41 protein-coding genes and 2 tRNA genes are annotated in these 46,645 nt (G+C 68.3%); 29 read left to right on the top strand and 14 right to left on the bottom strand.

The window, feature by feature from the left end; all coding sequences use genetic code 11:
- Positions 1-57 precede the first annotated feature (57 nt).
- Together C6P64_RS13905 and C6P64_RS13900 are read left to right on the top strand one after the other, a co-directional pair.
- Positions 58-134, top strand: a tRNA-Asp gene (locus C6P64_RS13905).
- 112 nt (positions 135-246) lie between these two features.
- Entirely contained in the window at positions 247-591 is a 345-nt protein-coding gene (locus tag C6P64_RS13900; RefSeq protein WP_170073112.1) for a thioredoxin family protein, read from the top strand.
- A gap of 108 nt (positions 592-699) precedes the next feature.
- On the opposite strand, the gene C6P64_RS13895 is transcribed toward C6P64_RS13900, so the two are convergent.
- From C6P64_RS13895 to C6P64_RS13885, 3 genes are read right to left on the bottom strand one after another with little or no spacing between them, the layout of a single operon-like run.
- The gene (locus C6P64_RS13895; protein WP_105749151.1) at positions 700-1,161 is read right to left on the bottom strand and encodes a hypothetical protein; all 462 of its coding nucleotides are present in this window, start codon (positions 1,159-1,161) and stop codon (positions 700-702) included.
- A complete protein-coding gene (locus C6P64_RS13890) occupies positions 1,158-1,418 on the bottom strand; it encodes a VF530 family protein (RefSeq protein WP_105749150.1) in 261 nt (86 codons plus the stop codon). The genes C6P64_RS13895 and C6P64_RS13890 overlap by 4 nt, the downstream gene beginning before the upstream one ends.
- A complete protein-coding gene (locus tag C6P64_RS13885; protein WP_105749149.1) occupies positions 1,415-1,891 on the bottom strand; it encodes a MarR family winged helix-turn-helix transcriptional regulator in 477 nt (158 codons plus the stop codon). Before C6P64_RS13885 ends, C6P64_RS13890 begins: the two co-directional genes overlap by 4 nt.
- Before the next feature lie 74 nt (positions 1,892-1,965).
- Here C6P64_RS13885 and scpC point away from each other — a divergent pair, with 74 nt between their 5' ends.
- Together scpC and C6P64_RS13875 are read left to right on the top strand one after the other, a co-directional pair.
- Positions 1,966-3,495 (top strand): succinyl-CoA:acetate CoA-transferase ScpC, encoded by a 1,530-nt coding sequence (gene scpC, locus C6P64_RS13880; protein WP_105749148.1) that lies wholly within the window; start codon positions 1,966-1,968, stop codon positions 3,493-3,495.
- 167 nt (positions 3,496-3,662) lie between these two features.
- The gene (locus C6P64_RS13875) at positions 3,663-8,180 is read left to right on the top strand and encodes a response regulator (RefSeq protein ID WP_146115935.1); all 4,518 of its coding nucleotides are present in this window, start codon (positions 3,663-3,665) and stop codon (positions 8,178-8,180) included.
- Positions 8,181-8,241: 61 nt separating this feature from the next.
- Here the strand turns inward: C6P64_RS13875 and C6P64_RS13870 are convergent, their stop codons facing one another.
- The 3 genes from C6P64_RS13870 to C6P64_RS13860 form a co-directional block, all read right to left on the bottom strand.
- A complete protein-coding gene (locus C6P64_RS13870) occupies positions 8,242-11,166 on the bottom strand; it encodes an AMP-binding protein (protein WP_105749146.1) in 2,925 nt (974 codons plus the stop codon).
- Between the two features lie 39 nt (positions 11,167-11,205).
- Positions 11,206-12,216 (bottom strand): hypothetical protein, encoded by a 1,011-nt coding sequence (locus C6P64_RS13865; RefSeq protein WP_105749145.1) that lies wholly within the window; start codon positions 12,214-12,216, stop codon positions 11,206-11,208.
- Positions 12,217-12,538: 322 nt separating this feature from the next.
- Positions 12,539-12,629, bottom strand: a tRNA-Ser gene (locus tag C6P64_RS13860).
- 80 nt (positions 12,630-12,709) lie between these two features.
- Between C6P64_RS13860 and dinG the strand changes: the two genes are divergently transcribed.
- Entirely contained in the window at positions 12,710-14,944 is a 2,235-nt protein-coding gene (gene dinG, locus C6P64_RS13855; RefSeq protein WP_105749144.1) for an ATP-dependent DNA helicase DinG, read from the top strand.
- A 35-nt stretch (positions 14,945-14,979) separates the two neighbouring features.
- Positions 14,980-15,396 (top strand): bacteriohemerythrin, encoded by a 417-nt coding sequence (locus tag C6P64_RS13850; RefSeq protein WP_105749143.1) that lies wholly within the window; start codon positions 14,980-14,982, stop codon positions 15,394-15,396.
- A 9-nt stretch (positions 15,397-15,405) separates the two neighbouring features.
- Here C6P64_RS13850 and xdhB read toward each other — a convergent pair whose 3' ends face one another.
- Both xdhB and xdhA read right to left on the bottom strand, forming a co-directional pair.
- The gene (xdhB, locus tag C6P64_RS13845; protein WP_105749142.1) at positions 15,406-17,721 is read right to left on the bottom strand and encodes a xanthine dehydrogenase molybdopterin binding subunit; all 2,316 of its coding nucleotides are present in this window, start codon (positions 17,719-17,721) and stop codon (positions 15,406-15,408) included.
- Positions 17,718-19,307 (bottom strand): xanthine dehydrogenase small subunit, encoded by a 1,590-nt coding sequence (gene xdhA, locus C6P64_RS13840; protein WP_105749141.1) that lies wholly within the window; start codon positions 19,305-19,307, stop codon positions 17,718-17,720. Before xdhA ends, xdhB begins: the two co-directional genes overlap by 4 nt.
- Positions 19,308-19,485: 178 nt before the next feature.
- On the opposite strand from xdhA, the gene C6P64_RS13835 reads away from it, so the two are divergent.
- The 5 genes from C6P64_RS13835 (at position 19,486) to C6P64_RS13815 (ending at position 24,762) form a co-directional block, all read left to right on the top strand.
- On the top strand, positions 19,486-21,042 hold the full coding sequence (locus tag C6P64_RS13835; RefSeq protein WP_105749140.1) for an ABC transporter ATP-binding protein: 1,557 nt from the start codon (positions 19,486-19,488) through the stop codon (positions 21,040-21,042).
- Positions 21,029-22,084 (top strand): ABC transporter permease, encoded by a 1,056-nt coding sequence (locus C6P64_RS13830; protein WP_105749139.1) that lies wholly within the window; start codon positions 21,029-21,031, stop codon positions 22,082-22,084. Before C6P64_RS13835 ends, C6P64_RS13830 begins: the two co-directional genes overlap by 14 nt.
- Before the next feature lies 1 nt (position 22,085).
- Entirely contained in the window at positions 22,086-23,006 is a 921-nt protein-coding gene (locus C6P64_RS13825; RefSeq protein ID WP_105749138.1) for an ABC transporter permease, read from the top strand.
- 70 nt (positions 23,007-23,076) lie between these two features.
- Positions 23,077-24,207, top strand: coding sequence for a BMP family ABC transporter substrate-binding protein (locus tag C6P64_RS13820; protein ID WP_105749137.1), 1,131 nt, complete (start codon positions 23,077-23,079; stop codon positions 24,205-24,207).
- 225 nt (positions 24,208-24,432) lie between these two features.
- Entirely contained in the window at positions 24,433-24,762 is a 330-nt protein-coding gene (locus C6P64_RS13815) for an HPF/RaiA family ribosome-associated protein (RefSeq protein ID WP_146115934.1), read from the top strand.
- Between the two features lie 36 nt (positions 24,763-24,798).
- Here C6P64_RS13815 and C6P64_RS13810 read toward each other — a convergent pair whose 3' ends face one another.
- Entirely contained in the window at positions 24,799-25,713 is a 915-nt protein-coding gene (locus C6P64_RS13810) for a LysR family transcriptional regulator (RefSeq protein WP_105749135.1), read from the bottom strand.
- Between the two features lie 94 nt (positions 25,714-25,807).
- On the opposite strand from C6P64_RS13810, the gene C6P64_RS13805 reads away from it, so the two are divergent.
- The 9 genes from C6P64_RS13805 (at position 25,808) to C6P64_RS13765 (ending at position 33,957) form a co-directional block, all read left to right on the top strand.
- Entirely contained in the window at positions 25,808-26,836 is a 1,029-nt protein-coding gene (locus C6P64_RS13805) for a sodium-dependent bicarbonate transport family permease (protein ID WP_105749134.1), read from the top strand.
- Between the two features lie 123 nt (positions 26,837-26,959).
- On the top strand, positions 26,960-28,009 hold the full coding sequence (locus tag C6P64_RS13800) for an adenosine deaminase (protein ID WP_105749133.1): 1,050 nt from the start codon (positions 26,960-26,962) through the stop codon (positions 28,007-28,009).
- A 78-nt stretch (positions 28,010-28,087) separates the two neighbouring features.
- Complete coding sequence (locus C6P64_RS13795; RefSeq protein WP_105749156.1) at positions 28,088-29,239, top strand: ABC transporter substrate-binding protein; 1,152 nt, start codon at positions 28,088-28,090, stop codon at positions 29,237-29,239.
- Positions 29,240-29,311: 72 nt separating this feature from the next.
- Entirely contained in the window at positions 29,312-30,193 is an 882-nt protein-coding gene (locus C6P64_RS13790) for a branched-chain amino acid ABC transporter permease (protein ID WP_105749132.1), read from the top strand.
- A complete protein-coding gene (locus tag C6P64_RS13785) occupies positions 30,193-31,056 on the top strand; it encodes a branched-chain amino acid ABC transporter permease (RefSeq protein WP_105749131.1) in 864 nt (287 codons plus the stop codon). The genes C6P64_RS13790 and C6P64_RS13785 overlap by 1 nt, the downstream gene beginning before the upstream one ends.
- Positions 31,057-31,061: 5 nt before the next feature.
- On the top strand, positions 31,062-31,856 hold the full coding sequence (locus tag C6P64_RS13780; protein WP_105749155.1) for an ABC transporter ATP-binding protein: 795 nt from the start codon (positions 31,062-31,064) through the stop codon (positions 31,854-31,856).
- A complete protein-coding gene (locus C6P64_RS13775) occupies positions 31,853-32,671 on the top strand; it encodes an ABC transporter ATP-binding protein (protein WP_105749130.1) in 819 nt (272 codons plus the stop codon). The genes C6P64_RS13780 and C6P64_RS13775 overlap by 4 nt, the downstream gene beginning before the upstream one ends.
- Before the next feature lie 264 nt (positions 32,672-32,935).
- Positions 32,936-33,568, top strand: coding sequence for a 7-carboxy-7-deazaguanine synthase (queE, locus tag C6P64_RS13770; protein ID WP_105749129.1), 633 nt, complete (start codon positions 32,936-32,938; stop codon positions 33,566-33,568).
- On the top strand, positions 33,568-33,957 hold the full coding sequence (locus tag C6P64_RS13765; RefSeq protein WP_105749128.1) for a 6-carboxytetrahydropterin synthase: 390 nt from the start codon (positions 33,568-33,570) through the stop codon (positions 33,955-33,957). Before queE ends, C6P64_RS13765 begins: the two co-directional genes overlap by 1 nt.
- A 10-nt stretch (positions 33,958-33,967) precedes the next feature.
- Here the strand turns inward: C6P64_RS13765 and C6P64_RS13760 are convergent, their stop codons facing one another.
- Positions 33,968-34,480, bottom strand: coding sequence for a Fur family transcriptional regulator (locus C6P64_RS13760; protein WP_245911740.1), 513 nt, complete (start codon positions 34,478-34,480; stop codon positions 33,968-33,970).
- Positions 34,481-34,574: 94 nt separating this feature from the next.
- Between C6P64_RS13760 and C6P64_RS13755 the strand changes: the two genes are divergently transcribed.
- From C6P64_RS13755 to guaD, 5 genes are read left to right on the top strand one after another with little or no spacing between them, the layout of a single operon-like run.
- Entirely contained in the window at positions 34,575-34,769 is a 195-nt protein-coding gene (locus C6P64_RS13755) for a hypothetical protein (protein WP_105749127.1), read from the top strand.
- Between the two features lies 1 nt (position 34,770).
- Positions 34,771-35,535 (top strand): zinc ABC transporter ATP-binding protein AztA, encoded by a 765-nt coding sequence (gene aztA, locus C6P64_RS13750; RefSeq protein WP_105749126.1) that lies wholly within the window; start codon positions 34,771-34,773, stop codon positions 35,533-35,535.
- Positions 35,532-36,434: a metal ABC transporter permease gene (locus tag C6P64_RS13745; protein WP_105749125.1), complete on the top strand. Its 903-nt coding sequence runs from the start codon at positions 35,532-35,534 to the stop codon at positions 36,432-36,434. Before aztA ends, C6P64_RS13745 begins: the two co-directional genes overlap by 4 nt.
- Positions 36,435-36,439: 5 nt before the next feature.
- Complete coding sequence (locus tag C6P64_RS13740) at positions 36,440-37,366, top strand: metal ABC transporter solute-binding protein, Zn/Mn family (RefSeq protein WP_105749124.1); 927 nt, start codon at positions 36,440-36,442, stop codon at positions 37,364-37,366.
- Positions 37,367-37,413: 47 nt separating this feature from the next.
- A complete protein-coding gene (guaD, locus tag C6P64_RS13735) occupies positions 37,414-38,730 on the top strand; it encodes a guanine deaminase (RefSeq protein ID WP_105749153.1) in 1,317 nt (438 codons plus the stop codon).
- Here guaD and C6P64_RS13730 read toward each other — a convergent pair.
- Genes C6P64_RS13730 through C6P64_RS13720 form a run of 3 tightly spaced genes read right to left on the bottom strand, consistent with a single transcriptional unit; the run spans position 38,716 to position 41,338 of the window.
- Positions 38,716-39,153: an RNA-binding S4 domain-containing protein gene (locus tag C6P64_RS13730; protein ID WP_105749123.1), complete on the bottom strand. Its 438-nt coding sequence runs from the start codon at positions 39,151-39,153 to the stop codon at positions 38,716-38,718. The two genes, guaD and C6P64_RS13730, sit on opposite strands and share 15 nt — an antisense overlap.
- A gap of 44 nt (positions 39,154-39,197) precedes the next feature.
- The gene (locus C6P64_RS13725; protein WP_105749122.1) at positions 39,198-40,634 is read right to left on the bottom strand and encodes a sensor histidine kinase; all 1,437 of its coding nucleotides are present in this window, start codon (positions 40,632-40,634) and stop codon (positions 39,198-39,200) included.
- On the bottom strand, positions 40,631-41,338 hold the full coding sequence (locus C6P64_RS13720) for a response regulator transcription factor (protein WP_105749121.1): 708 nt from the start codon (positions 41,336-41,338) through the stop codon (positions 40,631-40,633). The genes C6P64_RS13725 and C6P64_RS13720 overlap by 4 nt, the downstream gene beginning before the upstream one ends.
- Positions 41,339-41,472: 134 nt before the next feature.
- Between C6P64_RS13720 and C6P64_RS13715 the strand changes: the two genes are divergently transcribed.
- The 3 genes from C6P64_RS13715 (at position 41,473) to C6P64_RS13705 (ending at position 44,517) form a co-directional block, all read left to right on the top strand.
- Entirely contained in the window at positions 41,473-42,432 is a 960-nt protein-coding gene (locus C6P64_RS13715) for a Bug family tripartite tricarboxylate transporter substrate binding protein (RefSeq protein WP_105749120.1), read from the top strand.
- 14 nt (positions 42,433-42,446) lie between these two features.
- A complete protein-coding gene (locus C6P64_RS13710) occupies positions 42,447-42,956 on the top strand; it encodes a tripartite tricarboxylate transporter TctB family protein (protein WP_105749119.1) in 510 nt (169 codons plus the stop codon).
- Between the two features lie 70 nt (positions 42,957-43,026).
- Positions 43,027-44,517, top strand: coding sequence for a tripartite tricarboxylate transporter permease (locus C6P64_RS13705; RefSeq protein ID WP_105749118.1), 1,491 nt, complete (start codon positions 43,027-43,029; stop codon positions 44,515-44,517).
- A 63-nt stretch (positions 44,518-44,580) separates the two neighbouring features.
- On the opposite strand, the gene hemH is transcribed toward C6P64_RS13705, so the two are convergent.
- Positions 44,581-45,672, bottom strand: a complete 1,092-nt coding sequence (gene hemH / locus C6P64_RS13700) for a ferrochelatase (RefSeq protein WP_105749117.1) — start codon at positions 45,670-45,672, stop codon at positions 44,581-44,583.
- Positions 45,673-45,691: 19 nt separating this feature from the next.
- On the opposite strand from hemH, the gene C6P64_RS13695 reads away from it, so the two are divergent.
- Positions 45,692-46,396, top strand: coding sequence for an HAD family hydrolase (locus tag C6P64_RS13695; RefSeq protein ID WP_105749116.1), 705 nt, complete (start codon positions 45,692-45,694; stop codon positions 46,394-46,396).
- The last annotated feature ends 249 nt before the right edge of the window (positions 46,397-46,645 follow it).

The following is a 46,645-nucleotide window of genomic DNA, read 5'->3' as shown; positions in this document are numbered from 1 at the left end:
CAAGTTGTAGCGCTTGGCAAGCTGGCTGAAAGCCAGTTCGCAAAAGCTGCACTGCCAGGAGTGGTAGTTCAGTTGGTTAGAATACCGGCCTGTCACGCCGGGGGTCGCGGGTTCGAGTCCCGTCCACTCCGCCAGATCGCAAACCCTTGCAAGTCATGCTTGCAGGGGCTTTTTGCTTTCTGGCCATCGATTCCTGCTCTGTGGGCAAGGTCTAGAATGAAGCCAACCCTTGCGGAGGCCTTGCCCGTGAACGACACCCCATCCTATTCGCCCCAGGCACCCGATCGTGCCGAGGTCGACGCGCTGCCGGGCCTGACCCTGCTGCAGTTCGGCACCGACTGGTGCGGCCATTGCCAGGCGGCGGCACCGGCCGTGGCCCAGGCGCTGCAGGCGGCACCCGCCACGCTCGCCGCCATGCGCCACCTGCCGGTCGAGGATGGTCCCGGGCGCCCGCTGGGCCGCAGTTTCCGCGTCAAGCTCTGGCCGACCCTGATCCTGTTGCGCGATGGCCAGGAAATCGCCCGCCTGGTGCGCCCGACCGAGGCCGCCGCCGTCGCGCAGTGGCTCGCGGCGGCTTCGTCCGCGGCCTGAGCTGGGCTCAGGACTCAGAACCTGGCTCCAGGCCCTGCACAGGGGCCTTGTGCTGCGGCCTTGCTGGCATCCAGTCCTTGTCCTGGCCGGCCGCCTGCTGGCTTCGGCTCAGCCGGCGCCCAGCCTGGCGCGCAGCGCGGCGTTTTCCTGCTCGAGTTCGGCGTTGTGCCGCAGCGCGGCCTCGAGCCGTCGGCGCAGTTCATCGAGCTCCTGCTGCAGGGCGGGGTGGCTGGCGTCTTCCTGCGGTGCCACGCTGCTAGCTTCCAGCCTGGCCAGGTCGCGCGCCTGCGCCAGGCGCGCATTGATCGCGTCGCACCATTCGATCACCTCGACCCGGGTCGTGTCCTTGTGCACCGGGTTCTGCAGCGTCGCCTTCTTGACATCGGCGCGCCGGCACAGCTCGGACTGCGTCATGCGGCCGTGGTTGTAGGGGTAGTGGCCGCCATGGGACAGGATCTCGGCCTCGATCTGGGCCATGGCCTGGCGCAGGCGCTGCAAGGCGGCCTCGGTGCGCGGGTGGCCGCGGCCGGCTTCGGTCTCGGCCTGGTTCTGGTTCACGCTGTCGTTCATCGCTGGGCCCGGCGCTGCTCGCGCAGCATGAAGAGGTAGAGGCTTTCGACCTTCTCGCGCGCCCAGGGGGTCTTGCGCAGGAACTTGAGGCTGGAATTGATGCTGGGGTCGACGTTGAAGCAGCGGATCGGGATCTGCTCGCCGAGCCCGGCCCAGCCGTAATGCGCCTGCAGCGCGGTCACGATCGCTTCCAGCGTCAGGCCGTGCAGGGGGTTGTTCCGCTGTGGCGGGGCGTCCGTGTCGGATGTGGATGTCATGGCCGGGATTGTGCCGCCAAAGTCGCGTCGAGCGGCGCTACCGGCTGGGTCGAGATCTCGTGCATGACCTTGAGCCAGCCGGCGGTGGCCTGCGGACCGGCACGCTCCAGCGCGGCGCTCAGGTGCTCGGCCAGCGGCGAGGTCAGCTGCCACTCGAGCTGCTGTCCCGCTTCGGTCAGGGCCAGCTGCCGGACCCGGCGGTCATGCGCCGGCTTGCTGACCGTGACCAGGCCCAGCTCGACCAGCTGCCGCAGCGGCGCGTGCAGCGCCTGCTTGCTGACGCCGAGCCGCTCGAGCAGCTCGCTGACGGTCAGCTCCGGATGGCGCGCCACGTAGTAGAGCACCCGGTGGTGCACCCGTCCGAGCCCGCGCTGGGCCAGCAGGGCATCCGAGCCCGAGGTGTAGGTCCGGTAGGCCTGATAGAACAACGCGATCGAGGCCATCAGGTCGGGTGGGCTAGTTACGTCAAGCATATTGACTGATTTCTCGTTCGGCGTTAACATGAAAATAGGTCAATATTATTGACGTTAATAGATCGAGGAGAGCCATGTCTGAACCGTCTCGCATTCTTCACCCTGGCCTGCGCCAGAAAATCATGTCGGCCGATGCGGCTGCAGCGCTTATCGAGCATGGCGACCATGTCGGCATGAGCGGCTTCACGGGTGCCGGTTACCCGAAGGCGGTGCCGCAGGCACTGGCCAAGCATATCGAGCAAGCCAACCAGGGCGGCAACAAGTTCCGCATCGGCGTCTGGACCGGCGCCTCGACCGCGCCCGAGCTCGACGGCGCGCTGGCCAAGGTCGGCGGCATCGAGATGCGCCTGCCCTACCAGTCCGACCCGACCTGCCGCGCCCGCATCAATGCCGGCGAGATGGACTATATCGACATCCACCTGTCGCATGTGGCGCAGTTCGTCTGGTTCGGCTTCCTGGGCAAGCTCAATGTCGCGGTGGTCGAGGTCGCGGGCATCCTGGAAGACGGGCGCCTGATCCCGTCCTCGTCGATCGGCAACAACAAGACCTGGCTCGACCAGGCCGACAAGGTGATCCTCGAAGTCAACAGCGCGATGCCGCTCGGACTCGAGGGCATGCACGATGTCTATTACGGCACCGAGCGTCCGCCGCATCGCAAGCCGATCCCGATGACGCATCCGGGCGACCGCATCGGCGACGCCTACCTGCATGTGGACCCGGCCAAGGTGGTTGCGATCGTCGAGACCCACGCGCTCGACCGCGACACCAAGTTCTCGGCCGCCGACGACAACTCGCAGCGCATCGCGGGCCATATCCTCGATTTCCTGGCGCACGAGGTCAAGGTCGGGCGGCTGCCGCCCGAGCTGCTGCCGCTGCAGTCCGGCGTCGGCAACATCGCCAACGCGGTGCTCGCCGGCCTGAACCAGGGCCCGTTCGAGAACCTGACCGGCTATACCGAGGTGCTGCAGGACGGCATGCTCGAGATGCTCAAGTCGGGCAAGATGGTGATGGCGTCGGCCACCGCGTTGTCGCTGAGCCGCGAGGGTACCAAGGAATTCCTCGACAACCTCGACTTCTACCGCCAGCGCATCGTGCTGCGGCCGCAGGAAATCTCGAACCACCCCGAGCTGGTGCGCCGCCTCGGCGTGCTGTCGATGAATGCGATGATCGAGGCCGACATCTACGGCAACGTCAACTCGACCCACATCATGGGCACCCGCATCATGAACGGCATCGGCGGCTCGGGCGACTTCGCGCGCAATGCCTACATCTCGTTCTTCGTGACGCCTTCGACCGCCAAGGACGGCGCGATCTCCTGCATCGTGCCGATGGTCAGCCATGTTGACCACACCGAGCATGACGTGCAGATCCTGGTCACCGAGCAGGGCCTGGCCGACCTGCGCGGCCTGGCGCCGCGCCAGCGGGCCCAGGTCGTGATCGAGCATTGCGCCCACCCGGACTTCCGTCCCGCGCTGCGCGACTATGTGGCACGCGCCGAGCGCTCGGCGCGCGGCGGCCAGGGCGGCCTGCACACTCCTCATCTGCTCGACGAGGCGTTGTCCTGGCATTCGCGCTTCGAGCGCGAAGGTCGCATGCTGCCCTGAGGCGTGCAACCCGCACCGGCCCAGGCCGGTGCTTGCTGCGCCGGGTCGCCCGATGTCGCGCGGCCCGGCGCTCCTGGATAGAATGGCAGAAATGAATCTGCACGGCTTTATCCTGCTCACAAGCCAGGTGCAGCCAGCAACCCGATGCAGGCGCTGAGGAAACGGCCTTGCCGATTGTCCCTGCCACCACCGATGGCCATTCAGGCAAGTTGAAGCGTACCCCGAACTGGCTGTCCTGGCTGGTGCTGGCGATTGGCCTGGCCCTGACCCTGGGCCTGCACGAGTTCAGCCAGCGCTGGATACGTTCGGCCGACGAGGACCGTTTCCTGCTGCGCAGCAACGAATTCAGGACTGCCCTCCATACCCATCTGGTCGGCCTGACCCAGGTCTTGCGCGGTGCCCAGGCCTATGCGGGCCAGAATCCGCTGATCAGTCCCGAAGCCTGGCAGCGCATGCGCGATACCCTGCGGCTGGAGGAGAGCTATCCGGGCTTCACCGACCTGATCCATCTGCGCGCGGCCAGCGGCGAGCAATTGCCCGAGCTGATCGACTCGCAGCGCATGCTGGGCGGACAGGAGTTCGTGCTCAAGCCGCCGGGCGTGCGTGATTTCCATGTCGTCGTCACCAACCTGGCACCGGTCACCGAGAAGAACCGGGTTGCCCTCGGGATCGATTCCTGGCAGAGTCCGGAGCGGCGCGATGCGCTTGAGCGCGCGCGCGACACGGGCAATCCCCAGCTCAGCGCCAGGGTCCAGCTCGCGGTGGACCAGGGGCCGGACCGCTTGCCCGGTTTCCTGATCTACCAGCCGCTCTACCGTGGCGGCGCCTTGCCGGATACCGTGGAGCAGCGGCGGGCGCTGCTGGTCGGCTTCGTCGGCACCAGCCTGCGCTACCAGGACTTGGTGCGCGAGCTGTTGCCGGCCGACCGGCAGCCGCTGGCGATCGAGCTGCGCGACGCCGCCGTCGCCGAGGAGGGCAGCGGCACGCTGGTCTTCAGCAGCCAGCCGGCGGCCGGCGAGTCGCCCAGGCTGATGCGCCAGCAGCTCTCGCTCGACATCGGCGGGCGCCGCTGGACCCTGGTCTGCACGGCCAGCGACGACTTCCTGCTGCCGATCGAGCAGGCCTATCCCCAGCTGGTGCTGGCGGTCGGCCTGTTGCTGTCGCTGCTGCTGTTTGCCTTGAGCCGGGCCCAGATCCAGCAGCGGCTCAGGGCCGAGCGGATGGCAGAGTCGATGAGCCGTTCGGTGCTGTCGACCCGCGACCACCTGGCTTCCATCCTCGAGGCCGTTCCCGACATGCTGCTCGAGATCGATGCCGAGGGCCGGATCACCGAGGTGCGTTCGGCGCGCCAGGCCCCGTTCGAGATCCGGCCGCCCGCGCTGGTCGGCCAGCATTACGCCCAGGTGCTGCCGCCTGCGGCGGCCGAGGTCATTGCCGCCGGCCTGCAGGCGGCGCGTCTGCACGGCAGCGACTACGGCCGGCGCTACTGCCTGGCCCAGGCCGGGGGCGATTGCTGGTACGAGGCCTCGATCGCCTGCCGGCTCAGGGGCGACGCGGAGCAGCCCTACTATGTGCTGCTGTCGCGCGATGTCAGCGAGCAGGTGCGCCTCGAGCGCGAACTGCGCCAGCAGCACGAGCGGCTCAATACGATTCTCGACAGCGTCGAGGCCTATATCTACATCAAGGGCACCGACTACCGCTACCAGTACGCCAATCGCCGGACCTGCGCGCTGTTCAAGCGCTCGCTCGAGCAGATCATCGGCCACCAGGATGCCGACTTCTTCGAGCCGGCGGTCGCGGAGCGGGTGCGCCAGGTCGACCGCCGCGTGATCGAGCAGGGCGAGCGGGTGGTGGCCGAGGACTTCAATGTCTTGCAGGACGGCTCGAGCTCGACCGACCTGACGATCAAGATCCCGCTGCGCGACGAGGAAGGGCGGGTCTATGCGCTGTGCGGCATCTCGACCGATGTCTCGCCGCTCAAGCAGGCGCAGGCCGAGCTCGAGCGCTACCGCCAGCATCTGCAGCAGCTGGTCGACGAACGCACGGCCGAGCTCGCAACGGCGACCCGCGCGCTGAGCCTGGCCAGCGCCGAGCAGCAGGCCGTCTTCAACGCGGCGACCGCAGGCCTGATCTTCGTCAAGGATCATCAGATCCAGCGCTGCAACCGGACCATGGAGCAGATGTTCGGCTATGGGCCGGGCGAACTGATCGGCCAGGCACCGCGCATCTTCTATGCCGATGACGAGGCCTTCGCCAAGCTGCAGCAGAAGTTCCAGCCCGACATGCTCGCGCATGGCAATTTCCGCACCGAGCAGGAGCTGATGCGCAAGGACGGCAGCCGCTTCTGGGCCCGCGTGTCGGCGCAGGTGATCGACCGGGATGTCAGCAAGGGCTATGCCGGCATGGTGCAGGACATCACGGCCGAGCGCGAGGCCTTCGAGGCGATGCAGCGCTCGAAGGAAATGGCCGAGCAGAACGCGCGCGCCAAGGCCGATTTCCTCGCCAACATGAGCCACGAGATCCGCACGCCGATGAATGCCGTGATCGGCATGACCCATCTGGTGCTCAAGACCGAGCTGACGCCGCGCCAGCTCGACTACCTGCAGAAGATCCAGCTGTCGAGCCAGCACCTGCTCGGCATCATCAACGACATCCTCGACTTCTCCAAGCTCGAGGCCGACAAGATGAGCGTCGAACGGGCGCATTTCGACCTCGACCAGATGCTCGACAACGTCGTCGGCCTGTTCGTGACCAAGACCGACAGCAAGGGGCTGGAACTGGTGGTGGACGTGGCGCAGGACGTGCCGCGCGATCTGATCGGCGACCCCCTGCGCATCGGTCAGGTGCTGATCAACTATGCCAACAACGCGGTCAAGTTCACCGAGCAGGGCACGATCACGATCCGCGTTGCGCTTGAGCCGGGCCAGGAGCCGGCCGACGAGCTGCTGCTGCGCTTCTCGGTCCAGGATACCGGCATCGGCATCTCGCCCGAGCAATGCGCGCTGCTGTTCCAGAGCTTCCAGCAGGCCGACAGCTCGACCACGCGCAAGTACGGCGGCACCGGCCTGGGCCTGGTGATCTCCAAGCGCCTGGCCGAGCTGATGGGTGGCCAGGTCGGGGTCGTCAGCGAGCCGGGGCAGGGCTCGACCTTCTGGTTCACGGCCCGGCTCGGCCTGGGTGCCGATCAGCCCAGGCGCTGGCTGGCCCAGCCCGATCTGCAAGGGCGGCGCATCCTGGTCGTCGACGACAACGACCCCGCGCGCGAGGTGATGGGCGAGATGCTGCGCTCGATGGGCTTTGCCGTCAGCACGGTCGCGTCCGGTCCGCTGGCGCTGGCCGAGCTGAGCCAGGCCGCCGCGGCCGGACAGCCCTACGAGGTAGTCTTCCTCGACTGGAAGATGCCCGGCATGGACGGCGTGACCGTCGCGCGCAAGATCGCCGCCCTGCCGCTGCCCAGGCGACCGCTGGTGCTGATGGTCACGGCCTATGACCGCGGCGAGCTGCTCGAGCTGTCCGAGGAGGTGGGCATCAGCGACGTGCTGGTCAAGCCGGTGACTCCCTCGGTGCTGTTCGACACCGTGATGCGCCTGCTTGGCGCCGAACTCGACGAGCTGTCCCCGCTACCGCGCCCCGAGCGTGGTCTGCAGGCCGATACCGCCCCGCTGCAAGGGGCCAGGGCCCTGCTGGTGGAGGACAACGAGATCAACCAGGAGGTCGCGATCGAACTGCTGCGCGAGCTCGGCCTGTGGGTCGACCTGGCCCCCGACGGCGCCGTGGCCCTGGAGCGGGTGCAGCAAAATCCGTATGACGTGGTGCTGATGGACATGCAGATGCCGGTCATGGACGGCCTGACGGCCACGCGCCAGATCCGCCAGCTGTCCTGGCTGCAGGAATTGCCTATCCTGGCCATGACCGCCAATGCGATGACGGGCGACCGGGAGCGCTGCCTCGAGGCGGGGATGAACGACTACATCGCCAAGCCGATCGATCCGCAGGACCTGGCGGCCAAGCTGCTGCGCTGGGTCAAGCCCAGCCGGTCGCGCTCGCGGCGCGCGTCCAGGCGCCAGCGCAGCACGGTTCGGCCGGCCGCCACGGGGCGGGGCGTTTCATTCGCGGGCATCGCGGGACTCGACACGGTGCTGGGCCTGCGCCAGGTGCTCGGGCGCGAGCCGCTCTACCAGCAGTTGCTGGCCCGGTTTGCCAGCGACCAGGCCGCGACGCCGGCTCGCCTGGCCGGGGCGATCGCCGCGGCCGACTGGGTCCAGGCCGAGCGGCTGGCGCACACGCTCAAGGGGGTGGCGGCCCAGATCGGCGCGCTCGAGCTGCGCGAGCGGGCCGAGCGGCTGGAGCAGGCCTTGCGCGAGCGGGCGCCGCAGGACCGCCTCGAGCTGCTGCAAGCCGGCATCGCCCAGGCCTTGCCGCCGCTGGTCGAGGCGATCCGCCAGCGCCTGCCGCAGCAGGCGGCTAACGTGACGGCCGTCTTGAAGGACCCGCAGCAATGGCGGCGCCTGCGTGCCCAGCTGGTCAGCCTGCTCGAGCAGGCCGACACCGATAGCCTGGCGCTGTTCGAGGCCAACCGTAGCCTGCTGCAGGCCGCGCTGGGCCCGCATTACGAGCCGCTGGCCAAGGCGCTGGAGAATTTCGATTTCGAGCAGGCGCTGCTGGCGATCAGGCAGGCGGGGTGAGGGCCGTGTTGGCCTGGGCAGTGGCTTACTGACCTGGGTTTGATGGCCCTGCGGCTTCGGGTCAGCGCACAGGTCGCCTTTTGGGACGACTCGAGCGCACCTGGGTCACTGCCTTGACCAGATCGACGAAGAGGCGCGCGAGTTTGATTGGCCCCAGTCCGGTGCCTTGCCCGGTTCCCGTTGCATCGGTAAAAGCCAGGTGGTGCGCCGCGAGCGTTCTTTCGAGTGTCGCCACGCTCTTCAGCCTGCCGAATGGAAGGAATCCCGGGCACAGGTCCGATGGCTTGCGACGAAGTCGTGATTGCGCAAGCTGCAGGATGAGCGCGTCAGGGTGCTGCAACAAGAGCTCGGCGACCAAGGCTGACGCTGGCTCGGTTCGACAGTCCCGTAGCGTCAGCTGCAGCAAGGCGCCTAGATGGCCCTTGCCCAAGCCTGGATGCCTGACGAGCTGGTTGAGCTCAGCGACGTTGCTGGGCGCCTCTCGATGAAGCCTCTGGTAGATTTCTGCGCCGACCGTCTGGGGATTGCTTGAGCTTGTCGCTGCTCGGTCTGCAGGAGGACTGCCGCTCAAGTAGGATTCCACCGCGGGAGCCGCCAGGGCCAATACCTCGCTGCGCGACATCTCCGAATGATCGACAGTAGGGATGTCGAACGTGAACTGGAGATTGTCCTCTGGCATCCAGGCATGTGCGTTGCCTCTTCCGATCTCGAGTTGGGCCAGACAGGTTCTCCGGATATGGATCACGGCTGGCATCCGCTCCGCTGGGCTTGCCGCCAGCAGGCGCCGAAGGTCGCGGTGGCTATAGGCTGGCAGGCGATGCAGGGGCGAGGAGTCGGACATCAGGACATAGTCGGGCGCGCAACCTGATGCTGCCAGCAGGCGGCCAACCAGCCAGGCAACGCTGCCTCCGGCCGAATAGCCGAAGATGATCCTGGGTCTAGGCAAGGCACCGGCCTTGATCTGGTCAGCGATCTCGATGGCGGTCTTCCACCAGCTGTTGCCTTGAAGGATGTTGCCGCCAGCCAGGCCGATATCGGCCGCCCACAAGTCATGCCCTGCAAACAGCCCGGCCCTGGCAAAGGGTACGGCCATTGCCGATCCACCCCATCCCGGGACGGCCAAGGCTATCCCTTTCGATGGCGTGCTGCTTGGCCATGCCAGCCTGAATCTCAATCCCGGCTGCTTTTCAGTCACATGTGATGGATTGTCTATGCCAATCAGTCGGGCCAGATTGTGGAGGCTTGCATCGACGAGGAATTCATCGACTGAAAAGCTGTTCTTGAAGCTTTTCTCGACATGCAGCATCAACTGCATCAGCTTGAGCGAGTCTCCGCCCAATGCCACGAAGTCGCTGGGGTGTTGGTGGGCGCCTGGCCACAGCACGACATCCCACAGATGGCAGAGGTGCTCGTAGGCATTCTTGCCTTCATGCTTGTCGCCCCTGATGGCTTCGTGCCTGGGGATGCGGGTGGTCAAGGCCTTGTAGTCCACCTTGCCTCCGGCCAGCAGCGGAATGGCCTCGATGACCTCGATCCCGGCAGGAACCATGAAGTCTGGCAAGCGATGCGCGAGCCATTTTCTGGGATCTTCGTTGAACGCTTCATTCCTGGTGATGAAGCCGTAAAGCCGGGGGCTGCAGGCTTCCTGGTCCTCGATGACCGCTGCGCCAGTGACACCGGGAATGGAGCGCAAATTGTTTTCCACCTCGCTCAGATAGACTCTTTGTCCCCTGATCTTGGCCATTCTCCCGATTCGGCCCAGATGTAGCAGCTGGCCGTCTGGCCGGCGCCTGACAAGGTCTCCGGTGGCGTAGAGGCGTTCCGGGCTGCCTGGGGCGAAAAGGGGGAAACGTTCCGAATCGATACCGCCGGGCTTCCAGTCGCCAAGGGCTTGGTAGGAAGATCGAATCAGCAGTTCTCCCGTGTCGATGTCTCTGCTGCTCTCGTCGATCGGCCGCAAGGCGTAGCAGGAAAACGGGTAGATCTGACCCATGGGAACCGTTGCTTGTACAGTATCGGTTCCATCGCAGTGGCAAATGAACAGGGCGCTTTCCGTGCTGCCGTAGACGTTTTGAATCAGGCAGTTCGGCTGCAGGGTCTTGCGTGCCAGTTCGAGGTCCGACGCGAGCAACGGTTCACCCGAAAAACGGACGGCATCCAGGTAGCCCAGCACGTCTTTGGCACCAGGCAGGGTGGCAAAATTGCGAAACATCGACGGCGTGAACCTGATATGCCTGGCCTCGAGGCGCAGGATGGCATCACTCAGGGCAGCAAATCCCAGCTTCTTGATGTCGGCCAGACAGAGCGCTCCGCCGGATAACAAGAAAACCATCGCATGGTGAAGGAAGCCATAGTTGCCGTGTGATCCTGCAATCAGGACTCTTGATCCCGAGGACACTTGCATCAGTGCGATGGAGGCCTGCACCTTGGCCTGCAGGGTGGCGGCCGAGTAGGTGACCAACTTGGGGCTGCCGGTAGAGCCCGAAGTAGGAAATATCATGGCGGGCTCATCAGCGCCCAGAACCTTGTCAAGGTTCAGCTGGCTCGATCGGCCGTCGGAAACCAGGGTTCTGACCGCCAGCCCGCTGGGCAAGCTTGCCAATGTCACGGCATCACACAGCAGCAGGGTGCAGGCGGCTGACTCGATCAGTTCCAGCAAGCGATGAGGTGGCTGCCCGGGTTCCAGCAGCAGCAAGGGCCTTCCGGCCATTGCGCAGGCAAACCAGGCTGCCACCGCGTCAAATCCCACCGATTGCAGGAGTGCGACCGGGCCCGGGGCCGTAGCGGAGGCTTGGATCTCCTGCGCCAGACCGGCTGCGCGGCAGGCCAGCTCCTGAAAACGGAAGCGCTGGGTCTCATGCAGGACCGCGGTCCGCTCTGGCCAAAGCTGACAGGCCCTGGCCAATGCCACTGGTAGCGCTTCATGGACGCGGTCGGCATCGGGCTCGGCAAAGGGTGTCTCATGCCAGACAAGGTTGGCGTGCATCTTGATCGAGTTTTCTGGCCTTGAGGGGACGATTGCTTGTCACGCCAGCGGGAGTGACCAGTTGATCGTCTGGATCTGGTACTGGCTGTAGGTTTCTGCCGAGATGAGCTTGGGAACCCAGGTCTGGTCGACTTCCTGGAATCCCAGCGAGCCATTTTGTGCCCGTATGGCCCCGCCTGGGAAAGCACGGAAGGAAAGCATTCCCGGGCTCGCGACCTGTCGCAGCAGGAGGCCATGGTCCCGCGTGACCAGCGGCGCCAAGTCCTTGGCCCATTCAGTCTCGGCTATCTGGTAGAGCCATGCCCGGTAGCTGGCCTCTTGCGCAGAACAGGGCCGCCCCAGGAAGCGCTCGACAATCGCATGTTCCTTCTGGTTTATTTCCGGTAGCGTCTGGTATCCAGGTTTGGGTTGGCTGCTGCTGAATCCAGGCGCTTCGGATTGCAGCAGCACGCGAACGAATTTGCTGGCGCCAAGTGACTCGATGATTTCCCGTAGTTCCTTGGCATAGCGACTGGTTTTGTCCAAGGATATGTCGTTGACGTAGGCCGCCACGCCATTGTTCAGCACGATGACGAAATCAATCCCGGGGGCGTATTTCTGCGTGACTCTTGCCTGCAGCAGCGCGATCTGGCGCAGCAGCATCAGTTCTGTTTGATCCGGATGAAAAAGGGGGGCTGGGTCTTGCGGCAAGGGTGATGCCCGGTAGCCGCCGTTGTACAGGAAGTACAACGTCAAGGGTCGCATGGCGTCGATATGTGATTGCAAGCCCTGGCGAAAGCGAGGCAGTATGGCCCTGAGTCGGCCACGTGATTGATGGTTGAAGCTTTTGTGCAAGAAAAGCGAGACCAGCTCTTCCGACAAGGACTCGCTGTCCCTGGCTGTCCTGTCGGCGAGGTCGGCCGTGACGGGTCCCAGGCAGGCTGCGCGGATGGCGTTCACCGTGGCGTCGAGCCACTGGAGCAGTCGTTCCTGCGTCGCTGCGTCAGCTTGCGCATGAACGCCCTGTTTCAAGTCTGATGGCGGGAGCGGCAGGATGAGGGTCGTTGACATGACATTGGGCCAAGGTTGTTGTGGGCTCTGTGGGTCGCAGTCATTAGCCCCTTGGCGGAGTCGCGATTGATCGGCCGCGGATCAGCACTCAACAGCAAAAAGCATGTACCAGCCACGGCCGCATTCTAGGCAGTGGTCAGGGGGAGACAAGTGGAATATGCGGTGAGTCGGACCGCGGGAGGCTGCTGGATCGTTCGCTGGCCGGCGTCGCCTGGCTGATGTCGTGATGTCCAGCCAGTTCGTCAATCGTTGCCGTGGCAAGCCTGATTCTTGCCCGCGTGAGGGCCCAGTGGAACCGGACAACCTGGGCACGTTGCCGGACTGGCGGAAACGGTGAGATTCGAACTCACGGAGGGGTATCAGCCCTCGGCGCTTTTCAAGAGCGCTGCCTTAAACCGCTCGGCCACGTTTCCTTGCGCAAGCGACCGCGCTGGTCGATGCAGCGGCCATTGTAAGGCCTGCCGGCCCGGTTTTCGTGCCACACTCCCGCCCCATGTCCAAGGTAGAAATGGCGCGCTCGGCGCTGCAGGTGTTCGATCAGGTGGTGGCGGCCAGCGGGCTGCGGGTGCGCGAGGGCCAGCGCCTGATGGCCGAGCAGGTCGCGCAGACCTTTGCCGAGGCCGATCTCGGCAAGACGCCCGAGGACGAGGATGGCCCGATCGAGGCGCTCGAGCCGCAACGCTCGATCGCGGTGATCCAGGCCGGCACCGGGGTCGGCAAGTCGCTGGCCTACAGCGTGCCGGCGATCGCGCTGGCGCTGGCGCGCAACACCCGCGTGATGATCTCGACCGCCACCGTCGCGCTGCAGGAGCAGCTGGTCGCCAAGGACCTGCCGGCGCTGGCCAGCAGCCTGCCGCAGCCGTTCCGCTTCGCGCTGGCCAAGGGGCGCGGGCGCTATGTCTGCAAGCTCAAGCTCGACCGCTGGTCCGCCGGCAGTGACGGGGGCGATGGTGACGCGGCCTGGGATGCCGAGGACGACCTGTTCGCCGACGAGGCGCGCCCGACCAGCGCCGGGCGCAGCCTGAGTCTGGCGCAGGAACAGGTCGAGCGCCAGGCCTTCTACCAGGGCCTGCAGCAGCAGCTCGAGCGCGGGCGCTGGGACGGCGACCGCGACCAGCTCGAGCAGCCGCCCGAAGCGGCCTGGTGGGCGGCAGTGGCGGCCGAGGGCAGTTCCTGCACCGCGCGCCACTGTCCGGCCTACGACCAGTGCAGCTACTACGCGGCGCGCAAGTCGCTGGTCGGCGCGCAGGTGATCGTGGTCAACCACGACCTGCTGCTGTCATCGCTGGGCTCGCGCCTGCTGCCCGAGCTCGACAACTGCCTGCTGGTGCTCGACGAGGCGCATCACTTGCCGGGCATCGCGCTCGACCAGTTCGCCAGCAGCATGGACCTGAGCCGGCTCAAGTGGATAGACAAGCTGGCCAGCCAGGCGGTGCGCACCGGGGGCCTGCTCGCGGTGTCCGAGGTGGCCGAGCTGCCGCGCATCTCGGCCCAGCTGCGCCAGCTGATGCTGGACCTGGCGCGCTTGGTCATGCATCACCATGGCTCGGCCCTCAAGGGCGAGGAGGCGCCGGCCTTTGGCAGCCGACGCGGGTCTGCCCCGGCAGGATCGAACCAGCCCGGGCGCTACCGCGTGCCGCGCGGACAGCTGCATCCCGAGCTGGTCGAGCCGCTGGCCCAGCTCTCGCACCAGGCGCAGGAATTCCTCGATGTCTTGCGCGCCGTCAGCAAGGCATTGAAGGCCGAGATCAAGGCCCAGCCCGACGAGGCCAAGCGCCTGTCGCAGCTCTATGCCCAGCTCGGCACGCTGGCGCCTAGGCTCGAGGCGGTCGCCGCCACCACCCAGCTGATGCTGCAGGACCCCGCCGAGGGGACGGCGCCGGCGGCCAAGTGGTTCACGCTCGCGACCCAGGGCGACTACATCGTGCTGCAGGCCCATGCCAGTCCGACCCTGCCGGGCGCGACGCTGCGCCAGCATCTGTGGAACGCGGTGCGCGGCGCGGTGCTGACCTCGGCCACGCTGACCAGCCTGGGGAGCTTCGACTTCTTCCTCAAGGAGGTCGGCCTGTTCGGCGACCCCTGCGCGCTCGCGCTGGAGGTCCAGAGCCCGTTCGACTTCGCGCGCCAGGGCCGCCTGGTGCTGGTCGACCATTTGCCCGACCCCAAGGACGCGACGGCCTACAACGCGGCCATGGTGCGCGCGCTGCTGCGCGACCTGCAGCAGGTCGAGCATGGCGCGCTGGTGCTGTTCACCTCGCGCGCCCAGCTGCGGCTGGCCGAGGAGTCGCTGCCCGAGTCGCTGCGCGAGATCGTGCTGGTGCAGACCGCGCTGCCGCGCTGGCAGCTGCTGAGCCGCCACCGCGAGCGGGTCGCGGCCGGCCAGCCCTCGGTGATCTTCGGCATGCAGTCCTTCGGCGAGGGGCTGGACCTGCCGGGCCCGCTGTGCGAGGACCTGTTCATCACCAAGCTGCCGTTCGCGCCGCCCGACGATCCGGTCGGCGAGGCGCGCGCCGAATGGCTGCGCCAGGTCGGACGCGATCCCTTCGTCGAGCTGGTGGTGCCGGCGACCGCGATCCGGCTCGCGCAGTGGGTGGGCCGTGCCATCCGCACCGAGGAGGATGAAGCCCATGTGACCTGCTACGACCGCCGGCTGACGCGTACCAGCTACGGCCAGCGCCTGCTGCAGGGCCTGCCGCCGTTCACCCGGGTGATGCGGGACGCGGCCTAGTTTTTGGGCTACAGTGGATCAAGTTCAAAACGAAAATGGCTTCGAGCGACATGACCATCAGCCAGATGCCGGAATGGAGCCAGGCGATGAGCGTGGGCAACGTCCTGATCGATGCCCAGCATCGGCAGCTGCTCGGCCTCGGACGGCAGGCGCTTGAGCTGCTGCAGGCGCCGGTGCTGGACCCGGTCCGCTTCCACGCCTTGCTCAACGACATTGCCGATGCCACGCGCCAGCATTTCGAGACCGAAGAGGCGATCCTCCAGGCCCACCAATGCCCTTTCCTGGACGCCCATCGTGCCGAGCATGACCGCTACCGCGAGCGCCTGACCGAGCTGCTGTTCGACGGCATCTTCGGGGCGGGCGACCGCGACGGGCTGGCGCGGCTGATCCATGAACTGATCACCGAGCATGTGCTGCAGCGGGATGTCCCGCTCAAGGAGTACATGAGCTAGGGCCTGGCGCTAGCCAGCTGGCGCGTCCAGCCCGCCGATGGCCCGCAGCAGCCGCTCCGGCGTCGCCGGCGCGTCGAGCCGGACCGGCTGGCCGTCGCCGCGCGCCTGGGCCACCGCGTCGCGCAGCGCCTCCCAGACGCTGATGGCCAGCATGAAGGGGGGTTCGCCGACCGCCTTGCTGCCGAAGACATTGTCCTCGCGGTTCGCCTCCGGCCAGAGCTCGATCCGGAATTCGGCTGGCAGGTCGCCCGCGCTCGGGATCTTGTAGCTGCTCGGGCCATGGGTCAGCAGCCGGCCCTGCGCGTCCCAGACCAGCTCCTCGCTGGTCAGCCAGCCCATGCCCTGGACGAAGCCGCCTTCGATCTGGCCGATGTCGAGCGCCGGGTTGATGCTGCGCCCGACGTCGTGCAGGATGTCGACCGCCAGCACCCGGCTCTCGCCGGTCAGGGTATCGAGGGCGACCTCGCTGCAGGCGGCGCCATAGGCGAAATAGTAGAACGGCCGTCCGCTCAGCGTGCGCGGGTCGTAGTGGATCTTGGGCGTGCGGTAGTAGCCGTCGCTCCAGAGCTGGATGCGGGCCGAATAGGCCTTGGCCACCACTTCCTGCCAGTTGCGCCTGGCCTGCGGGCTCACGACCTGGGCCTGCTCGAAGCGTACCTCGCTGGCAGCGCAGCCGTCCTGCTCGGCGACGAAGCGGGCCAGCCGCTCGCGGATCTGGAAGGCGGCGAGCTGGGCGGCGCGGCCGTTGAGGTCGGTGCCGCTCGAGGCGGCGGTGGCCGAGGCATTGGGTACCCGGGCCGTGTCGCTCGCGCTGACGCGCACGCAAGGCAGCGGCAGGCCCAGCGCCTGGGCGACGATCTGTGCGACCTTGGTGTGCAGGCCCTGGCCCATCTCGGTGCCGCCGTGGTTGAGCAGCACGCTGCCGTCGGTGTAGACATGGACCAGCGCGCCGGCCTGGTTGAGCGAGGTCGCGGTGAAGCTGATGCCGAACTTGACCGGAGTCAGCGCCAGCCCGCGCTTGATGACCGGGTTGGCGGCGTTCCATTGCGCGATCGCGGCGCGCCGCTCCAGGTAGCGTGCGCGGTGCGCCAGCCGGTCGATCAACGGCGCCAGGATGTTGTCCTCCAGCACCATGCCGTAGGGCGTGACGTTACGCTCCTGGGTGCCGTAGAGGTTGACCCGCCGCACCTCGAGCGGATCGAGTCCGAGCCGGCGCGCGATCTCGCCCATGACGGTCTCGATCGCGAGCATGCCCTGCGGTCCGCCGAAGCCGCGAAAGGCGGTGCTGCTCTGCTTGTGGGTGCGGCAGCGCCAGCTGTGGATCGCGACATGCTCGAGGAAATAGGCGTTGTCGCTGTGGAACACCGCGCGGTCGCAGACCGGAACCGACAGGTCGGCCGAAAAGCCGCAGTCGGCCAGCTCGGTGAGTTCGAGCGCGAGCAGCCGGCCCTGGTCGTCGAAGCCGGCCTGCCAGTCGAAGCTGAAGGCGTGGCGCTTGCCGGTGATCAGGAAGTCGTCCTTGCGGTCCAGCCTGAGCTTGACCGGGCGGCCGAACTTGTGCGCGGCCAGCGTGGCCCAGACCGCGATCTGGCTGGCCTGGGTTTCCTTGCCGCCGAAGCCGCCGCCCAGGCGCCGGCAGACCACCTGCACCTCGTGGTTGCCCAGGCCCAGCGCGCTGGCGATGCAGTGCTGCACCTCGCCCGGATGCTGGCTGCTGCTGTGCACCAGCCACTGGCCCTGCTCCTGCGGCTGCGCGTAGGCGACCTGGCCCTCGAGGTAGAAATGTTCCTGCGCGCCGCTCTCGAACTGGCCGGCCAGACGGTGTGGCGCCCGTGCCAGCGCGGCCGCGACATCGCCGCGCACCAGATGCACCGGCGGCGCGACATAGTGGCCAGCCGCGTGGGCGGCGCGCGCCGACAGCAACGCCGGCAGCGGCTCGGCCTGGATCTGCACCAGCCGCGCCGCGCGCCGGGCGGTTTCGCGGTCCGTTGCCACGGCCAGGCCGATCACCTGGCCGGCGTAGAGCAGTTCGTCCTGCGCCAGCACCGGCTCGTCCCGGGCGCTGGTCGGCAGCAGGCGCGCGCCCGGGATGTCGGCCGCCAGCACCAGTCCGACCACGCCGGGCAGCGCCAGCGCGGCGGCGCTGTCGAGGCCGAGCAGTCGTCCATGGGCCAGCGGCGACAGGATCGGGGCGGCGTGCAAGGTACCGGCCAGCTCGGGCAGGTCGTCGATGAAGCGGGCTTGGCCGGTGACATGGGCCCGGGCGCTTTCGTGCGGCAGGGATTGGCCGCAGGCGCCGCTCGCTGGCGGGATGGGAATGTTCATAGCCGAGACTCCGTCTCTGTGCGGGGGCTGATCGGCTCCAGCGCCTGCAATCCGCTCGCATGGGGCAGGGCGCTGCCCTGGCTTTCGAGCCAGCTGCGCCAGAGCAGCCGGCCCAGCACCAGGCGCCGGTAGCCGGCGCTGGCGCGCAGGTCGGACAGCGGCTCGAATTCGGCTGCGAGCGTGGTCATGGCCTGCTGCACCGTGGCGGGGCTCCAGGGCTGGCCGATCAGTACGGTTTCGGTGCGCCGGGCCCGCACCGGCGTCGCCGCCACGCCCCCGACGCCGATGGCAGCGGCCAGCACCCGGCCGCCCTCGAGCTGCAGCGACAGCGCCAGGCAGACGGTCGAGATGTCGTCCTCGACCCGCTTCGACACCTTGTAGGCCCGGGTCCAGTCGCTACCAGCGGGCCGCTCCGGGCAGGGGATCTCGACCGCAGCGATCAGTTCGTCCGCGCCGAGCCGGTGTCTGCGGTAGCCGGTGTAGAAGTCCTCGAGCGCGAGGCGGCGCTCGGCCGGCGCCTGGCTGCCCTGATCCCAGCGCAACAGCCGCAGCTGGGCGCCCAGCGCGATCAGCAGCGGCATCGAGTCGCCGATCGGCGAGCCGTTGGCGATGTTGCCCGCCAGCGTGCCCGACTGGCGCACCGGCAGGCCGGCGAAGCGCTGCGCGAAGTCGATCAGCTGCGGCCATTGCCGCAGCAGCGCGGCGAAGGCCGATTCGAGTGTGACCGCGGCGCCGATGCCGAGCCAGCCTGGCTGGTGCTCGATGCGGGCCAGTTCCTCGACGCGCATGAGGTCAATCAGCCGCTCATGGGACTGCAGCCCCTGGGTGATCGAGAGCCCGAGGTCGGTCGCGCCGGCCACCAGTCTGGCCTCGGGCCAGCGCGCGCGCGCCTGCAGCAGGCCCGCCAGGTCGGTCGGCGCCAGATAGTGGCGGGGTTGCGCGCCTTCGGGCCTGTCGGTGGCTGGCCCGGCGCTCGGCGGGGTTTTTGCTGCCGGGGCAACCTGTCCCAGCAGCGCCAGCAGGGCGGCCTGGTCCACTCGGGCCGGTGGCAGTCGCGCCATCGACTGCGCCGCGTCGAGGATGGGCCGGTAGCCGGTGCAGCGGCACAGATTGCCCGACAGGTCGGCCTGCGCCGCCTCGCGGCTCACCGCCTGGCCCGCCGCGACCCGATTCTGGTACTGCGCGAACAGGCTCATCACGAAGCCCGGGGTGCAGAAGCCGCATTGCGAGCCATGCTGCTCGAGCAGGGCCTGCTGCGCCGGGTGCAGCTCGGCCCCGCCGAGGTCGAGCAGCGGGTCCGCTGCCAGGTCGGCGGCGGTCCAGAGCGCGCTGCCATCGATCGAATGGGCCAGCCGCAGGCAGCTGTTGACCGAGCGCCAGCGCAGCCCGTCGCCCCGGGCCTGTGCCAGCACCACGCTGCAGGCGCCGCAGTCGCCCGAGTTGCAGCCCTCCTTGACCGCTGGCTGTCCGAGGTCCTCGCGCAGCAGCGCCAGCAGGGTGCGGTCGGGCGCGACGCGCTCGACCGCGACGATGGCGCCGCGCTGGACAAAGCGCAGCGGCGAGAAGGGGGGCTGATCGGATGGCATCGGGTGCTCGGTGGTTCGGTTCAGCTGGCAGGCAATCTTTGTGCCATCCTATCCCGGTCCCAATCGCAAGGGAATGCCCGGCTGGCCTTAACATCGGGGCTCCCTGCGCGGCAGGTCCGGCCTGTCCCGGTCCCTTGCTGGCGAGCTTCGGGACCCCATTCCACTTCCGACCTCCTCTATGAGCAGCCCCCCCAGACTCGAGCTCAGTGCCATCACCAAGCGCTATCCCGGCGTGGTGGCCAACGACAATGTCGCGCTCAGCGTGGCGCCCGGCAGCATCCACGCCGTGCTGGGCGAGAACGGTGCCGGCAAGTCGACGCTGATGAAACTGATCTACGGCGTGGCCAAGCCCGACGCCGGCGTCATGCGCTTCAACGGCCAGCAGGTCCAGGTGCACAACCCGCAGCAGGCACGCGCGCTCGGCATCAGCATGGTGTTCCAGCATTTCAGCCTGTTCGACACCCTGACCGTGGCCGAGAATGTCTGGCTCGGCCTGGACAAGAGCCTGAGCCTGCGCGAGGTGGTCGAGCGCATCGAGTCCAAGGCTGGCGAGTACGGGCTCGAGCTCGATCCGCACCGCCCGGTGCACACGCTCTCGGTCGGCGAGTGCCAGCGGGTCGAGATCGTGCGCGCGCTGCTGACCCAGCCCCAGCTGCTGATCCTCGACGAGCCGACCTCGGTGCTGACGCCGCAGGCGGTCGAGAGCCTGTTCGTGGTGCTGCGCCAGCTCGCCGCCGAGGGCTGCTCCATCCTCTACATCAGCCACAAGCTGCACGAGATCCGCGAGCTGTGCCACGCCTGCACCGTGATGCGTTCCGGCCGGGTGGTTGCTCACTGCGACCCGAGCCGCGAGACCAATGCCTCGCTGAGCCGGCTCATGATGGGTTCGGAGCCCGAACGCTTGAGCGCGCGCGAGCAGGCGCCGGGCGCGCTGATGCTGGAGGTGCGGGACCTGCAGCTGGCCAGCGAGGACCCGTTCGGCACCGACCTGCACGGGATCTCGCTGCAGGTCCATGCGGGCGAGGTGGTTGGCATCGCCGGGGTCTCGGGCAATGGCCAGGGCGAGCTGCTGTGCGCGCTCTCGGGCGAGGACCGGCGCGCGCCAGCCGGCAGCGTGCGGCTGGCCGGCGTCGACCTGGCGCAGGCCGGCCCCGGCTTGCGGCGCAAGCATGGCCTGCATTTCGTGCCCGAGGAAAGGCTGGGGCGCGGCGCGGTGCCGACCCTGGGCCTGGCACACAATGTGCTGTTGACCCGCCATGACGCGGTCGGTCCGCTGGGCTGGCTCAGGCTCGGCGTGCTGCGCGCTCAGGCCGAGGAAATCATCGCGCGCTACAAGATCAAGGCCGGTGGCCCCGATGCGGTCGCGCGCTCGCTCTCAGGAGGCAATTTGCAGAAGTTCATCGTCGGTCGCGAGATCGATTGCAATCCGCGCGTGCTGATCGTGAGCCAGCCGACCTGGGGCGTCGATGTCGGCGCCGCCGCGCATATCCGCTCCGAGATCCTGGCCCTGCGCGACGCCGGCTGTGCCGTGCTGGTGGTCAGCGAGGAGCTCGACGAGCTGTTCGAGATCAGCGACCGGCTGCATGTGATCGCCGACGGCCGGCTCTCGCCCTCGGTGCCGCGCGCCGAGGCCACGGTCGAGCGCATCGGCGCCTGGATGTCGGGACTCTGGCCCGCCGAGTCGGAGTCGCCGGCACTGAACGCAGCAGGGGAGGCCGCCCATGCTCAGGGTTGAACTGCGCGCCCAGCCGTCCAAGGTCTGGAGCTACGCCTCGCCGCTGCTGGCGCTGGCGCTGACGGTACTGATCGGCATGACGCTGTTCCTGCTGCTCGGCAAGGACCCGCTGCGTGGCCTGCAGGTCTTCTTCTGGGAGCCGATCCGTACCCCCTATGCGATCGGCGAGCTGCTGCTCAAGGCCACGCCGCTGCTGCTGATCGCGCTCGGGCTGGCGGTCTGCTTCCGCTCCAATGTCTGGAACATCGGCGCCGAGGGCCAGTTCGTGCTCGGCGCCCTGGCCGCGGGCGGCGTCGCCCTGCTGGCCGGTCCCGACAGCGGGCGCTGGGTGGTGGCGGCCGTGCTGCTGGCCGGCGTCGCGGGCGGCATGGCCTGGGCCGGCCTGACGGCCTGGCTGCGCGACCGCTTCCATGCCAACGAGATCCTGGTCAGCCTGATGCTGGTCTATGTCGCGATCCAGCTGCTCGGCTTCCTGGTCTACGGGCCCTGGAAGGACCCGCTGGGCTACAACTTCCCGCAGACCAAGACCTTCGAGGCGGCCGCGCGCATGCCGCGCCTGTTCGAGGGCTCGCGCGTCAACATCGGCCTGCCGATCGCGCTGGCGCTGGCGGCGGGCATCTGGCTCTACCTGTTCCGCACCCTGTCGGGCTTTGCCCAGCAGGTCGGCGGGCTGGCGCCGGCGGCGGCGCGCTTTGCCGGCTTCTCGTCGCGGCGCGCGCTCTGGATCGCGCTGCTGGTCTCGGGCGGACTGGCCGGGCTGGCCGGCGCGCTCGAGGTCGCCGGTCCGCTCGGCCAGCTCACGCCCTATGTGCCGGCCGGCTACGGCTTTGCCGCCATCATCGTCGCCTTCGTCGGCCGGCTGCATCCGGTCGGCATCCTGCTGTCGGCCCTGTTGATGAGCATGTTCTACATCGGCGGCGAACTCGCGCAGTCGCGCCTGGGCCTGCCGAAGTCGATCACCGGTGTGTTCCAGGGCCTGCTGCTGTTCGCGCTGCTGGCCTGCGACACCCTGGTCGCCTACCGCATCCAATGGAGGAAATGAGATGGAACAAAGCGCGCTGCTGCTGGCTTCCTCGCTCAACGCGGGCACCGTGCTCGCGATCGCCGCGCTCGGCCTGCTGATCAACGAGAAGGCCGGCGTCGTCAACCTGGGCGCCGAGGGCATGATGTTGTGCGCCGCGCTGGCCGGCTTCGCGACCGTGGTCGCCACCGGCAGCCAGACCCTGGGCCTGCTCGCCGGCATGCTGGCGGGCCTGCTGCTGGCGGCGTTGTTCGGCCTGCTGGTGATCTGGCTCAACACCAACCAGTACGCCACCGGGCTGGCGCTGAGCCTGTTCGGCGCCGGCTTCTCGGCCTTTGCCGGCACCGGCTATGTGCAGGCCAAGCTGCCCGAGCAGGGGCCGTTCGCGGTCCCGCTGCTGTCCGACCTGCCTTGGGTGGGGCCGGCGCTGTTCCGCCACCATCCGCTGGTCTACGGCGCGCTGGCGCTGGTGCTGCTGCTGGTCTGGTGGCTCTACCGCACCCGCAGCGGCCTGATCCTGCGCAGCGTCGGCGAGAGCCCCGAATCGGCCCATGCGCTGGGCTATCCGGTGCGGCGCATCCGCCTGGGTGCGGTACTGGCCGGCGGCGCGCTGTGCGGCCTGGCCGGCGCCTATGTCTCGACCTACTACACGCCGCTCTGGGTCGAGGGCATGATCGCGGGCAAGGGCTGGATCGCGCTCGCGCTGACCACCTTCGCCACCTGGCGCCCGGCCCGCATCCTGCTCGGGGCCTACCTGTTCGGCGCCGTCACCATGGTCCAGTTCCACCTGCAGGGCCAGGGCATCAACCTGCCGAGCCAGTTCTTGACCATGCTGCCCTATCTGGCGACCATCCTGGTGCTGGTGCTGATCTCGCGCAACCCGCAGTGGATACGCATCAACATGCCGGCCTCGCTCGGCAAGCCCTTCTATCCCGGAGCCTGAGCGGTTCCCGATCCGCCTCTTTCGTCCTTGTTTCCCGTCCGCCTTTCAACCATTGATCAAAGGATTCGACATGACAGACCATTCCAAGCGCCACTGGGTCCAGCTCGTCGCGCTGACCACGCTCGCCGCCGCCGCCCTGGCTGCCTGCGGCAAGAAGGAGGAGCCGGCCCCGGTAGCCGCGCCGGCCCCGGCCAAGGCCGAACCGCTCAAGGTGGCCTTCGCCTATGTCGGCCCGGTCGGCGACGGTGGCTGGAGCTTCGCGCATGACAACGCGCGCAAGGCGCTGGAAGCCGAGTTCGGCGACAAGATCCAGACCAGCTTCGTCGAGAGCGTTCCCGAGGGCGCCGACGCCGAGCGCGTGTTCCGCGACATGGCCTCGCAGGGCAACAAGGTCGTGTTCGGCACCAGCTTCGGCTACATGGAGCCGATGCTCAAGGTCGCGGCCGACTTCAAGGACGTCAAGTTCGAGCATGCCACCGGCTACAAGACTGCCGACAACCTGCGCACCTACGACAGCCGCACCTACGAGGGCGCCTACATGGCCGGCGTGATCGCTGGCGGCATGACCAAGAGCAACACCCTGGGCGTGGTGGCCTCGGTGCCGATTCCCGAGGTGATCCGCAACATCAACAGCTTCACGCTCGGCGCGCAGTCGGTCAACCCCAAGGTCAAGACCCGGGTGGTCTGGGTCAACAACTGGTTCGATCCGCCCAAGGAGACCGAGGCCGCGACCTCGCTGATCAACGGCGGCGCCGACGTGCTGATGCAGAACACCGACTCCTCGGCCGTGCTGCAGACCGCCGAGAAGCTCGGCAAGCGCGGCTTTGGCTGGGATTCGGACATGACCGCCTACGGTCCCAAGGCCCACCTGGGCTCGGCCGTGATCAACTGGGCGCCGTACTACAAGAAGACCGTGGCCGATGCGCTGGCCGGCAACTGGAGCAGCGGCAAGGCCTGGTGGGGCGTCAAGGAAGGCGCGATCGACCTGGTCTCGGTCGCCGACGATGTGCCGGCCGAACTCAAGCAGAAGCTCGAGACCGTCAAGGCCGGCCTGAAGGACGGCAGCTTCGTGATCTGGAAGGGCCCGATCCTCGACCAGTCCGGCAAGGAGCTGCTGGCCAAGGACGCCGTCGCCGACGACGCCTTCCTCGGCGGCATCAAGTTCTATGTCAAGGGCGTCGAAGGCAAGCTGCCGAACTGATCTCGCTGCTGCGAATCCCAAAGCCGTCCGGGTTGCCTGCCAGCCCGGGCGGCTTTTTTTCACCGTCGGCGCGCTGTGCGCGGCGTGCCGTTCCGGCCTGGACCCTGCCGGCAGCAAGGCTTTAGATTCAGTTTTAAAGGGATTGAATATAAGAGAAATTCTGCTTTTACATGAGTATTTGTGGCCTTAAGCTGAAGCCTCCTCATCACCACAGGAGCGCAAGCCATGAATGTTTTGATCGAATCCTCACGCAGCGGCGAGCCTCAGGCCTGGCGCCAGCAGGTCGAGCAGCGGGTCCGCTCGGTGCTGCATCGGCTGCAGGGCCAGGTCCAGCAGGCGCGCGTCAGCCTGCGCGACATCAACGGCCCCAAGGGCGGGGTGGACAAGCAGTGCCAGATCATGCTGACCACCGCGGGCTACGGCCAGCTGGTCATCGTCTCCAAGGCCGAGGATGCGCAGGGCGCGCTCAACCAGGCGCTGCAGCGCGCCACCCACAGCCTGGCCCGGCTGTGGCAGCGCAAGCGGCGCCCGGCGCGCCAGGCCAGCCTGGCCTGACCGCTTGCGCCGGCGGCATTGCTGTTGCCTCGGCGCTCAGGCCTGCTGGCGCCACTGGTACCACTCGCGCGCGGTGTGCTCGATATGCCCGAGCAGCACCTGGGCCAGCGGCGACAGCCGCTTGCCGCGCGGATAGAGCGTCCACCACTGCGACTGCAGCGGAAAACCCTGCACGTCGAGCAGCGCGATCTGGTCCTCGGCCGGGTGCAGCGCCAGCGCGTGGCGCGAGATCACGGCCAGGCCCATGCCGCCGGCGACCGCCTGCTTGATTGCCTCGTTGCTGCCGAGCTCTAGCCTGACCCGGGGCTGGAAGCCCTCGCGGCTGAAATGCGAGTCGCAGCTCAGCCGGGTGCCCGAGCCCGGTTCGCGCAGGATGAAGCGCTCCTGGCCCAGCTCGGCCAGCGCGATCTGGCGCCGCCGGGCCAGCGGATGCGACTCGGGGGCGATGAGCACCAGCGGATTGGGCAGGAAGTCATGCCGCTCGAGATCCATATGCTCGGGCGGCATCGACATGATGTAGAGGTCGTCCCGGTTGTCGCACAGCCGGGCCACCACGCCGTCGCGGTTGAGCACCTCGAGCGCGACATCGACATCCGGATGGCTGCTGCAGAAGCTCCCCAGCAGGCGCGGCACGAAGTACTTGGCGGTGCTGACCACCGCCAGCCTGACCCGGCCGCGCGTGAGTCCCTTCATCGCGTCGATGCGCTGGCCGAAGGCCGACCATTCATCGACCATGGCGCGCGCGGTCTCGGCCAGCGTCTCGCCAGCGGCGGTCAGGTAGAGCTTCTTGCCGATCTGCTCGTACAGCGGCAGCCCGACCGCCTCGGACAGCTCGCGCAGCTGGATCGAGACCGTCGGCTGGGTCACATGGCAGGCCCTTGCCGCCGCGGTGATGCTGCCATGCTCGGCCAGCGCCAGGAACAGGCGCAGCTGGCGAAAAGTTGCGTTCATAGGTTTTATTCTATGGTTTTTATAAAAATAAAAGATTTTTACTAATTGGTTTTCCTCACTACCATCGCGCCGTTTCCTCTTCAGACGCTGCGCCATGCAAAACCTCCTCGATCCAGCCATCCTGTTCTTCGCCTTCGGCCTGCTGGCCGGGCTGCTCAAGTCCAACCTCGAGATCCCGCCCGCGATCTCGCGCTTCCTCTCGCTCTACCTGCTGATGGCGCTCGGGCTCAAGGGCGGCTTTGCGCTGGCCAAGTCGGGTCTGAACGCCGAGGTCGCGACCACCCTGGGCTGCGCGGTCGCGCTGGCGCTGACCGTGCCGCTGCTGGGCTACCAGCTCATGCGCCGCTTCCTGAATGGCTACGACGCGGCGGCGATCGCGGCCACCTATGGCTCGGTCAGCGCGGTGACCTTCATCACCACGCTGCAATACCTCGAGGGCCGCGGCATGCCCTATGGCGGCCACATGGCTGCGGCGATGGCGCTGATGGAGTCGCCCGCCATCATCCTGGCGGTGCTGCTGGCCAACCGGCTCAGGCAGGGCGCCGTGGCTGGACAGGCCAGCGTGGTGCAGGCTGGCGCCGGCGTGCTGGCGCTGGGTGGCGCGCCGGTACCGAGCCCGGCGTCGCATTCGGTGTCCCTGGGCAAGCTGCTGCACGAGGCCTTCACCGACGGTGCCCAGCTGCTGCTGCTCGGCGCCATGGTCGTCGGCATGCTGACCGGGGAGAAGGGCGAGGCGATGATGGCGCCGTTCTCGGTCGACCTGTTCAAGGGCATGCTGGCCTTCTTCCTGCTCGACATGGGTCTGACGGCGGCGCGCCAGCTGGCCCAGCTCGGCCGGCCCTCGCCCTTCCTGCTGGTCTATGCCGTGGCCGGCCCGCTGCTCCATGCCAGCCTGGCGCTCGGCCTGGCGCTGGCCTTCGGCATCGAGCCGGGCAATGGCGCCTTGCTGATGGTGCTGGCCGCCAGCGCCTCCTACATCGCGGTGCCGGCGGCGCTGCGCTTCGCGATTCCCGAGGCCAAGCCGGCGCTCTACCTCGGGCTCTCGCTCGGCGTGACCTTCCCGTTCAACCTGCTGTTCGGCATTCCCCTGTATGTGAGCGTGGCCTGGAGGCTGCTGGCCTGAGTCTGGGCCCAGCCAGCAGCTGCCGGCTGCAGCTTTTCCCGCGGTGGCGGGCGGTGCAACCGGTCCTTTCTGCTACGCTGAATGCCATACCGGCCACCAGCCGATACAAGGAGGAGTCCAGCCATGTTCAAGATCCCGCATATTGCCCCCGACCGCCTGCCTGGCGTGCTGCGCCTGATGCCCAAGGCCGAGTTGCATCTCCACATCGAGGGCACGCTCGAGCCCGAGCTGATCTTCAAGCTCGCGCAGCGCAACCAGGTCCAGCTGCCCTATGCCAGCGTCGAGGCGCTGCGCGCGGCCTATGACTTCAAGGACCTGCAGAGCTTCCTCGACATCTACTACGCGGGCGCCAGCGTGCTGCTGCACGAGCAGGACTTCTTCGACATGGCCTGGGCCTATCTCGAGAAGGCGGCCGCCGACAACGTGGTGCATGCCGAGATCTTCTTCGATCCGCAGACCCATACCGCGCGCGGCGTGCCGATGGAGACCGTGATCAAGGGCCTGCACCATGCCTGCCAGCGCGCGCACCAGGAGTTCGGCCTGAGCGCCAAGCTGATCCTGTGCTTCCTGCGTCACCTGAGCGAGGAAGACGCCTTCGCGACGCTGGAGGCGGCGCTGCCGTTCCGCCACTACTTCATCGGCGTCGGGCTCGACTCGAGCGAGCTTGGCCATCCGCCGGCCAAGTTCGAGCGCGTCTTTGCGAAATGCCGCGAGCTCGGCCTGCATGTGGTCGCGCATGCCGGCGAGGAGGGCCCGCCCGAGTACATCCGCGATGCGCTCGACCTGCTGAAAGCCGAGCGCATCGACCACGGCGTGCAGGCAGTGCGCGATGCTGACTTGATGAAGCGGCTGGCCGACGAGCGCGTGCCGCTGACGGTCTGTCCGCTGTCCAACATCAAGCTGTGCGTGTTCCCGACGCTGGCGCAGCACAATCTGAAAAGCCTGCTGGATGCCGGCCTGTGCGTGACGGTGAATTCGGACGACCCGGCCTATTTCGGCGGCTATGTCAACGACAACTACGTGCAGCTGTTCGCGGCGCTCGGCCTCGAGGGGCGCCATGCCTACCAGCTCGCCTTCAACAGCTTCGAGGCCAGCTTTGCCGACGCGGCGCAGAAGAAGGCCTGGGAACATGGGCTCAAGGCCTTCTTCGAACGGCTGCGCGAGCAGGACTGAGGCCCGCCAGGGGCGGGGGCTACAATGACCGGCTATGCCGGCCCGGCCGGTCCCTCGCAATCCCTGGAGATGTCCCCCATGAATCTGTCCCCGTTCAAGACCTCCTTGCTGGCCCTGGCGGCCACCCTGGCCTGCTCGGCCCAGGCCGCCGACCTCAAGATCGGCGTCGCCGCTGCCCTGTCGGGCGGTGCGGCCCAATATGGCGCGGCGATCCGCAACGGCTTCCAGCTGGCGGCCGAGCAGATCAACGCGGCTGGCGGCATCAACGGCAACAAGATCCAGTTGGTGATCGAGGACGAGCAGGGCAAGAAGGAAGAGGCGATCAACGTCTTCAAGAAGCTGGTGTTCCAGGACAAGGTGCTGATGATCTTCGGCCCGACCCTCTCCAACTCGGCCCAGGCCTCCAACCCGATCGCGCAGGCGTCCAAGACCGTGGTGTTCGGCACCTCGAACACCGCCGACGGCATCACCTCGATCGGCGACCATGTGTTCCGCAACTCGGTGACCGAGGCCGACGTGCTGCCCGAGACGCTCAAGATGGCGATCAAGAAGGCCAACGTCAAGAAGGTCGCCGTGCTCTACGGCAACGACGATGTCTTCACCAAGAGCGGCTACGACAACTTCAAGAAGGCGCTGGCCGACCTGAACCTGCCGGTCACGAGCACCGAGACCTTCGCCAAGGGCGATGTCGACTTCAAGGCCCAGCTGACCAAGATCAAGGCCGGCAACCCCGACGCGATCGTGCTGTCGGCGCTGATCGCCGAGGGCGCACCGATCATGGTGCAGGCGCGCCAGCTCGGCATCAACGTGCCCTTCATCGGCGGCAACGGCATGAACTCGGTCAAGGTGTTCGACCTGGCCAAGGACAAGTCCGACGGCCTCTATGTCGGCAGCCCCTGGTCGATCGAGAACCAGACCGACGCCAACCGCAAGTTCGTCGTCGCCTACACCGCCAAGTACAAGATGGCGCCCGACCAGTTCGCGGCCCAGGCCTATGACGGGCTCTACGTCGCGAGCCAGGCCTTGAAGACCGTCAAGCTCAGCGGCAACCTGGCGGACGACCGCAAGGCGCTGCGCGATGCGCTGCCGGCCGTCAAGTGGACCGGCGCGACCGGCGCCTTCCAGTTCCGCCGCGCCAGCGACAAGGCCGGCAAGCCCGCCGGCTACGACGCCCAGCAGGCTGCCATCGTCAGCGTGACCCAGGCCGGCCGCTTCGTGATCCAGAAGTAATCCGCCGGATTCCCGGACGGCGTGGCCCCTGGGGCCCGCCGTCCTTTTGCTTTTTACCAGGAGGCTTTTCCCGTGCTGGAACAGCAACTCGTCAATGCCTTGTCACTCGGCAGCGTCTACGCGCTGTTCGCGCTCGGCTTCACCTTGATCTTCGGCGTGCTCGGCGTCGTCAACCTGTCGCATGGCGCGGTCTTCATGGTCGGCGCCTATGGGGCGCTGCAGGTCATCAACCATTTCGGCTTTCCGCTCTGGGCCGGCCTGCTGTTTGCCTTCCTGCTCTGCGGCCTGCTCGGGCTCGCGATCGATTTCCTGGTGCTCAAGCCGCTGCGCGCGCGCGGTGCGCCGCACCTGATCCCGATGATCGCCACCATCGGCGTCGGCATCGCGATCAACAGCGCGATGCAGGGCATCTTCGGTGCCGAGAACCTGCGCTTTCCGGCCGGCACGGTGTCGGAGGAATCGCTCACGCTGGGCGGCCTGCACCTGACCGCGCTCGAGCTCGGCATCGTGCTGCTGTCCTTCGTGCTGATGGGCGCGCTGATGCTGTCGCTCAAGCGCACCCAGCTGGGACGTGCCATGCGCGCGATCGCCGAGTCGCCCAAGGCGGCCTACCTGCTCGGCATCAATGTCGAGGGCCTGTTCTACCTGACCTCGTTCGCCGCCGCCGGTCTGGGCGGCCTAGCCGGCGTGCTGATCGGCCTCTACTCGAACGCGCTGTTCCCGCTGATGGGCCAGCCGATGCTGCACAAGGGCATCGCGGTCATCATCCTGGGCGGCCTCGGTGACGTGCGCGGCGCCATGCTCGGCGGCCTGTTCCTGGGCTTTGCCGAGGTGCTGTCGATCGCCTACATCGGCTCCGACATGCGCGACGCGGTCGCCTTCGGTTTCCTGTTCCTGGTGCTGCTGCTGCGGCCCAAGGGTTTGTTCGGTTCACTGCAGGAGCGCAAGGTCTGATGGAAGCGTTCGACAATTTCTGGGCCGTCTACAGCAACCTGGTGCTCACCCTGGGCACCAACGCGCTGCTGGCGCTGTCCATCTACCTCACCCTGTCCTGCGGCATGCTGGCGATGGCCAATGCCGCCTTCATGGGCATCGGCGCCTATGCCGCCGCGCTCTTGACGATGAACTACGAGGCACCGTTCGCGCTCGCGCTGGCCGGTGGCATGGCCGCGCCGGCGCTGGCCGCGTTCGCGATCGGCAAGCCGACGCTGCGGCTCTCTGGCGTCTACCTCGCGATGGCCACGCTGGCCTTCGGCGAGGTGGTGCGCATCGCCATCCTCAACACCGAGAGCATCACCGGCGGCGCGCTCGGCTTGAACGGCATCCCGCCCTCGACCCAGTGGTGGCATGTGGCGCTGGTGCTGGTGCTGGTGCTGTTCGGCCTCTGGCGCCTGAACCGCTCGCGCATCGGGCGCGCCTTCGAGGCGATCAAGGAGGATGACACCGCCGCCGGCCTGATGGGCATCGATGTCGCCGGCCACAAGCTGCTGGCCTTCGTGCTCGGCGCGATGATCGCCGGCCTGGCCGGGGCGCTCAACGCGCACCTGACCTTCTTCATCGGCCCGAACGAGTACGGCTTCGACCGTGGCGTCGAGATCCTGACGATGGCGATCCTGGGCGGCATCAACGGCCTGCTCGGACCGGTGCTGGGCGCGGTGACCCTGACTCTGTTGCCCGAGCTGCTGCGCTCGCTCAACGATTTCCGTCTCGTCTTCAACGGCCTGATCCTGGTGCTGATCGTGCTGTTCCTGCCGCAGGGCGTGTGGGACCCGGTACGGCTGCGTCAATGGTTCAAGCGCAAGGGGGGCCAGGCATGAGCAAGCTGCTCGAACTCAGCGGCGTCGAACGCCATTTCGGCGGCCTCAAGGTGCTGCAGGGCGTCAACCTCGCGATCCCGCAGGGCGGGGTGTTCGGCCTGATCGGCCCCAACGGTGCCGGCAAGACCACGGTGTTCAACCTGATCACCGGCCTGCAGCAGCCCGATGGCGGCGCGATCCGCTTCGACGGCCGCGACCTGTCCGGCCTCAAGCCGCATCAGATCACCAGGCTCGGCCTGGCGCGCACTTTCCAGAACATCCGCATCTTCAAGGGCATGTCGCTGCTCGAGAACGTGATGGTCGGCCAGCATTCCCACCTGCGCTATGGCGCGCTGGGCCTGCTGCTGGCGAGCGCGGGCTTCCGCTCCCAGGAGCTGCGGGCGCGCGAACGGGCGCGCGAGCTGCTGTCCTGGGTCGGCCTCGAGTCGCAGGCCGACGAGGTGGCCGACAAGCTGTCCTACGGCGACCAGCGCAAGCTCGAGCTCGCGCGCGCGCTGGCGACCGAGCCGCGCCTGCTGCTGCTCGACGAGCCGGTGGCCGGCATGAACAGCGCCGAGAAGGACGAGATCATGGGGGTGATCCGCGCCATCGCCGCGCGCGGCTTCACGGTGTTCATGATCGAGCACGACATGAAGTTCGTCATGGGCCTGTGCGAGCAGATCGCGGTGCTGAACTTCGGCCAGATCATCGCGCTCGGCCGCCCCGACGAGATCCGCAGCAACCCGCAGGTGATCGAGGCCTACCTGGGCCGCGACGACGACGATGCCGGCCCTGCCGCCGGCCAAGGAGAGCGCGCATGAGCACGCCGCAACAAGACCAATCCCAGCTCAGCGACGACCTGGCCGTGGCCGCTGGCGCCAGCCCGCACCACGAGGAGCCCGCGCATTCGAGCCAGCTCGGCCAGCCGCTGCTGCAGGTGCGCGACCTGCGGGTTGCCTACGGCCAGATCCAGGCGGTCAAGGGCATCAGCTTCGACTTGCCGCTGGGCCGAATCACGACCCTGGTCGGCGCCAACGGCGCCGGCAAGTCGACCACGCTGCTGGCGCTGTCCGGCCTGGTCAAGAAGGCCGGCGGCAGCGTCGACTTCGACGGCCAGGACCTGAGCACGATGGCGCCGCACCGCATCGTCCAGAGCGGGGTGGTGCAGGTGGCCGAGGGCCGCGCGACGCTGACCACGCTGACGGTGCACGAGAACCTCGAGCTCGGCGCCTATACCCGGCGCATCGGCAAGGCCGAGCGCGAGGCCGAGATCGAGCGCATCTACCAGCTGTTTCCGCGCCTGAAGGAGCGCGCGGGCGGCCTGGCCGGCAATATGTCGGGTGGCGAGCAGCAGATGCTCGCGATCGGCCGCGCGCTGATGGCCAAGCCGCGCTTGCTGCTGCTCGACGAGCCCTCGATGGGGCTGGCGCCGATCATCGTGCAGGACATCTTCCGCACCCTGCGCGAGATCAACCGCAGCGGCCTGACCATCTTCCTGGTCGAGCAGAACGTGCGCCAGGCGCTCAAGATCGCCGACCGGGCCTATGTGCTCGAGACCGGCCGCATCGTGCTCGAGGGCAGCGGCCAGCAGCTGCTCGGCGATCCCAAGGTGCAGGAAGCCTACCTGGGCCATTGAGCCATTGATGGTTGCCGCCGGCGGCTGGCACTGGCCGGCGCCCGGCTGCAGCCGCCTTGGTGCGTTAAAATCCTTGGCTTGAGCCCGCTGCCCCGGCGGGCTCGTTCTTTTTCAAGCCGGGGCCATGTCGAGGAACACCATGTTCAAAACCTCGCTGCCGCGCTCGCGGCCGCCTGCCCCCGTTTTCCCGTCTGTTTTCCTGTTTTGGCCTGCCTCTGCAGCCGGAGCGCGCAGCCATGCCTGTGCATCGGCAAGGGGGATGGCATGACTTATTCGGTCAAGGAGATCTTCTACACCCTGCAGGGCGAAGGCCTGCGCGCCGGCCGCTCGGCGGTGTTCTGCCGCTTTGCCGGCTGCAACCTCTGGAGCGGGCGCGAGCAGGACCGCTCCAGCGCGATCTGCCGCTTCTGCGACACCGACTTCGTCGGCACCGACGGCACGCTGGGCGGCAAGTTCGCCCAGGCGGCCGAGCTGGCCGAGCGCATCGCCGCCCAATGGCCGCAAGGGCAGGGTCAGCGCTACGTCGTGCTGACCGGCGGCGAGCCGCTGCTGCAGGTCGACGCCGCGCTGATCGACGCGCTGCATGCGCAGGGCTTCGAGGTCGCGGTCGAGACCAATGGCTCGATCGAGGCGCCCGCCGGCATCGACTGGATCTGCGTCAGCCCCAAGGCTGGCGCGCCGCTGCTGCAGACCCAGGGCCAGGAGCTCAAGCTGGTCTGGCCCCAGCCCGGGCTCGATCCGGAGCAGCTCGGCCAGCTCGACTTCGAGCATTTCCTGCTGCAACCGATGGACAACCCGGCCCAGGCCGACAACACCCAGGCCTGCATCGCCTATTGCCAGGCGCACCCGCAGTGGCGGCTGTCGCTGCAGACCCACAAGATCCTGGAGATCCGCTGATGAGCGCCGCCTACATTCCGCGTCCGGCGCGCTGCGAGCTGTCGCAGCGCTTTTACTTCGAGGCCGCCCACACGCTCGAGCGCAGCATCGACGCCGAGGGCAGCCGCCGCATCCACGGCCATACCTACCATGCCGAGGTCACGCTGCAGGGCAATCCCGATCCGGTCAGCGGCATGCTGGTCGATCTGGCCTATCTGCGGCGCGAGATCGAGCGGCTGCGCGACCGGCTCGATCACCGCTTCCTCGACGAGGTGGCAGGCCTGGGCCCGGCGACGCTGGAGAACCTGTGCGCCTTCATCCGCGCCGACCTCGAACCCATCTTCCCGCAGCTGTGCGCGGTCAGCGTCGAGCGCCAGGCCAGCGGCGACCGCTGCACCTTGAGCTGGTAAGTGCCCGTCCTCAGCGGCGGGCAGGTTGGTCCGGGCTGGGCTGGCAGCCGGCGCAGGTGCCGTGGATGGCCAGTTCCACCCGCTGGGCATGGTGCCCCAGGTGCGCCAGCGCATCGAGCAGCTGGTGGGTGGCGGCCCGGCTGCTCTGGCTGGCCTCGGTGATGCGGAACTGGCGGTGGCAGGCGTCGCACTCGAAGCGTGGCGCCTGGGCCTCGGCATCGCTGGCCGCCAGGTGAAAGCGCCAGCTGCGGGACTCGTCGTCCGGCTGGCGCTCGAGCAGCCCGGCCGCGGCGAGCCGGTCGAGCAGGCGATAGAGCGTGACGCGGTTGACCTGCAGTCCGCCGGACTGCAGCGCGGCATCGACCTCGGCATGGGTCGGGCTCCAGCCGCAATCACGCAGGAACAGCTCCAGCACCCGCCGCGTCGCCTGGGTACGCCGCAAGCCGGCCCGTTCCAGTCGGGCCTGCCATTCGGGCGGCAAGCGGTCGGTCGGGATGGACGGGGAGACGGTGGTGTCCGGCATGGCGGCATCATAACGCAACCCGGATGCGTTATGATGCCCGCTCAATTGCAACCCGATTGCAATAGCTGCCCGAGTTGCCCAAGCGCCTTTCCTGATGCCAGAACCGCATATCCATTCCCACTCCCATGACCATGGCCCGCAGGCGGCCGTCCGGCCCCACCAGGCGGTCGCCGTCGGCCCGCGCAGCTCCTGGCTGCTGCATTCGGCCGCGCAGCGCCTGCTCGGCGCGGCACTGGTCTGCGCCATGCTGGTCGCGGCCATGCTGTGGGCCATTTCCGCACAGGGCTGACATGAATTCAAGACCGGGCGCGATCGAGCTGCGCAACCTTACCCTGGGCTACGACAAGCATCCGGCGGTGCACCATGTCTCGCTGCGGCTCGAGCCGGGCGCGCTGGTCGCCATCGTCGGCCCGAATGGCGCCGGCAAGTCGACCCTGATCAAGGCGCTGGCTGGCCAGTTGCGTCCGTTGCAGGGCAGCCTGGAGGGCCTGCGCGGCCAGCGCATCGCCTATCTGCCGCAGCAGGCCGGCATGGACCGCAGCTTTCCGGTCAGCGTGCAGGACATGGTCGCGATGGGGCTGTGGCACGAGGTCGGCGCCCTGGGTCGCTTCAGCGCGGCCCAGATCCAGCGTTGCCGCGACGCGCTGGCCCAGGTCGGCCTGGCCGGCTTCGAGAAGCGCGGGCTCGACACGCTCTCGGGCGGCCAGTTCCAGCGCGCGCTGTTCGCGCGCCTGATGCTGCAGGATGCGCCAGTGGTGCTGCTCGACGAGCCCTTCGCGGCGGTCGATGCACGCACCCAGGCCGACCTGGTCGCGCTGCTGCACCGCTGGCACCAGGCCGGCAAGACCGTGATCGCGGTGCTGCACGACCTGCCGCAGGTGCGCGACCATTTTCCGCTGACGGTGATGATCGCGCGCGAACTGGTGGCCTGGGGCCCGACCGCCGAGGTGCTGACCGACCAACACTGGCAGCGTGCCCAGGCCATGCACGAGGCCTTCGACGAGCAGGCGCCGGTCTGCCGCTCCGACGAGCCCGCTGGAGATTTCCCCCGATGAGCGCTTCCCTGTCCGATCTCCTGTCCCTCGACCTGTGGGCGTTGCTGGTCCAGCCCTTTGCCGAGTTCGGCTTCATGCGCCGCGCGCTGGCCGGCTGCCTGGCGCTGTCGGTCAGCGCCGCACCGATGGGCGTGTTCCTGATGCTGCGCCGCATGAGCATGACCGGCGACGCGATGGCGCATGCCATCCTGCCCGGCGCCGCGATCGGCTACCTGTTCGCCGGGCTGTCGCTGGGCGCGATGACCATCGGCGGCATCGTCGCCGGCCTGGTGGTCGCGGTGGCCTCGGGCCTGGTCGCGCGCGGCACCGTGCTGCGCGAGGACGCCAGCATGGCGGCCTTCTACCTGATCTCGCTCGCGCTCGGGGTGCTGATCGTCTCGACCCGCGGCAACAACGTCGACCTGCTGCATGTGCTGTTCGGCACCGTGCTCTCGCTCGACGACCCGGCGCTGTGGCTGCTGGTCGGCATCGCGGGCTTCACGCTGCTGGGCCTGGCCGTGCTGTACCGGCCGCTGGTGCTCGAATGCCTGGACCCGGCCTTCCTGCGCTCGGTCAGCCGCTGGAGTCCGGTCAGCCACTACGGCTTCCTGGCGCTGCTGGTGATCAACCTGGTCGCGGGCTTCCATGCGCTCGGCACGCTGATGTCGGTCGGGCTGATGGTGCTGCCGGCAGCGGCGGCGCGCTTCTGGACCCGGGCCATCGGTCCGATGCTCGGGCTGGCGAGCGGCTTCGCGCTGCTGGCCTGCAGCGTCGGGCTGCTGCTGTCCTACCACGCCGACTGGCCGACCAGTCCGGTGATCGTGATGGCGCTGGGCCTGCTCTACCTGGTCTCGCTGCTGGTCGGTCGCCAGGGGCTGCTGGGCCGGTGGTGGCGATCTCCTGTCCACTTGAAAGCTTGAATCCCATGAAACCTGTCTTCAAATCCCTGCGCCTGGCCGGCGTTGCGCTGGCGCTGGCATCCGGCATCGCCGGTCCGGCCCGGGCCGCCGAACCGGTGCTGAGCGCCGTGGCCAGCTTCAGCATCCTGGGCGATCTGGTGCGCCAGGTCGGCGGCGAGCGCGTCGCGGTCGAGGTGCTGGTCGGTCCGGGCAGCGATGCCCATGTCTACAGCCCGAAGCCGGCCCAGGCCAAGCAGGTCGGGCAGGCGCCGCTGGTGTTCTCCAACGGCATGGGCTTCGATGGCTGGATGGCGCGCTTGCTCAAGTCAGCCGGCTTCAAGGGTCGCCATGTGGTTGCGAGCGCGGGCATCCAGCCGATCAAGGGGACTGCCGATCCGCATGGTCACGGTCACGGCCATGCGGCAGCCGATCCGCATGTCTGGCAGGACGTGGCGCGCGTGCAGACCTATGTGAAGAACATCGCCCAGGGCCTGTGCGCGGCCGATGCCGCCGGCTGCGAGGGCTACCGCAGCAATGCCGCGGCCTATGGCCAGCAGCTCGAGCGGCTGGAGCAGGAGATCCGCCAGGCCTGGGGCGCGATTCCCGCCGAGAAGAAGCTGGTGATCAGCTCGCACGATGCCTTCGGCTATTACGCCAGCGCCTATGGCGTGCGCTTCCTGGCGCCGCAGGGCGTGAGCACCGATTCGGAGGCCTCGGCCCAGGGCGTCGCGCGCCTGGTGCGCCAGATCCGCCAGGAAAAGGCCAGCGCGCTGTTCGTCGAGAGCATCTCGGACCCGCGCCTGATCGAGCAGATCGCGCGCGAGACCGGGCTCAAGGCCTCGACCGCAGGGCTCTATTCGGATTCGCTCGCACCCCAGGGCGAGGCCGCCAGCTACCTCGGCATGATGCGCTACAACACGCGCGTGATGATCGCGGCGATCCAGGGGCGCTGAGCTTTCATCTGAGCCCAGTCAAGGCCTGTAACGCTATGCTGGCAGGCATGAAAGCCTATCGAGCCGCCATCCTGTCCTTCGACCCCGATACCGGCGCGCCGCGCCATGAATCCGACGGCCTGCTGATGACCGGGCCGGGCGCGGGCGGTCCTGGCGCGCCGTGCGTCGTGCTGGCGCTCGGGCCTTTTCACGAGCTGATCCACCGCTATCCCGGCCTGGACGTCGAGTCGCTGCCCGACCACCTGATCGCTCCGGGCTTCGTCGACCTGCATCTCCACTATCCGCAGCTCGACGTGATCGGTTCGCCGGCCGACGGCCTGCTGCCCTGGCTTGAGCAGCACACCTTCCCGCAGGAGGCGCGCTTTGCCGATCCGCAGCATGCCGCCAGCGTGGCGGAGTTCTTCCTCGATGAGCTCGACCGCCATGGCGTGACGACCGCGCTGACCTTCTGCACCTCGCATCCGCAATCGGTCGATGCGCTGATGAGTGCCGCGCAGCCGCGCGGCCTGAAGCTGATTGCCGGCAAATGCCTGCAGGACCGCCATTGCCCCGACGGCGTGCGCGACGCCACCGAGCAGAGCCTGCTCGACACCGAGGCGCTGATCGCGCGCTGGCACGGCCTCGGCCGGCTCGGCTACGCGATCACGCCGCGCTTCGCGCCGAGCTGTTCGGACGCCCAGCTGCAAGGCGCGGGCGAGCTGGCCGCGCGCCATCCCGGGGTCTGGATCCAGTCGCATGTGGCGGAGAACCTCGACGAGCTGGCTTGGGTGCGCGAGCTCTATCCGCGCGACCGCAGCTACCTCGAGGTCTACTCGCGCTTTGGCCTGTTGCGCGAGCGCTCGGTCTATGCGCATTGCCTGCACCTGGACGAGGATGACCGCGCGCTGCTGCGCGAACGCGGCGCGGCAGCAGCCGTCTGCCCGACCAGCAATTTCTTCCTGGGCAGCGGCTGCTTCGACTTTGCCAGCGCCTGGCGCACCGGTTTCCTGCATGGGCTGGCCAGCGATGTCGGCGGCGGCACCAGCTTGAGTCCGTTCCGCACCATGCTGGCGGCCTACGAGGCTGGCCGGGCGGCTTTCACGGGCGGCGGTCCGGCCAAGGCCGGCGTCAGCCTGGCGCCGAGCCGGCTCTGGTGGCTGCACACGGCGGGTGCGGCGCGTGCGCTCGGACTCGAAGGGGTGGTCGGCAACCTGGCGCCGGGCTGCGAGGCCGACTTCGTGCTGCTCGATCCGCGTGCCACGCCGCTGCTGGCGCGCCGCACGGCGCAGGCGCGCGACCTCGAGGAGCTGCTGTTCGCGCTGATCGTGCTCGGCGACGAGCGCGCGGTCGCGCGCACCGTCAGGGCCGGATCACTCGTCGATTGAGGCGCTCCAGCGCTCGTTCCAGCCCGGGGCCCGCAGGTCCTGCAGCTGGCGCCGGTCGCGCTTGGTCGGCCGGCCCTGGGTCAGGCTTTGCGAGGGCTCGGGCGCGATGCGGCGCTGCTCGGCAGCCTGGGTACGTGCCAGCAGCGAGCCCGCCGTTTCCTCGTAGAGCAGGGCGGCCTGCGGTGCCGGGCCGCGCACCGAACTCAGGCCCTTGACGCATACCGTCCGGTGATCGAAGCCGGCGCGCAGTTCGATCTCGTCGCCGATGCGGGGCTCGCGCGAGGCCTTGGCGACCTGGCCGTTGACCTTGACCCGGCCCTTGTCGATCTCGTCGGCCGCCAGGCTGCGCGTCTTGTAGAACCTGGCGGCCCAGAGCCATTTGTCGAGCCGGACTTTTTCTGCGGAGGGAGGTGTGGCTGCCATGTAGCGGGGAAGTGGTTGCTGCTGCCATTTTCGCGCAACCGGCCTCAGCCTGGTGCAGCCAGGGGCAAGCTCACCCGGGCGTCGAGGCCGCTGACGCGGCCCTGCTCGACCCGGTTCTCGAGTGCGATCTGGCCGTGCAGCGTCTCGACGATGCCCTGGCAGATCGCCAGACCCAGGCCCGATCCCGCGCCCGGGGCAGTGGCATCGGTCGAGAAGGGCTGGAACATCCGCTCGCGCTGCGCCGCCGAGATCCCGGGGCCGGCATCGCTGATGCACAGCTCGGCCTGGCTGCCGCGCAAGGCCAGCCGGATCGCCAGCCGCCCGCCCGGCGGGCTGTGCCGCACCGCGTTGTGCAGCAGGTTGCGCGTGAGCTCGCGCAGCGACCATTCGTGTGCCCGCACCGGCGCGGCCTGGGTCTCGAGCTCGAAGTCGAGCGACTTGTCGGCCACCAGCGCCGACAGGTCGAGTGCCACCGCGTGCACGATCGATGCCCAGTCGCTGACCGGAACATCGTCCTGCTGGCGCAGCTGCTCGACCTTGGCCAGGGCCAGCATCTGGTTGGCCAGTTCGGTCGCGCCCTGTACGGTCTGGGCGATCTCCTCCAGCGCCAGCCGCGGCTCGACATCGCCGCGCAGCGCCGACTGGACCTGGGTCTTGAGCACCGCCAGCGGCGTGCGCAGCTGGTGCGAGCTGTCGCGCACGAAGCGCTTCTGGTGCTCGAGCAATTGCGACAGCCGGGCCATGTGCAGGTTGGCCCCCTCGATCAGCGGCGCGATCTCGCGCGGGGCCTGTGCAGCGTCGATCGGGCGCAGGTCGTTCTCGGCGCGGCCGGCCAGCTCGGCGCTGAGCGCGCGCACCGGCCGGGTCACGCGGTGCACCACGGCCACCACCACCGCCGCGATCACCAGCACCAGGCCGGCCTGGCGCCAGAGCGTGTCGAGCAGGATCTGGCGCGCCAGCGTCTGGCGCAGTTCCAGCGTCTCGGCGACCTGGATCGTGGCCATGCCTTGCCGCTCGCTGCCGCTGACGGGCTGCAGCAGCACCGCGACCCGCACCGGCAGGCCCTGGTACTCGTCGTCGTAGAAATTCACCAGCGCGGCATAGGGGCCGCGGTCCGGCAGCCGACCGCTCCAGGGGCGCAGGTCGGGAAATCCGGCCACCATCTCGCCGGCAAAGCCAGTCACGCGGTAGAACAGCCGGCTGCGGTTGTCGGCCTCGAAGGCCTCGAGCGCCGCGTAGGACAGCTTGCCGCTGAGCCGGGCCTGTTCGCCCCGGCCCTCGATCTCGAGCTGCTCGCCGATCGCCTTGGCGCTGGCCAGCAGCGTGCGGTCGTAGGCGGTGTCGGCCGCGCGCAGCATCTGCCGGTACAGCACCACGGTGTTGAAGCCGACGAACAGCAGCACCGGCAGCAGGATGCCCGCCATCAGCTGGCGCCGCAGCGAGGCGCGTCGCCTGGGCGCCGCCTGGCCGATCAGCCTCATGGCTGGGCCTTGATCAGGTAGCCCAGGCCGCGCAGCGTCACGATCTGGGTCGGCGTGTGCGCGATCTTCTTGCGCAGGCGGTAGACCACGACCTCGATCGCGTCGTACTGGACCTCGCTTTCGCCCGGGAACACCTGCTCGAACAGCCTGTCCTTGGCGATCGCGTGCCCGGGCTTGGACAGCAGCGTGCGCAGCAGCGCGAGCTCGCGCGGCGGCAGCTCGAGCGGCTGCCCGCCGTAGTAGACCGCGCCGCTCTCGCCATCGACCCGCAGGCCGCAGTAGTCGGGCTTGTCCGGCCAGCGCGGCCGGGCTTCCGGCCCCGGCTCGATGCTCGGGGCGGATGGAGCCGTGCGCCGCACCAGCGCGCGCACCCTGGCCTCGAGCTCGTCGAGGTCGAAGGGCTTGGGCAGGTAGTCGTCGGCGCCCTGGTTCAGTCCCAGGATGCGGTCGCCCACCGTGCCGCGCGCGGTCAGGATGATGACGGGCGTGCGCAGGCCGGCCGCGCGCGCCTGTCCCAGCAGCTGCAGCCCGTCCAGGCCGGGCAGGCTCAGGTCGAGCAGCACCAGGTCGGGCGCCTGGGCGCGCCAGGCCGACAGGGCCAGCCGGCCATCGCCGCACAGGGCGACCGCCATGCCGCGGCGCTCCAGGCTGCGCCGCAAGCTGGTCTGCAGCTGGAGGTTGTCTTCGATCAACAGCAGTTTCATGCCGGCAGCTTAGCGAATGCGCGCACCTTTTCCGGCTCCGCTGGCTAAGGGTTTGTCTCTAGGTCCAGGACAGCCGATTGACAGCTTCGCAGCCGAACATGACAGCCATCAGAACACCGATACAGGAGACCACCATGCGCCGTGACCAATTCCTCAAATCCCTGGCCGCCCTGATGGCAGCCGGTGCCTTGCCGCAGCAGGGCTGGGCGGCCGAGAACTTCAAGCTCATGCTGCCGGCCAACCCGGGCGGCGGCTGGGATACCACCGGTCGCGCGCTCGGCAAGGCGCTGCAGGATGCCGGCGTGGCGGGCAGCGTGAGCTACGAGAACAAGGGTGGCGCGGCGGGTGCCATCGGCCTGGCGCAGTTCTACAACTCGAGCAAGGGCGACCCGAACGCGCTGATGGTGATGGGCGCGGTGATGCTGGGCGGCATCATCACCGGCAAGCCGCCGGTCTCGATCACCCAGCTGACCCCGATCGCGCGCCTGACCAGTGAGTACAACGTCTTCGTGCTGCCGGCCAACTCGCCGTTCAAGACGCTCAAGGACGTGATCGAGCAGATGAAGAAGGACCCCGCCAGCGTCAAGTTCGGCGGCGGCTCGCGCGGCGCGACCGAGCATATCGCCGCGGCCATGCTGGCGCGCGCCATCGGCGTCGATGCGTCCAAGCTCAACTACGTGCCCTTCCGCGGCGGCGGCGAGGCAGTCGCCGCGATCCTGGGCGGCAACGTCACCATCGGCGGCAGCGGCTACAGCGAGTTCCAGTCCTATATCGAGGCCGGCAAGATGCGCCCGATCGCGGTCACCTCGCCGCAGCGCCTCAAGGGCCTGGACATCCCGACCATGAAGGAGCAGGGCGTCGATGTCGAGCTCGGCAACTGGCGCGGCGTCTATGCGCCGGCCGGCATCACCCCGGCGCAGCGCCAGGCGCTCATCGACAAGATGACCAAGGCCACCCAGAGCAAGTCCTGGCAGGAGGCGCTGGTCAAGAACAGCTGGACCCCGGCCCTGCTGACCGGCCAGGCCTTCGAGGAATTCGTCGACCGCGATTTCGCCAACCTGCGCGCGATCATGGTCAAGTCCGGCATGGTCTGAGCGGGGCTGGCGCGATGCAAAACTCCTCCCGCTCCACCGCCCTGCAGACCCTGATCGCGCTCGGCGTGCTGGGGGTAGCTGGCGTGCTGGCCTGGGGCGCGGCACAGATCCCGTCGGCGGCCGGCTATTCGGGCGTCGGCCCGGCCTTCCTGCCCTGGCTGGTGGCCGGCGTGCTGGCCCTGTGCGGCGTCCTGCTGCTGCTGCAGGCCCGTCGCGGCGGCTTTCGCGACGTCGAGCCGCCGTCCGGTGCCGACCGTGGCGACTGGCGCTCGCTGGCCTGGCTCGCCGCCGGGCTGCTGCTCAATGCCGCCCTGATCGAGCCGGCCGGCTTCATCCTGAGCTGCGCCCTGTGCTACGCGCTGGCCGTGCGCGGCCTGCGCCTGTCCGAGGGCCAGGCCACGCCGCTGCCGCGCATGGGGCAGGACCTGCTCACCGGCGTGGTGATCGCCGCGCCGGTCTACTGGCTGTTCACCCAGGTGCTGGCCGTCAACCTGCCGGGACTGACCTCGACCGGCTGGTTCTGAGCCCGAGCCTTCCTCTGCCCTTCAACCGCCGCGACCCCCGGTCGCGGACCGGAGCAACATCATGATTGAAATGGATATCTGGTCCCAGCTGCTGGGAGGCTTCGCCACGGCCGCGACGCCTGTCAACCTGCTGTGGGCCTTCGTCGGCTGCGCGCTCGGCACGGCGATCGGCGTGCTGCCCGGCCTCGGGCCGGCGGTCACGGTGGCGATGCTGCTGCCGATCACCGGCCAGGTCGAGCCGACCTCGTCGATGATCTTCTTTGCCGGCATCTACTACGGCGCCATGTACGGTGGCTCGACCACCTCGATCCTGCTCAACACGCCGGGCGAGACCGGCACCATGGTGACCGCGCTCGAAGGCTTCAAGATGGCCAAGAGCGGCCGCGCCGGCGCGGCCCTCGCGACCTCGGCCATCGGCTCCTTCGTTGCCGGCACCATCGCCACCGTGCTGGTGACGCTGTTCGCGCCGCCGCTGGCCGACTACGCGGTCCGGCTCGGCCCGCCCGAGTATTTCTGCCTGATGCTGCTGGCCTTCACCACCGTCTCGGCCGTGCTCGGCAACAGCACCTTGCGCGGCATGACGGCCTTGTTCATCGGCCTGGCGCTGGGCCTGGTCGGCATGGACCAGATCACCGGCCAGGTGCGCTACACCGGCAATGTGCTCGAGCTGATGGACGGCATCGAGGTGGTGCTGGTCGCGGTCGGCCTGTTCGCGGTCGGCGAGGCCTTCTACAACGCGCTCTACGAGGGCAAGAGCGTCAGCAGCATGAACAAGATGACCAGCGTGCACATGAGCCGCTCCGAATGGCGCCGTTCCTGGCCGGCCTGGCTGCGCGGCACCTTCATGGGTTTTCCGTTCGGCACCATCCCGGCCGGCGGCACCGAGATCCCGACCTTCCTGAGCTACGCCACCGAGCGCAAGCTGGCCGCTCCCGAGCACCAGAAGGAATTCGGCACCAGCGGCGCGATCGAGGGCGTCGCCGGACCCGAGGCCGCCAACAACGCGGCCGTCACCGGCACCCTGGTGCCGCTGCTCACGCTGGGCATCCCGACCTCGGTCACCACCGCCATCCTGCTGTCGGCGTTCCAGAACTACGGCATCAACCCCGGCCCGCAGCTGTTCCAGACCTCGTCCACCCTGGTCTGGGCCTTGATCGCCTCGCTCTACATCGGCAACGTGATGCTGCTGGTGCTCAACCTGCCGCTGGTCGGCTTCTGGGTCAAGCTGCTGCGCATCCCCAAGCCCCAGCTCTATGCCGGCATCCTGATCTTCGCCACGGTGGGCGTCTACGGCATGCGCCAGAGCGCCTTCGACCTCTACCTGATGGGCGGGCTGGCGCTGCTGGGCGTGCTGATGCGGCGCTTCGACTTCCCCGTCGCGCCGGTCATCGTCGGCCTGATCATGGGCCCGCTGGCCGAGGCGCAGATGCGCAACGCGCTCTCTATCGGCGAGGGCCGCTGGACCGTTTTCATCGACCGGCCGGTGTCGCTGTTCCTGCTGGTCGTGGTCGCGCTGGTGCTGGTCACGCCGCGCCTGCTGGCCTGGCACCGCCGCGCCTGAGGCCTGACTTTCAGCGATGGCTTCGCGCCCCGTCCGGCTTCAGTCCGGCCGGGGCGCAGTCATTCAGACCTTGGCGCCGAGCTCGATCGCGCGCCGGCGCTGGGCCTCGGCCGCCGCCGCGTCCTGCGGCTGCTGGGTCGGCCAGCCTGCCAGATGCTGTTCGCACAGCTCGGCCATGGCGTGGATCCAGGGTCCGCTGTCGTTCAGGCAGGGCAGGTAGTGGAATTCCTGGCCGCCGGCATGCAGGAAGGTCTCGCGCGCCTCCTGCGCGATCTCCTCCAGCGTCTCGAGGCAGTCGCTGGTGAAGCCGGGGCAGATCACGTCGACCCGCTTCACGCCCTGGCCGGCCAGCGCCTTGAGCGTCGGCTCGGTGTAGGGCTCCAGCCACTTGGCCTTGCCGAAGCGCGACTGGAAGGTCACGACATACTCATCCTTGCTCAGTCCGAGTGCCTCGGCCAGCAGGCGTCCCGTCTTGTGGCATTCGCAGTGGTAGGGGTCGCCCATTTCCAGCGTGCGCTGCGGCACGCCGTGGAAGCTCATCAGCAGCTTGTCGGGCCGGCCATGGGCCAGCCAGTGCTGCTGCACCCTTTGCTTGAGGGCCTCGATATAGCCGGCCTGGTCGTGGTAGCGGTTGACGAAGCGCAGCTCGGGAATCAGCCTCACCTTCGACGCCCAGCCGTAGACCGCATCGAACACGCTCGCGGTCGTGGTGCCGCTGTACTGCGGATAGGCCGGCAGGACCAGCACTCGGGTGCAGCCCGCCGCCTTCAGTGCGTCGAGCTGGGACGCGACCGAGGGCTGGCCGTAGCGCATCGCATGGCGCACCTCGACCCGGTGGCCGCGCTCGCCCAGGGCACCGAGCAGCAGCTTGGCCTGCTTCTCGGTCCAGGCCTTGAGCGGCGAGCCCTCGGGCGTCCAGATGCTGGCGTACTTGGCCGCCGACTTCTTCGGCCGCACGCGCAGGATGATGCCGTGCAGGATCAGCCACCAGATTGGGCGCGGGATCTCGACCACGCGTGCATCGCCGAGGAACTCGGCCAGGTAGCGGCGCAGTGCGGGCGCAGTCGGCGCCTCGGGCGTGCCGAGGTTGCACAGCAGGATGCCCGTCTTGGCCGGCTGGCCATGGGTGTAGGAAGGTTCTTTGCGGAAAGACATGCGTTATTCTCTCCCAGCCATGTTGAACCCTGCACAAGTAAGAGCTATCACGCTGGACCTGGACGACACGCTCTGGCCCATCCTGCCGACCCTGGAGCGCGCCGAGGCGCAGCTGCAGTGCTGGCTCGATGCGCAGGCGCCCGCCACCGCCGAGCAGTGGCGTGTTCCGGAACACCGGCGCGCGCTGCGCGCCGAGGTGGTGCGTGACCACGCCGCCCATGCCCATGACCTGAGCCACCTGCGGCGCGAGATGATCGCGCTGGCGCTGCGGCGTGCCGGCGACGATGCCGCACTGGCCGAGCCGGCGTTCGAGGTCTTCTTCGCCGCGCGCCAATGCGTCGAGTTCTATGCCGATGCCCTGCCGGCGCTCGAGCGCCTGGCCGCGCGCTATCCGCTGGTCTCGCTCTCGAATGGCAATGCCGACCTGCAGCGGGTCGGACTCGGTGCCCATTTCAAGGCCCAGGTCAGCGCGCGCGAGGCCGGCGTCGCCAAGCCCGACCCGCGCATCTTCGGCCTTGCCGCCGAGGCCGCTGGCGTGGCGCCGCACCAGGTGCTGCACATCGGCGACGATGCCTTGCTCGACGTCATCGGCGCGCTCGACGCCGGCATGCAGGCGGTCTGGGTCAACCGCGAGCGGCAGGACTGGTCCCATGCGCCGCGGCGGCCGCAGCTCGACGTGGCCGATCTGCACGCGGTCTGTGCCGCGCTGGGCCTGGCGGACTGAGCCGGCTTTTCCATCGTCTTCCGGTAGCGCACGGGGCCGGATCCTGCCTTGCCCGATAATTGGGAAAAGATTTTCAACGATCAGAGGATGACCTGAATGAGAACCCCCCCAACCCTGCTCGAGCAGTTCGGCCCGCGCGAAGCGATGGAATACGACGTGGTGATCGTCGGTGCCGGCCCGGCCGGCCTGGCGACCGCGATCCGCTTGAAGCAATTGGCCGCCGAGAAGGGCAGCGAGATCAACGTCTGC

Source organism: Malikia granosa (assembly GCF_002980595.1).
Lineage (GTDB): Bacteria > Pseudomonadota > Gammaproteobacteria > Burkholderiales > Burkholderiaceae_C > Malikia > Malikia granosa.
This window is presented reverse-complemented; position numbering and strand designations above follow the sequence as displayed.

Excerpts from the sequence above, each read along its gene's own strand:
- C6P64_RS13805 (WP_105749134.1), top strand. The coding sequence starts at position 25,808 with ATGCAAAACCTCCTCGATCCAGCCATCCTGTTCTTCGCCTTCGGCCTG.
- C6P64_RS13795 (WP_105749156.1), top strand. The coding sequence starts at position 28,088 with ATGAATCTGTCCCCGTTCAAGACCTCCTTGCTGGCCCTGGCGGCCACC.
- C6P64_RS13825 (WP_105749138.1), top strand. The coding sequence starts at position 22,086 with ATGGAACAAAGCGCGCTGCTGCTGGCTTCCTCGCTCAACGCGGGCACC.
- C6P64_RS13870 (WP_105749146.1), bottom strand. The coding sequence starts at position 11,166 with ATGCACGCCAACCTTGTCTGGCATGAGACACCCTTTGCCGAGCCCGAT.
- C6P64_RS13695 (WP_105749116.1), top strand. The coding sequence starts at position 45,692 with ATGTTGAACCCTGCACAAGTAAGAGCTATCACGCTGGACCTGGACGAC.
- C6P64_RS13740 (WP_105749124.1), top strand. The coding sequence starts at position 36,440 with ATGAAACCTGTCTTCAAATCCCTGCGCCTGGCCGGCGTTGCGCTGGCG.
- C6P64_RS13705 (WP_105749118.1), top strand. The coding sequence starts at position 43,027 with ATGGATATCTGGTCCCAGCTGCTGGGAGGCTTCGCCACGGCCGCGACG.
- C6P64_RS13720 (WP_105749121.1), bottom strand. The coding sequence starts at position 41,338 with ATGAAACTGCTGTTGATCGAAGACAACCTCCAGCTGCAGACCAGCTTG.
- C6P64_RS13820 (WP_105749137.1), top strand. The coding sequence starts at position 23,077 with ATGACAGACCATTCCAAGCGCCACTGGGTCCAGCTCGTCGCGCTGACC.
- C6P64_RS13830 (WP_105749139.1), top strand. The coding sequence starts at position 21,029 with ATGCTCAGGGTTGAACTGCGCGCCCAGCCGTCCAAGGTCTGGAGCTAC.
- C6P64_RS13775 (WP_105749130.1), top strand. The coding sequence starts at position 31,853 with ATGAGCACGCCGCAACAAGACCAATCCCAGCTCAGCGACGACCTGGCC.
- C6P64_RS13785 (WP_105749131.1), top strand. The coding sequence starts at position 30,193 with ATGGAAGCGTTCGACAATTTCTGGGCCGTCTACAGCAACCTGGTGCTC.
- C6P64_RS13885 (WP_105749149.1), bottom strand. The coding sequence starts at position 1,891 with ATGCTTGACGTAACTAGCCCACCCGACCTGATGGCCTCGATCGCGTTG.
- scpC (WP_105749148.1), top strand. The coding sequence starts at position 1,966 with ATGTCTGAACCGTCTCGCATTCTTCACCCTGGCCTGCGCCAGAAAATC.
- C6P64_RS13715 (WP_105749120.1), top strand. The coding sequence starts at position 41,473 with ATGCGCCGTGACCAATTCCTCAAATCCCTGGCCGCCCTGATGGCAGCC.
- C6P64_RS13895 (WP_105749151.1), bottom strand. The coding sequence starts at position 1,161 with ATGAACGACAGCGTGAACCAGAACCAGGCCGAGACCGAAGCCGGCCGC.
- C6P64_RS13865 (WP_105749145.1), bottom strand. The coding sequence starts at position 12,216 with ATGTCAACGACCCTCATCCTGCCGCTCCCGCCATCAGACTTGAAACAG.
- xdhB (WP_105749142.1), bottom strand. The coding sequence starts at position 17,721 with ATGAACATTCCCATCCCGCCAGCGAGCGGCGCCTGCGGCCAATCCCTG.
- C6P64_RS13760 (WP_245911740.1), bottom strand. The coding sequence starts at position 34,480 with ATGCCGGACACCACCGTCTCCCCGTCCATCCCGACCGACCGCTTGCCG.
- C6P64_RS13800 (WP_105749133.1), top strand. The coding sequence starts at position 26,960 with ATGTTCAAGATCCCGCATATTGCCCCCGACCGCCTGCCTGGCGTGCTG.
- C6P64_RS13810 (WP_105749135.1), bottom strand. The coding sequence starts at position 25,713 with ATGAACGCAACTTTTCGCCAGCTGCGCCTGTTCCTGGCGCTGGCCGAG.
- xdhA (WP_105749141.1), bottom strand. The coding sequence starts at position 19,307 with ATGCCATCCGATCAGCCCCCCTTCTCGCCGCTGCGCTTTGTCCAGCGC.
- hemH (WP_105749117.1), bottom strand. The coding sequence starts at position 45,672 with ATGTCTTTCCGCAAAGAACCTTCCTACACCCATGGCCAGCCGGCCAAG.
- C6P64_RS13710 (WP_105749119.1), top strand. The coding sequence starts at position 42,447 with ATGCAAAACTCCTCCCGCTCCACCGCCCTGCAGACCCTGATCGCGCTC.
- C6P64_RS13890 (WP_105749150.1), bottom strand. The coding sequence starts at position 1,418 with ATGACATCCACATCCGACACGGACGCCCCGCCACAGCGGAACAACCCC.
- queE (WP_105749129.1), top strand. The coding sequence starts at position 32,936 with ATGACTTATTCGGTCAAGGAGATCTTCTACACCCTGCAGGGCGAAGGC.
- guaD (WP_105749153.1), top strand. The coding sequence starts at position 37,414 with ATGAAAGCCTATCGAGCCGCCATCCTGTCCTTCGACCCCGATACCGGC.
- C6P64_RS13815 (WP_146115934.1), top strand. The coding sequence starts at position 24,433 with ATGAATGTTTTGATCGAATCCTCACGCAGCGGCGAGCCTCAGGCCTGG.
- C6P64_RS13745 (WP_105749125.1), top strand. The coding sequence starts at position 35,532 with ATGAGCGCTTCCCTGTCCGATCTCCTGTCCCTCGACCTGTGGGCGTTG.
- C6P64_RS13765 (WP_105749128.1), top strand. The coding sequence starts at position 33,568 with ATGAGCGCCGCCTACATTCCGCGTCCGGCGCGCTGCGAGCTGTCGCAG.
- dinG (WP_105749144.1), top strand. The coding sequence starts at position 12,710 with ATGTCCAAGGTAGAAATGGCGCGCTCGGCGCTGCAGGTGTTCGATCAG.
- C6P64_RS13850 (WP_105749143.1), top strand. The coding sequence starts at position 14,980 with ATGGCTTCGAGCGACATGACCATCAGCCAGATGCCGGAATGGAGCCAG.
- C6P64_RS13755 (WP_105749127.1), top strand. The coding sequence starts at position 34,575 with ATGCCAGAACCGCATATCCATTCCCACTCCCATGACCATGGCCCGCAG.
- C6P64_RS13730 (WP_105749123.1), bottom strand. The coding sequence starts at position 39,153 with ATGGCAGCCACACCTCCCTCCGCAGAAAAAGTCCGGCTCGACAAATGG.
- aztA (WP_105749126.1), top strand. The coding sequence starts at position 34,771 with ATGAATTCAAGACCGGGCGCGATCGAGCTGCGCAACCTTACCCTGGGC.
- C6P64_RS13725 (WP_105749122.1), bottom strand. The coding sequence starts at position 40,634 with ATGAGGCTGATCGGCCAGGCGGCGCCCAGGCGACGCGCCTCGCTGCGG.
- C6P64_RS13835 (WP_105749140.1), top strand. The coding sequence starts at position 19,486 with ATGAGCAGCCCCCCCAGACTCGAGCTCAGTGCCATCACCAAGCGCTAT.